This is a genomic window from Aeromonas sp. (assembly GCF_050252055.1).
In the GTDB taxonomy this organism is placed as follows: Bacteria; Pseudomonadota; Gammaproteobacteria; order Enterobacterales; family Aeromonadaceae; genus Aeromonas; species Aeromonas caviae.
Window position 1 is genome coordinate 1 of record NZ_JBFWLQ010000011.1, and the last position, 56728, is coordinate 56728.

Annotated in this window: 49 protein-coding genes and 9 tRNA genes (1 of these 58 cut by a window edge); 23 read left to right on the forward strand and 35 right to left on the reverse strand. The window is 60.1% G+C overall.

The window, feature by feature from the left end:
- Window positions 1–539: 539 nt before the first annotated feature.
- A complete protein-coding gene (locus AB7E19_RS17485) occupies window positions 540–1187 on the forward strand; it encodes a hypothetical protein (RefSeq protein WP_427936065.1) in 648 nt (215 codons plus the stop codon).
- 282 nt (window positions 1188–1469) lie between these two features.
- A complete protein-coding gene (locus AB7E19_RS17490; RefSeq protein WP_408785498.1) occupies window positions 1470–1820 on the forward strand; it encodes a hypothetical protein in 351 nt (116 codons plus the stop codon).
- 480 nt (window positions 1821–2300) lie between these two features.
- Here AB7E19_RS17490 and AB7E19_RS17495 read toward each other — a convergent pair whose 3' ends face one another.
- Window positions 2301–2927 carry an HAD family hydrolase gene (locus AB7E19_RS17495; RefSeq protein WP_427936068.1) on the reverse strand — a complete coding sequence of 209 codons (627 nt, stop codon included), beginning with the start codon at window positions 2925–2927 and terminating at the stop codon, window positions 2301–2303.
- Between the two features lie 164 nt (window positions 2928–3091).
- On the opposite strand from AB7E19_RS17495, the gene AB7E19_RS17500 reads away from it, so the two are divergent.
- Window positions 3092–4456 carry an MDR family MFS transporter gene (locus tag AB7E19_RS17500; protein ID WP_324045812.1) on the forward strand — a complete coding sequence of 455 codons (1365 nt, stop codon included), beginning with the start codon at window positions 3092–3094 and terminating at the stop codon, window positions 4454–4456.
- 66 nt (window positions 4457–4522) lie between these two features.
- Here the strand turns inward: AB7E19_RS17500 and nifJ are convergent, their stop codons facing one another.
- The 3 genes from nifJ to AB7E19_RS17515 all read right to left on the reverse strand — a co-directional run bounded on the left by nifJ (window position 4523) and on the right by AB7E19_RS17515 (window position 10385).
- Entirely contained in the window at window positions 4523–8065 is a 3543-nt protein-coding gene (nifJ, locus tag AB7E19_RS17505) for a pyruvate:ferredoxin (flavodoxin) oxidoreductase (RefSeq protein ID WP_427936070.1), read from the reverse strand.
- Window positions 8066–8437: 372 nt separating this feature from the next.
- Window positions 8438–9208 (reverse strand): substrate-binding domain-containing protein, encoded by a 771-nt coding sequence (locus AB7E19_RS17510; RefSeq protein WP_161470110.1) that lies wholly within the window; start codon window positions 9206–9208, stop codon window positions 8438–8440.
- A 151-nt stretch (window positions 9209–9359) separates the two neighbouring features.
- Window positions 9360–10385 (reverse strand): hypothetical protein, encoded by a 1026-nt coding sequence (locus AB7E19_RS17515; protein WP_202042885.1) that lies wholly within the window; start codon window positions 10383–10385, stop codon window positions 9360–9362.
- 622 nt (window positions 10386–11007) lie between these two features.
- On the opposite strand from AB7E19_RS17515, the gene AB7E19_RS17520 reads away from it, so the two are divergent.
- A complete protein-coding gene (locus tag AB7E19_RS17520; RefSeq protein ID WP_319905797.1) occupies window positions 11008–12423 on the forward strand; it encodes a PLP-dependent aminotransferase family protein in 1416 nt (471 codons plus the stop codon).
- A 24-nt stretch (window positions 12424–12447) separates the two neighbouring features.
- Here AB7E19_RS17520 and AB7E19_RS17525 read toward each other — a convergent pair whose 3' ends face one another.
- The 3 genes from AB7E19_RS17525 to yqfB all read right to left on the reverse strand — a co-directional run bounded on the left by AB7E19_RS17525 (window position 12448) and on the right by yqfB (window position 14242).
- Window positions 12448–12840: a DUF1622 domain-containing protein gene (locus AB7E19_RS17525; protein ID WP_322131908.1), complete on the reverse strand. Its 393-nt coding sequence runs from the start codon at window positions 12838–12840 to the stop codon at window positions 12448–12450.
- Between the two features lie 61 nt (window positions 12841–12901).
- The gene (locus AB7E19_RS17530; protein ID WP_322131907.1) at window positions 12902–13822 is read right to left on the reverse strand and encodes an alpha/beta hydrolase; all 921 of its coding nucleotides are present in this window, start codon (window positions 13820–13822) and stop codon (window positions 12902–12904) included.
- An 87-nt stretch (window positions 13823–13909) separates the two neighbouring features.
- A complete protein-coding gene (gene yqfB / locus AB7E19_RS17535; RefSeq protein ID WP_042014549.1) occupies window positions 13910–14242 on the reverse strand; it encodes a N(4)-acetylcytidine aminohydrolase in 333 nt (110 codons plus the stop codon).
- A gap of 270 nt (window positions 14243–14512) precedes the next feature.
- Between yqfB and AB7E19_RS17540 the strand changes: the two genes are divergently transcribed.
- Window positions 14513–16345: an SLC13 family permease gene (locus tag AB7E19_RS17540; protein ID WP_427936074.1), complete on the forward strand. Its 1833-nt coding sequence runs from the start codon at window positions 14513–14515 to the stop codon at window positions 16343–16345.
- A 244-nt stretch (window positions 16346–16589) separates the two neighbouring features.
- Here AB7E19_RS17540 and AB7E19_RS17545 read toward each other — a convergent pair.
- From AB7E19_RS17545 to lolB, 14 genes are all read right to left on the reverse strand, one after another.
- Window positions 16590–16673 (reverse strand) — tRNA-Leu (locus AB7E19_RS17545).
- Window positions 16674–16681: 8 nt separating this feature from the next.
- Window positions 16682–16758, reverse strand: a tRNA-Met gene (locus tag AB7E19_RS17550).
- Window positions 16759–16794: 36 nt separating this feature from the next.
- Window positions 16795–16869 (reverse strand) — tRNA-Gln (locus AB7E19_RS17555).
- A 46-nt stretch (window positions 16870–16915) separates the two neighbouring features.
- Window positions 16916–16992, reverse strand: a tRNA-Met gene (locus tag AB7E19_RS17560).
- Window positions 16993–17031: 39 nt separating this feature from the next.
- Window positions 17032–17106, reverse strand: a tRNA-Gln gene (locus AB7E19_RS17565).
- A gap of 41 nt (window positions 17107–17147) precedes the next feature.
- A tRNA-Gln gene (locus AB7E19_RS17570) sits at window positions 17148–17222 on the reverse strand.
- A gap of 42 nt (window positions 17223–17264) precedes the next feature.
- Window positions 17265–17339 (reverse strand) — tRNA-Gln (locus tag AB7E19_RS17575).
- A gap of 8 nt (window positions 17340–17347) precedes the next feature.
- Window positions 17348–17424: transfer RNA gene (locus tag AB7E19_RS17580), tRNA-Met, on the reverse strand.
- A gap of 235 nt (window positions 17425–17659) precedes the next feature.
- A complete protein-coding gene (gene ychF, locus AB7E19_RS17585; protein WP_010673843.1) occupies window positions 17660–18751 on the reverse strand; it encodes a redox-regulated ATPase YchF in 1092 nt (363 codons plus the stop codon).
- Window positions 18752–18883: 132 nt separating this feature from the next.
- Window positions 18884–19480 (reverse strand): aminoacyl-tRNA hydrolase, encoded by a 597-nt coding sequence (gene pth / locus AB7E19_RS17590; RefSeq protein ID WP_041215615.1) that lies wholly within the window; start codon window positions 19478–19480, stop codon window positions 18884–18886.
- A gap of 248 nt (window positions 19481–19728) precedes the next feature.
- Window positions 19729–20676, reverse strand: coding sequence for a ribose-phosphate pyrophosphokinase (locus AB7E19_RS17595; RefSeq protein WP_010673845.1), 948 nt, complete (start codon window positions 20674–20676; stop codon window positions 19729–19731).
- Between the two features lie 239 nt (window positions 20677–20915).
- Window positions 20916–20990, reverse strand: a tRNA-Gln gene (locus tag AB7E19_RS17600).
- Window positions 20970–21848 carry a 4-(cytidine 5'-diphospho)-2-C-methyl-D-erythritol kinase gene (ispE, locus tag AB7E19_RS17605; protein ID WP_103244666.1) on the reverse strand — a complete coding sequence of 293 codons (879 nt, stop codon included), beginning with the start codon at window positions 21846–21848 and terminating at the stop codon, window positions 20970–20972. The genes AB7E19_RS17600 and ispE overlap by 21 nt, the downstream gene beginning before the upstream one ends.
- Complete coding sequence (gene lolB / locus AB7E19_RS17610) at window positions 21848–22426, reverse strand: lipoprotein insertase outer membrane protein LolB (RefSeq protein WP_039039599.1); 579 nt, start codon at window positions 22424–22426, stop codon at window positions 21848–21850. The genes ispE and lolB overlap by 1 nt, the downstream gene beginning before the upstream one ends.
- A gap of 125 nt (window positions 22427–22551) precedes the next feature.
- On the opposite strand from lolB, the gene hemA reads away from it, so the two are divergent.
- From hemA to AB7E19_RS17645, 7 genes are all read left to right on the forward strand, one after another.
- Window positions 22552–23811, forward strand: a complete 1260-nt coding sequence (gene hemA / locus AB7E19_RS17615; RefSeq protein WP_041212583.1) for a glutamyl-tRNA reductase — start codon at window positions 22552–22554, stop codon at window positions 23809–23811.
- 50 nt (window positions 23812–23861) lie between these two features.
- Complete coding sequence (gene prfA, locus AB7E19_RS17620; RefSeq protein WP_045525559.1) at window positions 23862–24950, forward strand: peptide chain release factor 1; 1089 nt, start codon at window positions 23862–23864, stop codon at window positions 24948–24950.
- Complete coding sequence (prmC, locus tag AB7E19_RS17625; RefSeq protein ID WP_427936078.1) at window positions 24950–25783, forward strand: peptide chain release factor N(5)-glutamine methyltransferase; 834 nt, start codon at window positions 24950–24952, stop codon at window positions 25781–25783. The genes prfA and prmC overlap by 1 nt, the downstream gene beginning before the upstream one ends.
- Before the next feature lie 41 nt (window positions 25784–25824).
- Window positions 25825–26208 carry a SirB2 family protein gene (locus AB7E19_RS17630; protein WP_319884319.1) on the forward strand — a complete coding sequence of 128 codons (384 nt, stop codon included), beginning with the start codon at window positions 25825–25827 and terminating at the stop codon, window positions 26206–26208.
- Window positions 26209–26219: 11 nt separating this feature from the next.
- Window positions 26220–27020: a SirB1 family protein gene (locus AB7E19_RS17635; RefSeq protein ID WP_041212584.1), complete on the forward strand. Its 801-nt coding sequence runs from the start codon at window positions 26220–26222 to the stop codon at window positions 27018–27020.
- 11 nt (window positions 27021–27031) lie between these two features.
- A complete protein-coding gene (gene kdsA, locus AB7E19_RS17640) occupies window positions 27032–27886 on the forward strand; it encodes a 3-deoxy-8-phosphooctulonate synthase (protein ID WP_039039605.1) in 855 nt (284 codons plus the stop codon).
- Between the two features lie 289 nt (window positions 27887–28175).
- Window positions 28176–29459, forward strand: a complete 1284-nt coding sequence (locus tag AB7E19_RS17645; RefSeq protein WP_041212586.1) for a dicarboxylate/amino acid:cation symporter — start codon at window positions 28176–28178, stop codon at window positions 29457–29459.
- 79 nt (window positions 29460–29538) lie between these two features.
- Here AB7E19_RS17645 and grcA read toward each other — a convergent pair whose 3' ends face one another.
- On the reverse strand, window positions 29539–29919 hold the full coding sequence (grcA, locus tag AB7E19_RS17650; protein WP_010673855.1) for an autonomous glycyl radical cofactor GrcA: 381 nt from the start codon (window positions 29917–29919) through the stop codon (window positions 29539–29541).
- A gap of 614 nt (window positions 29920–30533) precedes the next feature.
- Here grcA and ung point away from each other — a divergent pair.
- On the forward strand, window positions 30534–31214 hold the full coding sequence (gene ung, locus AB7E19_RS17655) for a uracil-DNA glycosylase (RefSeq protein WP_324033269.1): 681 nt from the start codon (window positions 30534–30536) through the stop codon (window positions 31212–31214).
- 160 nt (window positions 31215–31374) lie between these two features.
- Window positions 31375–31920, forward strand: a complete 546-nt coding sequence (locus AB7E19_RS17660) for a hemerythrin domain-containing protein (protein WP_041212588.1) — start codon at window positions 31375–31377, stop codon at window positions 31918–31920.
- 96 nt (window positions 31921–32016) lie between these two features.
- Here AB7E19_RS17660 and AB7E19_RS17665 read toward each other — a convergent pair whose 3' ends face one another.
- Window positions 32017–32196, reverse strand: a complete 180-nt coding sequence (locus tag AB7E19_RS17665; protein ID WP_010673858.1) for a DUF3545 family protein — start codon at window positions 32194–32196, stop codon at window positions 32017–32019.
- 180 nt (window positions 32197–32376) lie between these two features.
- Entirely contained in the window at window positions 32377–33327 is a 951-nt protein-coding gene (tal, locus tag AB7E19_RS17670) for a transaldolase (protein WP_010673859.1), read from the reverse strand.
- A gap of 724 nt (window positions 33328–34051) precedes the next feature.
- Between tal and AB7E19_RS17675 the strand changes: the two genes are divergently transcribed.
- From AB7E19_RS17675 to yidZ, 4 genes are all read left to right on the forward strand, one after another.
- Window positions 34052–35482, forward strand: a complete 1431-nt coding sequence (locus tag AB7E19_RS17675; protein ID WP_042880806.1) for an alanine/glycine:cation symporter family protein — start codon at window positions 34052–34054, stop codon at window positions 35480–35482.
- Between the two features lie 179 nt (window positions 35483–35661).
- Window positions 35662–36813, forward strand: a complete 1152-nt coding sequence (gene blaMOX / locus AB7E19_RS17680; RefSeq protein ID WP_124244345.1) for a CMY-1/MOX family class C beta-lactamase — start codon at window positions 35662–35664, stop codon at window positions 36811–36813.
- A 292-nt stretch (window positions 36814–37105) separates the two neighbouring features.
- Window positions 37106–38272, forward strand: coding sequence for an MdtL family multidrug efflux MFS transporter (locus AB7E19_RS17685; RefSeq protein WP_322131976.1), 1167 nt, complete (start codon window positions 37106–37108; stop codon window positions 38270–38272).
- A 10-nt stretch (window positions 38273–38282) separates the two neighbouring features.
- Window positions 38283–39323: an HTH-type transcriptional regulator YidZ gene (gene yidZ / locus AB7E19_RS17690; protein WP_322131975.1), complete on the forward strand. Its 1041-nt coding sequence runs from the start codon at window positions 38283–38285 to the stop codon at window positions 39321–39323.
- On the opposite strand, the gene ruvX is transcribed toward yidZ, so the two are convergent.
- From ruvX to metK, 7 genes are all read right to left on the reverse strand, one after another.
- Window positions 39320–39742 carry a Holliday junction resolvase RuvX gene (ruvX, locus tag AB7E19_RS17695; RefSeq protein WP_010673863.1) on the reverse strand — a complete coding sequence of 141 codons (423 nt, stop codon included), beginning with the start codon at window positions 39740–39742 and terminating at the stop codon, window positions 39320–39322. The genes yidZ and ruvX overlap by 4 nt on opposite strands.
- 109 nt (window positions 39743–39851) lie before the next feature.
- Complete coding sequence (locus AB7E19_RS17700; RefSeq protein ID WP_010673864.1) at window positions 39852–40406, reverse strand: YqgE/AlgH family protein; 555 nt, start codon at window positions 40404–40406, stop codon at window positions 39852–39854.
- 165 nt (window positions 40407–40571) lie between these two features.
- Entirely contained in the window at window positions 40572–41522 is a 951-nt protein-coding gene (gene gshB, locus AB7E19_RS17705) for a glutathione synthase (RefSeq protein ID WP_069651516.1), read from the reverse strand.
- 122 nt (window positions 41523–41644) lie between these two features.
- A complete protein-coding gene (gene rsmE / locus AB7E19_RS17710; RefSeq protein ID WP_322131763.1) occupies window positions 41645–42376 on the reverse strand; it encodes a 16S rRNA (uracil(1498)-N(3))-methyltransferase in 732 nt (243 codons plus the stop codon).
- Between the two features lie 129 nt (window positions 42377–42505).
- Window positions 42506–43198, reverse strand: coding sequence for an endonuclease (locus tag AB7E19_RS17715; protein ID WP_039040144.1), 693 nt, complete (start codon window positions 43196–43198; stop codon window positions 42506–42508).
- A gap of 73 nt (window positions 43199–43271) precedes the next feature.
- Window positions 43272–43811 carry a SprT family zinc-dependent metalloprotease gene (locus tag AB7E19_RS17720; protein ID WP_041212594.1) on the reverse strand — a complete coding sequence of 180 codons (540 nt, stop codon included), beginning with the start codon at window positions 43809–43811 and terminating at the stop codon, window positions 43272–43274.
- 68 nt (window positions 43812–43879) lie between these two features.
- Complete coding sequence (gene metK / locus AB7E19_RS17725; RefSeq protein ID WP_010673869.1) at window positions 43880–45031, reverse strand: methionine adenosyltransferase; 1152 nt, start codon at window positions 45029–45031, stop codon at window positions 43880–43882.
- 340 nt (window positions 45032–45371) lie between these two features.
- Here metK and tkt point away from each other — a divergent pair, with 340 nt between their 5' ends.
- Complete coding sequence (tkt, locus tag AB7E19_RS17730; RefSeq protein ID WP_182976411.1) at window positions 45372–47363, forward strand: transketolase; 1992 nt, start codon at window positions 45372–45374, stop codon at window positions 47361–47363.
- Between the two features lie 147 nt (window positions 47364–47510).
- Window positions 47511–48032 carry a hypothetical protein gene (locus AB7E19_RS17735; RefSeq protein WP_319896877.1) on the forward strand — a complete coding sequence of 174 codons (522 nt, stop codon included), beginning with the start codon at window positions 47511–47513 and terminating at the stop codon, window positions 48030–48032.
- A gap of 78 nt (window positions 48033–48110) precedes the next feature.
- Here the strand turns inward: AB7E19_RS17735 and AB7E19_RS17740 are convergent, their stop codons facing one another.
- Window positions 48111–49376, reverse strand: a complete 1266-nt coding sequence (locus AB7E19_RS17740; RefSeq protein WP_279982938.1) for a RidA family protein — start codon at window positions 49374–49376, stop codon at window positions 48111–48113.
- Window positions 49377–50411: 1035 nt separating this feature from the next.
- On the opposite strand from AB7E19_RS17740, the gene AB7E19_RS17745 reads away from it, so the two are divergent.
- On the forward strand, window positions 50412–51284 hold the full coding sequence (locus AB7E19_RS17745) for a hypothetical protein (protein WP_124244874.1): 873 nt from the start codon (window positions 50412–50414) through the stop codon (window positions 51282–51284).
- Between the two features lie 376 nt (window positions 51285–51660).
- Window positions 51661–52062: a hypothetical protein gene (locus AB7E19_RS17750; protein ID WP_234887600.1), complete on the forward strand. Its 402-nt coding sequence runs from the start codon at window positions 51661–51663 to the stop codon at window positions 52060–52062.
- A 112-nt stretch (window positions 52063–52174) separates the two neighbouring features.
- Here the strand turns inward: AB7E19_RS17750 and AB7E19_RS17755 are convergent, their stop codons facing one another.
- Window positions 52175–53299, reverse strand: coding sequence for an anhydro-N-acetylmuramic acid kinase (locus AB7E19_RS17755; protein ID WP_427936089.1), 1125 nt, complete (start codon window positions 53297–53299; stop codon window positions 52175–52177).
- Window positions 53300–53547: 248 nt separating this feature from the next.
- Window positions 53548–54858, reverse strand: coding sequence for a peptidoglycan DD-metalloendopeptidase family protein (locus tag AB7E19_RS17760; RefSeq protein ID WP_103261734.1), 1311 nt, complete (start codon window positions 54856–54858; stop codon window positions 53548–53550).
- 114 nt (window positions 54859–54972) lie between these two features.
- Here AB7E19_RS17760 and tyrS point away from each other — a divergent pair, with 114 nt between their 5' ends.
- Window positions 54973–56172: a tyrosine--tRNA ligase gene (tyrS, locus tag AB7E19_RS17765; RefSeq protein WP_322131769.1), complete on the forward strand. Its 1200-nt coding sequence runs from the start codon at window positions 54973–54975 to the stop codon at window positions 56170–56172.
- A gap of 103 nt (window positions 56173–56275) precedes the next feature.
- Here tyrS and AB7E19_RS17770 read toward each other — a convergent pair whose 3' ends face one another.
- Window positions 56276–56728 carry the 3' portion of a helix-turn-helix transcriptional regulator gene (locus tag AB7E19_RS17770; RefSeq protein ID WP_223952923.1) on the reverse strand. Its footprint extends 351 nt past the window's final position, so the window shows 453 of its 804 coding nt (coding positions 352–804); its start codon lies beyond the right edge, outside the window; its stop codon occupies window positions 56276–56278.

The following is a 56728-nucleotide window of genomic DNA, read 5'->3' on the forward strand; positions in this document are numbered from 1 at the left end:
TTTCTCGTTGGTGGTCATACGGTGACTCCGGATAACACGGTAGGGGTACCGTTTTGTTATCCGGTTTGAAGCCGTATGACCACTCCCTTTTGTGGGCAACTGTCAGGTGAATACCATCTCCATACAGCTCATATCTTTGATGTTTTTAATATGCAGCTTGCTGAATCACTCTTTCTCACACTTCACTGAAAATCCTGTTGTAAAGGGAGGGGATGGAAAAATACAAGTAATCCCTGATCGTAAATCTCATATCCATATCGCCATATCGCAGAGTTTCCCTCTTCCAAGGCTGGATTCAGGAGCCAAGATGCTTCATATTGGTTTCATCGATATCAAGACTACCGGATCAACGGCGAGTGCTGCTAATGTTGCCAGCATTACATAGGAGGTGACGAGGGTTGCAAAGACGGTGCGTTGCAACATGAGATGTTGGGTCTGGAATACATACCAGAACGGTAAAATCAGTGATAATACTGTAGGTCATGAACAGGACCCATGGCGATCATGACAATAGATGGCCCACTTGAATGACAAGGCTGGTGAAGACGTTGATGACTAATATTAATGTTGTATGCACGTTGGATGTTTCAAAAGATAACGAAACGTATAATCTCAGTGAAAATTCTCAAATGGTTAATTTGAAGGTAGCTGCCGTTCGATGGCAGATACCTTCTCGAAATCGCCTTGAAGCACGAATTAAAGTTTTAAGGTTTATTTTTAGTCTTATTGTTAAAAAAATACCTGGATTTAAGTTGTGGTGTGTTGTTGGTGACTCAGTTTGGCAAAGTGATACACGGATTATAAGACACAATAAACTTTTTAAGAGATTAAAGGAACGAGGGGTAGAGATAAGCCACACAGCTTGCTTTTTGGAAGAACAAGTAGAATCAGATGGAAAGTTGAAGTTATTTGGTGCTGCTCAATTATCTGAGTTGTCAATTGAGTCAGTGGTGAGTTTGATGGAGGAGGAATCATGCTCCTATCTTATTGCTGTGCCAGAAGAGTTTGATGTTCATGCGTTAATATGCCGAGGGTGGAATACTAGTGAATTGATAGATACAAGGTTATTGTGCGAGATTGTTAAAAATAATGGTCTGGTTCTTAAAATGGCTGGTGCCTTTGATGATCCAGAGTCAGGGTTCGTCGGAATAGGAACGCCAGAGATGGTGAAGGTATTATTTGCGTAATTTTATAAGAGAGTCAAGGAAGAGAGCCGGGTACTTATGAAAGGTATGGTGACGGACTTCGCCTTTGTGGGCACCAGATGTGCGAATTTTTATACAGAGATATGGGCAGATCTAAAATCTTGACCATGTGGGTAGTCGAGATTTTGTGAAGAGAGTATGCAGAAGTGCATTGATTTATGGTTTAATATTTTCATAAGTATAGATAATTATCTTGGAAAATTTGAACTCTTCTTAAATGTGATGTCAGGATGTTTTGGGTGGTGTCAAAATTAGGGATTGATTATGTCATATCGTGATGCACTGAATGAGGCTATTCAGCATTGGAACTCAGACTCCATAGAGGATGAGTGGTTTTTTGAAAAGTTTAGAGATGATGCCATCGGCAAAATGAGTCCATCTGAAGCATTTTGTTTTATAAGTGAAACTATCGAATTTTTAATCAGGGAAGATGATGAGTCTACCGCTTGCGAAATATTGCAAACGATTATTGGTCTTGCAAGCAAAAGCCAAACAACTGAAGTGCCGAATGCTCTTGTCGAGAATAGGGAAGTAATTGAAAGCCAGTTTTGTCAGAGAGGTGAGTACTCAAAAGGTAAGCTTGCAGAGCTGTTTAGGTATTATAGAATTTCGTGATGGAATTATGAAGCGTCAACCTTTCATAACGAGAAGCAGCTTTCCGAGTAGCTGACGAAAACGTAAGGGAACGTTTTGAGGTTATCTGGTTTGATGAACATTAAAATACTCATTATTTCCCAGGGGTTTAGACGCATTTTATAGTGCGTGTGGTGGTGTGAAGTTATTTTTGGTCGTGACTATGTCATGGAGAAAGTTAGTCTGGATAGATTTTTTATCTAACCCACTAATACTGCCAGAAGGATGGGGTATAAGACGTACCTAGATATGACAGTTTAGATGACTGGTATATCATCGCGAAAGCAGGGCCTTAAATAAAATGTCGATTGACCTATATAAAAGTTGTATGGGTACAATGAGCACAGGTCTAGGTATCATCCGCATCACATGGCCTTGAGAACATCAAGCTAATGATTCGAGATATAGAAGCGCCTCCTTTGTGGAGGCGTTTCTATTGGTGGTCAGGAACGTTTACTCATACTAGCGCGGGTAAAGTGCGCCCTGATCGACCAGCAAGGTGGTCATGCCGGCGGCCTTGCCCGCCTGAATGCCTATCCGGGTGTCTTCAAACACTAGGCAGTTGGCCGGGTTGGCGCCGAGCTGCTCGGCCACTTTCAGGAAGGTGTCCGGGTGGGGCTTGTGATTGACCACATCATCGGCACTCACCAGCACGGAGATGAAGGCATCGAGCCCGGTCTGACGCAGGATGTGCGCCGCATGTTCCCGGGTTGAGCCGGTGCCTATGCCCATGGGCACCTTGCCGTGGTAATGCCTGACCAGCTCCCACATGGCGGGAAACACCCGGACGTCGTCGATCCGTGCCAGGTAGAGGGCCACCTTGCGCCGGGCAAAGGCTTCCACGTCGATGGTCATCCCGTGCTGCTCTGCCAGCATGGTCACTATCTTGCGGGTGGGGATGCCGCCGTACTCGTTGAGCTGTGCCCGATCAAACGGCAGGCCGAACTCGGCACTGGTGATTTCCCAAGCATCCAGGTGCAGAGGCATGGAGTCCACCAGGGTGCCATCCATGTCGAAGATCAGGGCGTCGTACTCGTCGAATCGGGGCTGTTCACTCTGGTGATGATCGCAGGGGGATGACTGGGGCATGGGGGGCGTCCTCTTCGGCAAAGACTCACCCTAGCAGATCCGGCTCGCAGATGTCGCGACCTTCATCATGGTTGGCAGTGGTTTTGACCATCGGCTAATGATTTATGAGACAATAATGTGCCTTGCACCCCCTGTGCCGATATCTCACATGAGCGAGCCTGCCTATGTCCCCCAAAACCGTCTTCTCGAGCGTGGCCCTGGTGATCGCCCTGGGCTCACTGGAAAAGAGCATCGTCACCACGCCCTTGCCCATCATAGGGGTTGAGCTGAACGCCGGTGCCGCCCTCACCTGGGTAGTGACCGCCTATCTACTGGCGGCCACTGCGGCCCTGCCCATCTATGGCAAGTTGAGCGACATGTTCGGCCGGGTACGCATGCTCAACATCGGTATCGGCCTGTTTCTGGCGGGATCCGTGGCCTGCGCCCTGGCCCAGGATCTGCCGACCCTGCTGGCCGCCCGCGTACTGCAAGGGTTGGGGGGCGGGGGGCTGATCGCGCTCGCCTTCACCGTCATCGCCGACTGTATTCCGCCACGGGAGGTGGGCAAGTATCAGGGGTATATCTCGGCGGTCTATGCGGTCTCCAGCATCGCAGGCCCGCTGCTCGGTGGCTATTTTACCGAGCAGCTCAGCTGGCGCTGGATCTTCTGGATAAATCTGCCGCTCGGTGCCATCGCCCTCTGGCTGGTGAACCGCAATCTGGGTCACCTCAATGTGCGTCGCCACAGCCGCTTCGACTGGAAGGGAGCGGCACTGCTGATCACGGTCACCACCCTCACCCTGTTGCTGCTCTCGCCGGAGGCGGCCTTGCCCGCCGTCTGGCTCGCGGCTGCGCTGGGGGCGGCCTTGTTGCTGCTGATCCTGGTGGAGCGGCGGGCCCACGACCCCATACTGCCGGCCCACCTGGTGCGCCTGCCGGGTTATCTGGTGAGCGTGCTGCTGGCGCTGGCCTCGCAGCTGCTGATGTTTGCCGTGCTGGTCTACCTGCCGTTGCAGATGCAGTGGCAAAAGGGGATGAGTGCCAGTGACAGTGGCGGGATCATGGTGATCTTCATGGTCTGCATCACGGCGGGGGCCTTCGTCGGCGGCAAGCTGATCGGTCGCACCGGTTACTACAAGCGTTTCGTGGTGGCAGGTTTTGCCCTGGCAGCGCTGGCCCTGTGGCAGATCCACTTCGACCTCTGGGCCAGAGTGGGACTGGGGTTTGCCGGATTGGGGCTGGGTCTGGTGCTGCCGGCGCTGTCGGTGGTGGTGCAAAATGCCCTGCCGCGGGAAGATCGCGGCATCGGCATGTCCCTGTTCAACTTCGGCCGGGAGCTGGGTGGGGCGGTCGGGGTGGCCATCTGCGCAGTGTTGTTCCATGCCGCCCTGCCAGCGGGCAGCAGCCCCAATCTGGTCAGCCTGAGCCCGGCCGAACTGGCACCCGGTTTCAGCGCCACCTATATCGGCATGGCGCTGATCGCCACCGCCGCCCTGCTGGTCACCTTGCTGGCATTGAAGCGCCACGAGCTGGCCAGCAAGCACGCCTGATGGCGATATCACGGATAGCAAGAGGGCTCCCCATGGGGAGCCCTCTTTGTTGGTGGGTTTGCGTTTCTACTCCTGGGCCGGCGCCTCCTTGCCCGCCAGCTGGCTCAGCCAGGCGAAGCGGCGGTTGGCATCCTCCTGCGCCTCTTCATAGAGCCGGCTGGCCACCTCCGGCAGTTGGCGGGTGAGGCGCTCGAAGCGTGGCTCCTGCTGAAGGGTGTCGGCGAGCGATGCGCTGGGGGCCCGGGAGTCCAACGCCAGCGGCGCCTTGCCCTCCTCCTTGCGACGTGGATCGTAGCGGTAGAGCGGCCAGAAGCCGGTGGCGGTCAGCTGCTTCATCTGCTCGTGGCTCTGGGCCAGATCGTAGCCGTGCTCCTCGCAGGGGCTGTAGGCGATGATGAGCGACGGACCCGGGTAGGCTTCGGCCTCCTGGATGGCCTTCACCGTCTGGTTCATCTGGGCGCCGAGGGAGATCTGCGCCACGTAGACGTGACCGTACATCATCACGTTGGCGCCAAGATCCTTGCGCCCCTTGCGCTTGCCCTGCTCGCCAAACTTGGTGATGGCGCCGAGCGGGGTGGCCTTGGACTGCTGGCCGCCGGTGTTGGAGTAGCACTGGGTGTCGAGCACCAGCACGTTGATGTTCTCCCCCAGGCTCAGCACGTGATCGAGCCCGCCGTAGCCGATGTCGTAGGCCCAGCCGTCGCCGCCGATGAGCCAGACCGATTTCTCCACCAGGTAGTCTGCATCACGTGCCAGCTCCTGGGCCGCGGCGTCGGTGCGCCCCTGCAGCAGTACGCGCAGCTGCTCGATATGGGCGCGCTGCTCGGAGACCGGCAGGCTGGCGTCTTGCAGCCCCTGTTGCAGCCCGGCCGGGACGGCGTCCCCCAGACTCGCCAGCAGGCGGCGTACCCGCTCGCGATGCTGATCCACGGTGAGCCGGAAGCCCAAGCCAAACTCGGCGTTGTCCTCGAACAAGGAGTTGGCCCAGGCCGGCCCGCGCCCGTCAGCGTTGGTGGTGTAGGGGGTGCTGGGCAGGTTGCCACCATAGATGGACGAGCAGCCGGTGGCGTTGGCGATCAGCAGCCTGTCACCGTAGAGTTGGGTCAGCAGCTTGATGTAAGGGGTTTCGCCGCAGCCGGAACAGGCGCCGGAGTATTCAAACAGCGGCGAGATGAGCTGGGAGGTGCGAATGTCGATACGCTCCAGCTGCTCGGCACTGCGCTCGGGCAAGTCCAGGAAGAAGTCGTAGTTCGCCTTCTGGGCCTCGAGGTGATCCAGCCTGGACTCCATGTTGATCGCCTTGCGGCTCGGATCGGTGCGATCCTTGGCCGGGCACACCTCGACGCAGAGGTTGCAGCCGGTGCAATCCTCAGGGGCCACCTGCAGCACATATTGCTGACCGCGCATGTCGCGGGCCTTCACATCCAGCGCGTCGAGGGTGTCTGGTGCGTCAGTCATGGCCGCCTTGTCCACCACCTTGGCGCGGATGGCCGAGTGGGGGCAGGCGGCCACGCAGTAGTTGCACTGGGTGCAGAGATCCGCCTGCCAGATCGGCACCTCCTTGGCAATGTTGCGTTTCTCCCAGCGGGTGGTGCCCACCGGCCAGGTGCCATCGGGCGGGAAGGCCGAGACCGGCAGGCTGTCACCCAGCCCCGCCAGCATGGCGGCGGTAACAGTCTGAACAAAGTCCGGTGCCTTGGGTGAGACCACTGGCGGACGGGGCCGGCTGGTGGCCTCTACCTCGCCGAGAGGGACAGGGGTCAGGGCTGCACAGGTAGCAGCCAGTGCGAGCCAGTTACGCTCAACCAGCACCTGTCCCTTGCTGCCGTAGCTCTTGGCGATGGCCTCCTTGAGCAGCCGGGTTGCCTCTTCAAGGGGCAAGATGGCGCTGAGCTGGAAGAATGCCATCTGCATCACGGTGTTTATGCGGTTGCCAAGCTGGCAGTCGCGGGCAATCTTGGCGGCGTTGATGGTGTAGAGGCGGGCCCTTTTTTCGCGCAGGGCGTGCTGCACCTCGAGAGGAAGGCGACCCCAGATCTCGGCCTCGTCATAGGGGCTGCTCACTAGGAATATGCCCCCCGTCTTGAGCCGCTCCGCCATCGGGTACAGGTCGACGAACTGCCACTGGTGACAGCCGACGAAGTCCGCCTCGTCCACCAGATAGGCTGATTGCAGCGGCCGTGTCCCCACCCGTAGATGGGAGACGGTGAGGCCGCCTGCCTTCTTGGAGTCGTAGACGAAATAGCCTTGGGGATAGAGGTCGGTGTGATTGCCGAGGATCTTGATGCTGTTCTTGGCCGCCGAGACGGTACCGTCGCTGCCGAGGCCATAGAAGAGCGCTTCCAGTTTGAGGTGGCTGGATGTATGAACTGACTCCACCAGCGTTGGTAGCGGCAGCGAGAGGCCGGTGACGTCGTCGAAGATGCCGACGGTGAAGCGCGGCCGCGGGTTATCCAGTGCCAGCTCGTCGAAGATGGCTTGCACGCAGGCCGGGTTGAACTCCTTGGAGGATAGGCCGTAGCGCCCGCCGATGACCCGCGGCAGGCTAGCGCGATCCCCTTGGCTGACAGCTTCGGCCAGGGCGCTCATCACGTCCAGATAGAGGGGCTCGGCCAGGGCACCCGGCTCCTTGGTGCGATCCAGCACCGCAATCTTGCGAGCGCTTTCGGGAATGACCGCCAGCAAATGTTCGGCCGAGAAGGGGCGGTAGAGCCGCACCTTCACTAGCCCCACCTTCTCCCCTTGTGCAAGCAGCCGCGCTATCACTTCCTCACAGGTGCCGATGGCAGAACCCATCAGCACCAGAATCCGTTCCGCCTGCGGATGTCCTACATATTCGAACGGACGGTAGTGTCGGCCTGTCCGCTCGCCGAAGGCCTGCATTGCCTCGCTCACGTGGTGATAGCCCGCGTCATACCAGGGGTTGCTTGCCTCCCGGCACTGGAAATAGGTGTCCGGATTGGAAGCGGTACCGCGAATGACCGGCTTGTCGGGAGTCAGCGCCCGTTCCCGATGGGCACGGATAGCCTCCACCGGCAGCAGGGCGCGCAAGGTCTCGTCATCGAGCGGGGCTATTTTAGTGATCTCGTGAGAGGTTCGAAAGCCGTCGAAGAAGTGGATGAAGGGCAGCCGGCTGTTGAGGCTAGCCACTTGGGAAATCAGGGCGAAATCCTGTGCCTCCTGTACGTTGCTGGCACAGAGCATGGCGCAGCCGGTCTGGCGCACCGCCATCACGTCAGAGTGATCGCCGAAAATTGACAGGGCATGGGTTGCCACGGTGCGCGCCGCCACGTGGAGCACGAAGGGGATTAGCTGACCCGCCAACTTGTAGAGGTTGGGGATCATCAGCAGCAGCCCCTGCGACGAGGTGAACGAGGTCGCCAGCGCCCCGGTCTGCAGGGCGCCGTGTACGGTGGCGATGGCGCCTCCCTCCGATTGCATCTCCACTATCTTGGGCACATCGCCCCAGAGATTGGGATGTCCCTGGCTCGACCAGGCTGACGAGTGTTCTGCCATGGCGGAGCTGGGGGTGATGGGATAGATGGCGATGACTTCGCTGGTGCGGTATGCCACCGAGGCGACCGCGTTGTTACCGTCTGTTGTGATCATCTCAGGTTCCATGTCCAAATCGGGATTACCTCGCTGGCTCTCGCTGTCACTTTGATCCTCACGCGGCAGTATCATCCCCTCCCTCAAGAGGGGAATATTCAATAGCATCATCAAGGATGAACAATATCAGAGGGAATGCTGTACTGATCGTGATGAAGTAATGCAATGGATGAACGAATAATGAATGACTTATGATGAAACATGTCAAAGTTGAACATTCCCCGACTGACAAAATAGCTGTCTGGTCAACTCAAACTGGTAGTGAATAGTCACTGGTTGAATATTTTATCGAGTTAGTGGATAGATACCCCTGCGTCCTTGCAGAGGTTGGAGTTTAAAGTGGTGGAGATGAATGCCTACAAGCTGTTGATATCAGAACTTGTCAGACCAACCCAGTTGCTGGAATATCTGCTTTGATTTTTCTCCTTTCAGATATTCTGCAAATTGTTGGGCATCCTTGTCAGGATTATTCTTGAGAACGATGTTGACATCACGGTAAACCACGAATTTATCTTCAATCTTGACGACATCACCAAAGTCCGGATTGCTCTTTGCCCAGTCAATCCAGGTTACCCAGGCATCGACACGGGGATCTTCGAGAAATGCCTTGCGGGCACCACCGCTGTTTGGCGTGTATTGCACGATATTTTTCCTGAACTTGGTCACCAGACTGATATCGCCGGTGCGGCCTATCATGTCTTCCCATACCCCGGTGCCCGATGTATTGCTGACGCCGGCTCCTTCAGGTACCACTATGCCGATGCCTGGCTTGGTCAGGTCAGTCAAACCCTGAATATTTTTGGGGTTGCCTTTTTTCACCAAAATGATAGCGGGACGAAGATAAAGAGGCTCAATTTTGTTGATATCGAACGCCTGCTTGTGTGCTGTCGCGATAGCCAGTGCAGATTGTTCTGAGGCACCAAACAAAATATCGGCATTTTTCTTGGCATTGTCATTCCAGGAGCCTTGGGGACCGAAATGCACGTTCACCTTGGTCCCTGTCTCCTCTTCAAAGGCTTTGCCAACCTTGATCAAGGCAGTGTGTGGCCCACCCGGGCCATATAAGTTGACGTCCGCCAGGGTGGAATAACTGGTCAACATGGTCACCAATGCGGAAGCAGTCATAAACACATATTTATTCATTTTTAACTTTCCTTTGTGGTTGTTAGTCTCATCGTAAAGGACCTGTGATTCACCAATAAAATTTCAATATAAACAGAAATAAATATTCTTTTATCCAACACAGAGATCACTTGTCAGGTCGGATTTCATATATTGAATATGCGAAACAGCCTCATATTCTGACGCCGCACATGCCGGCAATGATGGCGAGCGCGAGCAGGGCGGCGCCACCCAGCCCGGTGTACCACAACAGGTTTATACAACGCTTTGCCGCTCCGTGAGCCTCGAGTACCACCCGCAGCCCGGCCAGCAGGTGCGTCAATACAAAGAACACACCGAGGGTGTAGTGCGGCACCAAACGGATATTCCACGGATCCATCAGCAGGCCCGTCTCGCCACCAGTAGCAAAGCTCCAGTCGGTTGGAATGCCGAGAAAGCTGCGGGCATAGATAAACACCGAATTCATATGCCCGAGTACGAACACCGACAGGTAGACACCAGAGGCAATCTGGAAGGTGGTCAGCCAGCGATGCCAGATAGTGCTCCATCGCCAGGCGAGATACAGGCCTGAGCAGACCTGGAAGAGAAACGCCGTCACCAGCAAGGGTTCGACAACGCTGGACCGGTAGACGGTGCGACCCGCCTCCATGACCTGGGCGTGGAGCTCGGGGCCGACCAGTCCGGTCAGGTGATTGGCCAAGTGAAAGAGTACATAGCAACAGAGCAGCAGTGCGCTGATGCCATGGGCGACGCGCCAGCGTCCCAGTCCGCTCACGGGACGGGCCTGCGTTTCAACTGTCTGGCGCGATTCCCATCCCAGCAGCATGGCGCCAACCCAGAACAGGCACCACACCAGGGCGTCGGGCAGGGGACTGCCGACGATCGCCTGCACGACACCGAGAAAGACATAGAGGCTGGGGGCCGCCACGCTCAGATAGGCCAGTCGACGCATACCTACCGTGATGTCGCCTCGATTGGCGACGACAATGCCCACCAAGGGGACGGCAAAGGCCAGCAACAACGAGAGCAGAGTACCGGGCAGGCTGGCGGCGCCGTTCAGTCCGATGAACTTGTTGAAGATCATCAACAGAAACGGATAGCCAAGCGCGGCCAGGGGGGGGAGAAGGGACGGTATTCTCAGAGCTGGCGCCGGTATGGTATCGCCGCTTTCATTAACGGCCTTGGCTGGTTGGGGCATTCGGAAATTCCTGTATGGGCGGGCTGAAAGCCACGGTTACTTCGGGGTATTCAGTCAATTGGGCGCCCGGCATTCATGGTGAGCCACCTGATATAGCCGCTTGTTTCTTGAGCTATATCAGGGAGGATTGCATCGGGTAGTCCATATGTTCGGTCTTCTCCATGCATGGCATGGTAGGTGTCTGCCGTCAGGGTAGGAAAATAGGTTGCCAGATGACAGGGGCAAGAATGGCAATATCGAGTAGTCCATACAAATTAAAGGGAGTATGGGTTCTCTTTTGACGCTCGCGCTCTTTCCTGCAGGAAACAGTTTTAACAGAGCAGAAGCCTTAGTGGTGCAGTCGAACACGAACGAAAAGCTATTCATTAGCGGCTTGACGGATCCTTCAAGGTTGTATAGCGTTTGCTCTATTCTTCAGGCCGTAGTTGCGTCGATATGAAATGGCTTGGTGTTATTGCCTAGTGCTCCTCCATGAGTGTCTCGGGTGGATGAATGATCGTGATTAAACAGTGCGGAATTCATACAGGGAAATAATTCTGAAGATAAACAGTGATGGGCCCATTGATATATCACCCTCAGTTCCTGTTATATTTCCGGCAGCGATATTCAACGGGTCACAACTATGGATAGGCAACTACTGATCTTCAGCAGAGAGGAGGCAACACCACTCTATCTGCAGATATATCAGCGATATTGTCAGGCCATCGCGAGCGGGGCTTTGAAGGAGGGCGATCGTGTTCCCTCTGTGCGTAGCCTAGCCTGCGAACTCAATCTTGCTCGCGGTACGATCGAGATGGCCTATCAGATGTTGATTGCCGAAGGCTATTTTATCTCTCATGGCGCAGCAGGAACGACAGTTGCCCCCGGCTTGTCACGGCTTATGGAAGAGTCGTCCCCCCTCCCAGCTCCTTCAGCCTTGGGGTCAGCCACGGGAACAACCCCAATTCGCAACGAGATGCAGCCGTTTCAGATCGGCCTGCCAGCGCTCGATCTCTTCCCGCGCAAGACCTGGGTGCGCCTTGCTTCCCGCCATCTGCGCAACCTGGAGATGACGACTCCGGATCCAGGGGGACACCTGGCCTTACGACGTGCCATTGCGAGCTATCTCGGGATCTCTCGGGGGATCCACTGTCAGCCGGAGCAGGTGTTCATCACAGTGGGGTACCGTGGCGCACTGGACCTGATTGTCCGAACCCTATTTCAACCGGGCGACCTAGGTTGGTTCGAAGATCCTGGTTACTTCCATGCCCGCCAGTTTCTGGAACAGTCTGGGCTGGTGCTGAATCCTGTCGCCGTCGACGAGCAGGGAATGGACGTACAGCAAGGGGAGCGTCAGGCTGGCAAGGCTAGGTTCGCAGTAGTGACACCTACCCATCAGAGCCCGATGGGGTGTGCACTTAGCCTGCCTCGTCGCTTGGCCCTGCTGGATTGGGCAGAGCGAAACCAGGCCTGGATCATTGAAGACGATTACGACAGTGAGTTCCGTTACCATGGTCGCCCTCTTCCTACCCTCAAGAGTCTGGATCGACACGGGAAAGTGCTCTACACGGGTACTTTCAGCAAATCTCTCTATCCAGGCCTGAGGATGGCCTATCTGGTGGTACCCGAAGGGCAGATCCAGCGTTTTCGCGATCAGGTAATTCACTTGCCTGGGGCGGGCAATCCGGTGTTGCAAGCCACGGTTGCGGACTTTATGGAGCAGGGGCATTTCACCCGTCACCTGGGCAAGATGCGCAAGGCCTACGCCCAGCGCTATGGCTACCTGGCGCAGGCGTTGGCCTTGCACCTGGGAGACAGGATCCAGGTACTGCCCCGGGCTGGTGGTATGCATCTGTTGGCACGTCTTACGGGGACGATGGGCGACAAGGAGTTGGTAGCCGCCGCCGAGGCGGGCGGGTTGGCGCTGCATCCCTTGAGCGAGTGGGAAATCAGACCTGGCGCGTTTCGTGGTGTCTTGATGGGGTTTGCCAACTTTACAGCGGCGGAACAGGCGAACGTGGCGGTGGCGCGCCTTGCCGCCCTCTGGCCTGTGGATTGACAGATCAGTTAAGCCTGCTTGTCGTCAGAAAGGTCTTTTAGGAACAGGATGGCGGAGCTTGGTCTTCTCGGATTGCTGGCGCTCGGCCTGGGCATCGAGCTCCTTGCCGAGGAAGTAGTTCAGGAAGGTGCGGATGACCGCGATGATGGCGAGGCGCACCAGCTCCTCCTTGCTCGGTGCCACTGTGGTGGCCAGGATGTCGGCGGCGAGCTGGAACTCCAGCGCCAGGATAAGCCAGCTGCCGAAGCAGAGGCGGATACGGGGAAAGCCGGGCTCGTGATCCCGCACTCTGGCCGCCAGCCAGAGGGTCTTGCCAAGGCCGATGACCACGCAGGCGATGGAGATGATCTCCAGCAGCAGCTGGAACAGCTCCACCCCGTGCATCATGCCCTCTTTCAGGCTCGCTATCTCGAACACTCGGGTTACCTCCATGATTCAAAAGAGACACTTTTAACACGGCTTGGGGGCCGGTTCCAACTCAGAGTCTTCTGAGCATCATGGCTATCTGGTCGATGAGCTGACGAGCGGCAGGGCTGATGGCCGCCAGTTGGAAGTAGCCATGAATGACGCCATGCTGCCGCTGGCAAGTGGCATCGACGCCAGCCTGCACCAGCTTGCCATACAGGGCTTCCCCTTCGTCGCGTAGCGGATCATATTCCGCCGTGACGATATGGGTCGGCGGTAATCCTGACAGGGCGGGATGGTGGAGCGGGCTGGCTTCGGGATGGCTGGGGGGCAGGCTGCCCAGGTAGGCGTGAAAACCGCTTGCGAGCATGTCCCGGGTAATGAGGTAGTCGTCACCGAGATCGCGGTAGCTTTGGCTCTCGCAGAGGGCATCCAGCATGGGATAGAGAAGCAGCAGGGCCTTGGGCAAGGGGGCGCTGGCAGCCTTGAGCCGCAAGGTGGTGACCAGGGCGAGATGACCCCCTGCGCTGTCGCCGGCAATGGCGAGACGTGCCGGATCCCCATGCCATTTCTCCACCTCGGCCATGATGGCCCGCGTGGCGGCCAGCGCATCGTTGTGAGCCGCAGGATAGGTGTGTTCCGGGGCGAGGCGGGTGTGTACGGCGAAGATCAGGGCGCTGGCCCGGTTGCACAGCATCCGCATCTGGCGATCGTGGGTCTCGAAATCCCCGCTGACAAAACAGCCGCCGTGAAAATAGATCAGCACCGGATACGCGGGGTCCGGTTTGTCTGCGGGCCGATAGCAGCGGATGGCGTGGTGATCGGCCTGCCACTCTTCGATGGCGCCCACCTCTTCCCGCTCACCGCCCAACAGGGCAGAGGCTAGGTAGCCGTCACGGCGCGCCTGCCAGCTCAGCTGGCTCGCCTTGGGACGACCTGCGGCGATGAAGTCTGCCACCATGGCTGCGATGGCCGGTTCGAGTTGTTTTTCCATAAGACACCAATGACTGTATATAAAAACAGTCATTGTGCGCTTTTGGCCCGTGAGCGCAACCGGCGTTAGCTGAGGCAGCTCACAAAATCAGGCTTCAATCAGCACGAATTCAATCACATAGAGGGGCGGCAGTGCGGGGTAGATATCGCGGATCACATCTTTAAGCTCGGGGAGGGTCATGTTCTCCTGACGGGCGTGCTCGTCGCTCAGCGCCTCGAAGGCGACCGCCTTGACCGAGATGACCTCAATGGTGCCAAAAGGCTGGTGTTCCGGGTTGGTGAACAGGGCCAGGCGCTGGCCGGGCCGCCAGTTTGCCTCGCTCTCGTCGCGGATGGTGATGGTCTTTCGGCCAGCCTGGATGTCGGCGACAAAGCGGCTGAAGAAGGTGAATGCCGGGTAGGCCGGGGTGTGCTGGGTCATGTCGTCTCCGAAGGGCAAGGGGTGAGAGGGCGGCTCAGGCCGCGGCGGGCCCATTTTAGGAGGGGCGGGGGGAGCGTGCAGCACTTTTTACCCCGACATGTGAAGGGCGACCGACTGCGTTCACGGACCGGTAAAATGGCCGCAACTGAACCTGAATGTGAGATGATGCGGTCTCCTCTTTCTTGATATGTAACAAATCAGGGGGACGGGCTCTGTGGTCTGATGGCGTCCGGGGCCGGCCGTGGTTGACGTTGAACAAAAGGAGCAAGTGTGAATTCCGAGTTGATCTGGGTGCTCAGCATGCTGGTGGGTGCCATTCTCCTGTTTATTACCAACAAGGTGCGCATGGACGTGGTCGCCTTGTTGATCATCATCCTGTTCGTGTTGAGCGGCACCCTGACCCTGCCGCAGGCGTTGGCAGGGTTCAGTGATCCCAACGTCATTCTGATTGCCGCCCTGTTCGTGGTGGGGGAGGGGCTGGTGCGTACCGGCATCGCCTATCAGGTGGGAGATGCCCTGGTGAAGGTGGCCGGCAGCAGCGAAACCCGCATGCTGGTGCTGCTGATGGTGGCGGTGGCGACCCTGGGGGCCGTGATGAGTTCGACCGGGGTGGTGGCCATCTTCATCCCCGTGGTGCTGAGCGTGGCGAACCGGATGGGGATCCCGGCGGGCAGACTGATGATGCCGCTCGGCTTTGCCGGCCTTATCAGCGGCATGATGACGCTGGTGGCAACCCCTCCCAACATGGTGGTGAACAGTGAACTGATGCGCCACGACATCCAGGGGTTCGGCTTCTTCGGCTTCACTCCCATGGGTGTCATCATTCTGGGGATGGGGATCCTCTACATGCTGCTGATGCGCAACCGTCTGGTGCGTGAAGGGGAAGAGGGCAAGGGCAAGCAGATGGGACGCAGCACCATGCGGGATCTCATCCGTGACTACCGGCTGGCGGGGCGAGCACGCCGACTGGCGATCCGGCCCGACTCCCCCCTGATCGGCCAGACCCTCGACGAGCTGCAATTGCGTGCCCGCTTCGGTGCCAATGTCATCGGGATGGAGCGCTGGCGCAAGTTCAGGCGGGTGATGGTCAGTGTCACCGGGGTGACCGAGTTCCAGGCCAAGGACGTGCTGCTCATCGACATGTCGGATCCCGAGGTGGATGTGCGGGAGTTTTGCAGCGAGGCGCGGCTCGAGCCCATGATATTGCGCGGGGAGTATTTCTCCGACCAGGCGCGGGAGGTGGGCATGGCGGAGGTCTCCCTCATCCCCGGCTCCCGGCTGCTCGGCAAGAGCATCCGCGAGGTGACCTTCCGTTCCCGTTACGGTCTGAGCGTGGTGGGGATCCGCCGGGATGGAGAGGCGCTGACCGGAAAGCTGGTGGACGAGGCGCTGCAGATGGGGGATACCCTGCTGGTGGTGGGGAACTGGAGCCTCATTCGTCAGTTGCAGACCCATCATCGCGATTTTCTGCTGCTGGGCCTGCCTGCGGAAGTGGACGAGATGGCGCCGGCCCGCAGCCAGGCCATCCACGCCCTGATTGCCCTCGGGGTCATGATAGTGCTGATGGTGACGGATCCCGTGCCCAACGTCATCGCGGCGCTCATCGCCTGCCTGCTGATGGGCAAGTTCCGCTGCATCGATCTGGAGAGCGCCTACAAGTCCATCCACTGGCCGACCCTGATCCTCATCGTGGGTATGCTGCCCTTTGCCCTTGCATTGCAGCAGACCGGCGGGGTGGATCTCATCGTCGGCGCGCTCATCTCGGCGGTGGGGGAAATGGGCCCCAGTGTGATGCTGGCCAGCCTCTTCGCGCTCTGTGCCGTCATCGGGCTCTTCATCTCCAACACGGCAACGGCGGTGCTGATGGCGCCCATCGCGCTGGGGACGGCCCATCAGATGGGGGTCTCGCCTTATCCCTTTGCCATGACCATCGCCATCGCCGCCTCGGCAGCCTTCATGACGCCTGTCTCGTCGCCGGTCAACACCCTGGTGCTGGGCCCGGGCAACTACAAGTTCATGGACTTCGTGCGCATTGGCGTGCCCTTCACCTTGCTGGTGATGGTGGTGAGCGTCATCGCCATCCCCTGGTTCTTCCCGTTCTGACGACAGCAAACGATATGGCGGCCTGCGGGCCGCCTTTTTATTGCCCGCAGCGCTCTGCGAGATGAAAAGGGCGGCATCACGCCGGAGCAGGGCATTGCGCCGTCGCAGAGGAGAACACAAGGCTTAGCCGTTGATACATGAGGTGGCGTTGCAGGCGCGCGATGGTATGGAGAGGGGAAGAAGAGCGGCAAACGCCGGATACAAAAAAACCAGCCTGAGCTGGTCTGTTTGGTACTGCTTTCGATGGTGCGGAAGGAGAGACTCGAACTCTCACGCCTAGGGCGCCAGAACCTAAATCTGGTGCGTCTACCAATTTCGCCACTTCCGCAAGAATAATGGTGGCTATGACGGGATTCGAACCTGTGACCCCCGCATTATGAGTGCGATGCTCTAACCAACTGAGCTACATAGCCGTCTTGTGCACGACTTGCGTCGAATACAAGCAAAAATGGCTGGGGCACTAGGATTCGAACCTAGGTATGGCGAGATCAAAACCCGCTGCCTTACCGCTTGGCGATGCCCCAACAGTGTTCTTTGCAATCGGATGATTGAAGGAACGTTTTTTAAACATGGTGGCTATGACGGGATTCGAACCTGTGACCCCCGCATTATGAGTGCGATGCTCTAACCAACTGAGCTACATAGCCGTTTGTTGTCAACCACAAACGTGGAAGAGAACAGAAAAATGGCTGGGGTACTAGGATTCGAACCTAGGGATGGCGAGATCAAAACCCGCTGCCTTACCGCTTGGCGATACCCCAACAGCGATGCCTGACAGAGACTATCAAGCATCATTCAAAAATGGCTGGGGTACTAGGATTCGAACCTAGGGATGGCGAGATCAAAACCCGCTGCCTTACCGCTTGGCGATACCCCAACGACGATGCCTGACAGAGACCATCAAACATCATTCAAAAAATGGCTGGGGTACTAGGATTCGAACCTAGGGATGGCGAGATCAAAACCCGCTGCCTTACCGCTTGGCGATACCCCAACTAGAGATGGTGGCTATGACGGGATTCGAACCTGTGACCCCCGCATTATGAGTGCGATGCTCTAACCAACTGAGCTACATAGCCAACCGTGCTTCCAGTGAGTCGTTGCCTCGTCACTGTGCGGCCGGAATTATGCGTATCTGGCTCTGGGGCGTCAACCCTTTTTTTGTTTGAAAAAACGAATTTGGGTGCGTTTGGCGAGTTATTGGCCGCTGTCGTGCAAAAGCCCAACAATCTGGTTTTTTTTACGACATTCGCACCCAGATCGCGCCTCTGGCCAGATAAAAAAGAGGCCAGCAAATGCTGGCCTCTCATGGGGTTAGACGTTGAACAGGAAGTTCATGATATCGCCATCCTTGACGATGTAGTCTTTCCCTTCCGCGCGCATCTTGCCTGCTTCCTTGGCGCCTTGCTCACCCTTGTAGGTGATAAAGTCGTCGAAGGCGATGGTCTGGGCGCGAATAAAGCCTTTTTCGAAGTCGGTGTGGATCTTGCCAGCGGCCTGCGGGGCGGTGGCACCTACGGGAATGGTCCAGGCGCGCACTTCTTTCACACCGGCGGTGAAGTAGGTCTGCAACTTGAGCAGCTCGTATCCGGAGCGGATCACCCGGTTCAGGCCCGGCTCCTCGATGCCCAGATCCGCCATGAACTCGGCGCGGTCTTCGTCGTCCAGCTCGGCGATGTCCGCCTCGATGGCGCAGCAGACGACCACGACAACGGCGTTCTCGGCGGCGGCTATCTCACGGACCTGATCCAGGTAGGGGTTATTCTCGAAGCCATCTTCCGCCACGTTGGCGATGTACATGGTGGGTTTGAGGGTCAGGAAGTTGAGGTGGCTGACGGCGTCCAGCTCATCCTTGTCCAGCTTCATGCCGCGGATCATCTGGCCGTTTTCCAGGGCAACCTTGATCTTCTCCAGCACTTCCACTTCAAGCTTGGCATCCTTGTCGCCGCCCTTGGCACGCTTGGACTGGCGATTGATGGCGCGCTCGCAGGCATCCAGGTCGGAGAGGGCCAGCTCGGTGTTGATCACCTCGATGTCGTCGGCCGGGGAGACCTTGCCCGCCACGTGGACGATGTTCTCGTCCTCGAAGCAGCGCACCACGTGACCGATGGCTTCGGTTTCACGGATGTTGGCCAGGAACTGGTTGCCCAGGCCTTCGCCCTTGGAGGCACCGGCCACCAGGCCGGCGATGTCCACGAACTCCATGGTGGTCGGCACGACACGCTGCGGATTGATGATGGCCGCCAGCTGGTCGAGGCGGGGATCCGGCATGGGGACCACACCCGTGTTCGGCTCAATGGTGCAGAACGGGAAGTTGGCGGCTTCGATGCCGGCCTTGGTCAGCGCATTGAACAGGGTGGATTTGCCTACATTGGGCAGGCCCACGATACCGCATTTAAAACCCATGGATTGTTACCTTGTTGATGGATGCTTCAAGGGGCCGCGCGGGCGGCCCGTGTCGTGTTGCTTGACCCCGAGGCGAGGGATCTCGCCAGGGGGCCGGTCATCTTGAACTGCCTGGCGATGCAGGCTGAAGGCCTAGACTTTCTCGGCCTTGAAACTGTGCAGGCGATTCATGGCCTTGGTCATGTCCTGCTTGAACAGGATGTCGGTGGCGCGCAGGGATTCGTCCAGCGCGGCCTCGATCAGACTCTGCTCACTGCTGGGCGCCTTGGTCAGCACGAAACCGGCGACCAGCTCCTTGGCGCCCGGATGGCCGATGCCAAGGCGCAGCCGGAAGAAGTTATTGTTGTTGCCCATCCTGGCGATGATGTCCTTGAGGCCGTTATGGCCGCCGTGACCGCCCCCTTGCTTGAACTTGGCGATGCCGGGAGGCAGGTCCAGCTCGTCGTGGGCCACCAGGATCTCCTCCGGGGCGATCTGGTAGAAGCGCGCGAGCGCCGCCACGGCCTTGCCGGAGAGATTCATGTAGGTGTTCGGGATGAGCAGCCGCACATCCTGCCCGTCCACCAGGAAGCGGGCGGTGTGGCCGAAGAACTTGGGCTCTTCGCGCAGGCTGACATTGTGCCAGCGTGCCAGTTGCTCCACATACCAGGCGCCCGCATTGTGGCGGGTCTTGGCATATTCGGGGCCGGGATTACCCAGCCCGACAATCAGTTTGATTTGACTTGTCACGCTTGATGTCTTCACTCGCTACTTGCCATGGGCGGATGACCCGGGGCAATGGGACGCAATATTCTAGCCGCCGAGTGGCGATCACTCAACCAAAGTGCGGCAAGGTCGGGGAAAAGCCGGACAGAAGGGCTCGGGTGGGGTGGCTCGTCCGAGGTTTTCGTCTCTTGCCGAGTGGAGGCTGGCGGCTGGCGCCAGGCACCCAAAAAACAAAAACCGCCATTCGGCGGTTTTTGTCACAACAGGGTCTATCAATGCTCGAACATGGCAGAGATGGACTCTTCGTTGCTGATGCGGCGAATCGCTTCGGCCAGCACGGAGGAGAGGGTCAGCTGCTTGACCTTGCCGACTGCCTTCATCTCCGGGGTGAGCGGGATGGAGTCGGTGATGATCAGCTCGTCGATGACCGAATTCTTGATGTTTTCAACGGCGGTGCCGGAGAAGACAGGGTGGGTCGCATAGGCGAACACGCGCTTGGCACCACGCTCTTTCAGCGCTTCGGCCGCCTTGCACAGGGTGCCGCCGGTGTCGATCATGTCGTCGACGATGACGCAGTCACGACCGGCCACGTCGCCGATAAGGTGCATGACCTGGGAGACGTTCGGACGGGGACGACGCTTGTCGATGATGGCGATGTCGGTGTCGTCCAGCAGCTTGGCGATGGCACGGGCACGGACCACGCCGCCGATGTCCGGTGACACGACCACGGGGGATTCGAGGTTCTTGGCCTTCATGTCTTCCAGCAGCACCGGGCTGCCGAACACGTTGTCGACGGGGACGTCGAAGAAGCCCTGGATCTGCTCGGCATGCAGGTCAACGGTCAGCACACGGTCCACACCCACGCTGGAGAGGAAGTCGGCGACGACCTTGGCGGTGATGGGCACACGGGCGGAGCGGACGCGGCGGTCCTGACGGGCATAGCCAAAGTAGGGGATAACGGCAGTGATACGGCCAGCTGAAGCACGACGCAGTGCATCCACCATGACGATCAATTCCATCAAATTGTCGTTGGTCGGGGCACAGGTGGATTGAATGATGAAGATATCGCCACCGCGTACATTCTCGTTGATCTGTACGCTGATCTCGCCGTCGCTAAAGCGACCTACGGCAGCATTGCCGAGTTTGATAAACAGGCGATCTGCGATCTTCTGGGCTAGTTCCGGCGTTGCGTTACCAGCAAACAGCTTCATGTCAGGCACGGTTTGAAACCTCGGGGTTGCATCCAGTATGTGGGGAGTCTGATTTTAGACCCGTATCGTTTGGGGGCAAACGATTTAGCAAGATGACGGACAAGGTCTCTGGGCGATGTCGAGGATGGCGTCTCATCACCCGCAGGGTGGGTGGACGGGAATCCACCTTGAGCGCCATCGCGTCAGATTGGCCCAAGACACATCGACGAGGTCAACACCTCCCGATACGGCCTCAACAAGGAGAGAGTTGGCTGGGGTACTAGGATTCGAACCTAGGAATGGCGAGATCAAAACCCGCTGCCTTACCGCTTGGCGATACCCCAATCACTCACTTGTTGCAAAGTGACGAAGAGTGGTGATATGTTCTCGCCCTTGGCGACAAACCCATCCCAGCCTTCCGGCACTCTTGCCAACACCTTCCGAGCAGCCATTTCGTCTTCAAATCGAGCAAAGACGCAGGCGCCAGTGCCCGTCATTCTTGACGGCGCGTATTCTAGCAACCAGCCGAGCGCATTGGCAACCTCGGGGTGGCGCTTTTTCACCAGCAGCTCGCAATCGTTTTTCCACTCTCCTGCCAGCAGATTGTCCAGGGTCATCTTGGGGGTGTTGCGGGGCAGGTCGGGATCCTGGAACACGGCGGCGGTGGCCACATGGCAATCCGGCTTGAGTACCAGGTACCAGGCATCCGGCACCTCGATCTGTTGCAACCGCTCCCCCACGCCTTCGGCGAAGGCGGCCTTGCCCCGCACGAACACCGGCACGTCGGCGCCCAACTGCACGCCGAGCTCGGCCAGCTCGTCTTCACTCAAGCCGGCTTGCCAGAGGTGGTTCAAGGCCACGAGGGTGGTGGCCGCGTCCGACGAGCCGCCCCCGATGCCACCGCCCATGGGCAGTACCTTCTCCAGCCGGATATGGGCTCCCTGCGGACTGGCCAACCGGCTCTGCAACAGTCGCGCAGCCCGGATGATGAGGTTCTGTTCATCGGGCACGCCGGGAATGGCCGGGCTCAAGGTGAGCTGGTCGCTGCCGGGGATCGGCTCGAATTCGAGCCAGTCGCCGTGGTTGAGGAAGATGAAGAGGGTCTGCAGTTCGTGGTAGCCATCGGGGCGGCGGCCATTGACGTGCAGGAAGAGGTTGAGCTTGGCCGGGGCGGGCCAGCGGATCGGCGCCTGGTCGTGCATCATGGTGCCAGGGTCCACTCGTTGATCTGCAGCTTGAGACGGCTCTCCTGCCCGGTCATGGTGAGCAGGTGGGGCAGGCGATAGCCGTCCTGATCCCGATAGTCCCCGTAGACGATCTGCCACTGGCCGTCGCGCACGCTGGCGAGGCTGGCATCGGGGTTGAGCTCGAATTCGGCCTGCCCCGGCAATCCCTTGATCCACTCAGGCAGCCCGGCCACCGGAATGTGCCAGCCGGTGAGCTGATAGACCAGGAGCTCGGCATCCTGGCTCTGGTGCTGTTTCCCGTCGTTGTCGAGCAGAGTCACCTCGCCGCCGGTGCGGGAGAGTTCCAGAATATGGGTGCCGATGAGGCTGGTGAGGTTGAGGCGATAGTCGTCGCCGTTTTGCTGCCAGTTGAGGCGGGCGCTGCCCTTCTGGCGGGCGGTGATGATGGCCATCTTGCCCGACAACTGCCAGTGTGTGAGGCGTTCGAGGCGGGCGCGCTCCTGCTGCCAGTTGACCTGATCCCGCTGGGGTTGGGTGGTGGTACAGCCCGCCAGCACCAGCAGGCAGGCGAGGGAGAAGATACGCAACAACAAGGTGGAGCTCCGCAGATGAGGTTTGCGACAGTATAAGGGGCGGCCGTATTGCTTTTAAAGACTTACCCTTTCTCGTACAATTGTCGGCCTCTACACCCTGTGCATGAAACGATCATCACCCACCCATGAGTCTGCTTGCCCTCGGAATCAACCACAACACCGCCAGTGTCGCCTTGCGGGAGCGGGTCGCCTTTGGCCCGGACCGCATCGATCGCGCCCTGCGTGAGCTGGTGGAGCAGCCTGGCGTCAGCGAGGCGGTGATCGTCTCCACCTGCAACCGCACCGAGCTCTATTGCAGCCTGGAGCAGGGGCAGGGGGAGCAGGTGCTGAACTGGTTGCAGCGGTTCCACGCGCTGGAGGCGAGCGAGGTGCTCTCCGCCATCTACCGGCACCAGGACGAGGAAGCGGTGCGACACCTGATGCGGGTGGCCTGCGGCCTCGACTCCCTGGTGCTCGGGGAGCCGCAGATCCTGGGGCAGATCAAGCAATCCTACGCCCACGCCCAGCAGGCGGATGCGGTGAAAGGATCCCTGGAGCGCCTGTTCCAGAAATCCTTCTCGGTGGCCAAACGGGTGCGCACTGACACCGAGATCGGCGCCAGCGCGGTGTCGGTGGCCTTCGCCGCCGTGAGCTTGGCCCGCCGTATCTTCTCCGATCTCTCCCAGACCAAAGTGCTGCTGGTGGGCGCCGGCGAAACCATCGAACTGGTGGCCCGCCATCTGCGCGAGCAGAGCGTGACCCGGATGATGGTGGCGAACCGCACCCTGCAACGGGCCCAGTTGCTGGCAGAGGAGTTCGGTGCCCAGGTAATGACCCTGGAGGAGATCCCGGACTACCTGCACGAGGCGGACATCGTCATCAGCTCCACGGCAAGCCCCCTGCCCATCATCGGCAAGGGCATGGTGGAGCGGGCGCTCAAGGCGCGTCGCTTCAAGCCCATGTTCCTGGTGGACATCGCCGTGCCCCGCGACATCGAAGCCGAGGTGGACGAGCTCTCCGATGCCTATCTCTACACGGTGGACGATCTGCAGGGCATCATCGAGCAGAACCTGGAGACCCGCAAGCGGGCGGCCGCCGAGGCGGAACTCATCGTGCAGGAAGAGCGCGACGAGTTCATGGGCTGGTATCGCAGCCAGCACTCGGTGGATCTCATTCGCGATTATCGCCATCAGTCACAGCAGGTCGCGGACGAAGAGTTGCAGCGGGCCCTGCTGGCCCTGCAACAGGGTGAAAATGCCGAGCAGGCGCTCAAGGCCATGGCCCATCGCCTCACCAACAAGCTGATCCACGCACCGACCCAGGCCCTGCGCCAGGCCGCCGCCCAGGGGGACAGCCACAAGCTGGCCCAACTGCGTCAGGTGCTGGGATTGTCACAAGAATCATAGTGTTGGGACGGCCCTTTGCCGTCCCGTCCTCCATCGAGAATCCAAGAGTCATGAACCCCTCATTGATCAGAAAGCTGGAAGGCCTCATCGAGCGCCATGAAGAAGTACAGGCCCTGCTCGGGGAGCCCGGGGTCGCCTCGGATCAGGACAGATACCGCGCCCTGACCCGGGAATACGCCCAGCTGGAAGATATCGTTCACGCCTTCCAGCGTTTCCGCCAGGCCGAAGAGAACCTCGAGACCACCCGGCTGATGCTGGAGGAAGAGGATGCCGAGCTGCGGGAGATGGCGCAGGAGGAACTGCCGCTCGCCAAGGCGACCTTCGAGGAGCAGGAGCAGGCGCTTCAGGTGATGCTGTTGCCGCGCGACCCCAAGGATGACAACAACTGCTATCTGGAAATCCGCGCCGGTGCCGGTGGCGACGAGGCGGCCATTTTCGCGGGGGATCTGTTCCGCATGTACTCCCGCTACGCCGAGCGTCAGGGGTGGCGTGTCTCCATCGTCAGCTGCAATGACGGCGAACACGGTGGCTACAAGGAGGTGATCGCTAAGGTGGACGGCGAGCACGTCTACGGCCGCCTCAAGTTCGAGTCCGGCGGCCACCGGGTGCAGCGAGTCCCCGAGACCGAATCCCAGGGCCGGGTGCACACCTCCGCCTGTACCGTGGCCGTGCTGCCGGAAGTGCCGGAAGCCGAGCAGGTGGAGATCAACCCCTCCGAGCTGAAGATCGACACCTTCCGCGCCTCCGGTGCCGGCGGCCAGCACGTCAACAAGACCGACTCCGCCATCCGCATCACCCACCTGCCCACCGGGCTGGTGGTGGAGTGCCAGGACGAGCGCTCCCAGCACAAGAACCGTGCCAAGGCGATGTCGGTGCTCTCCGCTCGCCTGCAGGCGGCCGAGGACGAACGCCACCGCGCCGCCGAGCAGAGTACCCGCCGCAACCTGGTGGGCTCCGGGGATCGCTCCGAGCGCATCCGCACCTACAACTATCCCCAGGGGCGTCTCTCCGAGCACCGGATCAACCTCACCCTCTATCGTCTGGGCGAAATCCTGGAAGGGGATCTGGACTGCGTGATCACCCCCCTGGTGCAGGAGTATCAGGCGGATCAGCTCGCCTCCCTGGCCGAGAGCAACTGATGCAGATCCAGCAGGCTCGTGCCCATATCATGGCGACCCTGGCCTCCGGGGAATCCCCCCGTGCCGACGCCGATGCCCTGCTCTGTCATCTGCTGGATTGCCGGCGCAGCTATCTGATGACCTGGCCGGAGCACGAGCTCGATGCCGCCCAGCAGGCGACCCTGGCGGGCTGGCTTGCCCGTCGCCTCAATGGAGAGCCCATTGCCCACCTCATCGGTGAGCGGGAGTTCTGGTCGCTGCCGCTGAAAGTGAGCCCGGCCACCCTGATCCCGCGCCCCGATACCGAGGTGCTGGTGGAACAGGCGCTGGCCCGCCTGCCGGGTGGCCCCTGCGCCCTGCTGGATCTGGGCACGGGCACCGGTGCCATCGCCCTTGCGCTCAAGTCTGAGCGACCGGATGCCGATGTATGGGCGGTGGACAGGATGCCGGCCGCGGCCGCGTTGGCCCGCACCAACAGCGCAGCCCTGAGGTTGCCCATCGAGGTGCGCGACGGCAGCTGGTTTGCGCCGCTCTCGGATGCACCGCGCTTTGCGATGATCGTCTCCAACCCGCCTTACATCGACGGGACGGACCCCCATCTTCACGAGGGGGACGTGCGCTTCGAGCCGCGCTCCGCCCTGGTGGCGGAGGAGCAGGGGCTGGCGGATATCCGCCTCATCGTCACCCAGGCGCCCGGCCATCTGGTGCCAGGTGGCTGGCTGTTGCTGGAACACGGCTGGGATCAGGGGGAGGCGGTGCGTCAACTCCTGCTGCAACAAGGCTACGTCCAGGTGGAAACCGTGCGCGATTACGGTGATAACGAGCGGGTGACCCTGGGGCGCCTGGCTCAGTGATATGACGGGCGGCCCGGTCTGCCCCTGTTCAAGGAAATCTTATGTATGTTGTTCTCAAGCATCTGCACCTCACCCTGATTGCCGGGGCCGTGCTGATGTTTATCCTGCGCTTTTACTGGTTGCAGACCGGCTCCACGCTGGCAGGGGGCGCCCGCACCCTCAAGATCAGCGGCTGGCTCAACGGCCTGGTGGTGCTCTCCGGTGTGCTGCTCTGCATGGTGCTGGGTCTCAACCCCCTCAACAACGCCATCCCCTGGCTGGCCGAGAAGCTGACATCCATCCTGGTGGTGGCCTTTCTGGCCATGATGGCGCTGCGTCTGGCCCGCAGCAACGGCATCCGCTGGTTTGCCTTCCTGGGCGCACTGGGGTGGATCTTCTTTATCGCCAAGCTTGCGGTGCAAAAGCAGGCCAGCCTGTTCGGCTAGGAAGGATGACGATGATACGTGTGGATGAGTGGACCGACTTCGAGGCTCACGATCTGGCCGAGCTGGCGCTGTCGGTGAGCGACGAGATCCGGGGCCATGGCGGCACGGGAGAGGCCGAGCTTGCCCGCCTCGATGCCTGGCTGGACGAGACGATTGCCGAGGGAGACTGCGACGAGGTGCGCCGTCAGCTGTTGCAGGGTTTCTACCAGACCCTGGGCTTTCGTGGCGACTGGCAGGATTACTTCTCGTCCGCCAACTGCGATCTGGACCAGGTGCTGGCAAGGCGCAAGGGGATCCCGGTCAGTCTCGGCATCCTCCTCATCCAGCTGGGTCGCAAGATAGGGCTGGATGTGGAGGGGATCTGCTTCCCCGGCCATTTCCTCCTGAGTTTTGCCGGTCTGGACGGGGAGGTCTATGTGGACCCCTTCAACGGTGATGAACTGAGCCGGCACCGCATCGAACTGCTGCTGCGCGGTGCCCTCGGCAACCTGGCGAGTCTGAGCGATGATCATCTGCAGCCATCGGGGCAGTGGGAGATCATCGAGCGCTTGCTCAATGTAAGCAAGGGCGCCCTGCTGCGCGAGGAGCGCATGACGGAGGCGTTGCGCTGCAGCGAGCTGCTGCTGCGCATGAAGCCCGGCGATCCGCTGGAGACGCGGGATCGGGGCTTCATCTATGAGCAACTCGATTGCCCGCGCTTTGCCGCCGACGATTTCGAATACTTTATTGAACAATGCCCTGATGATCCCGTGGCCGATGTGCTGAAAACCCAGCTGGCCACCCTGGACCTCAGTCCCAAGCCCCTCCATTAAGGATCCCTGAGATGGAACAGAAGAATATCAAGGTCAACCAGATCGACGTCGCCAACGACAAACCTTTCGTGCTGTTCGGCGGCATGAACGTGCTGGAATCCCGCGACATGGCGATGGCGGTGTGCGAGAAGTACGTGGAAGTGACCAGCAAGCTCGGCATCCCGTTCGTGTTCAAGGCGAGCTGGGACAAGGCCAACCGCTCCTCCATCCACTCCTATCGCGGCCCGGGTCTGGAAGAGGGGATGAAGATCTTCCAGGAGCTGAAAGCGACCTTCGGCATGCCGGTGATCTCCGATCTGCATGAGCCCCATCAGGCCAAACCGGTCGCCGAGGTGGTCGACGTCATCCAGCTGCCCGCCTTCCTGGCGCGCCAGACCGATCTGGTGGAGGCCATGGCCCGCACCGGCAACGTCATCAACATCAAGAAGCCGCAATTCCTGAGCCCAAGCCAGATGAAGAACATCACCGACAAGTTCGAGGAGTGTGGCAACGATCGCCTGATCCTCTGCGAGCGTGGTGCCAACTTCGGCTATGACAACCTGGTGGTGGACATGCTGGGTCTGGGCGTCATGAAGAAGAGCACCGGCGGCTATCCGGTCATCTTTGACGTCACCCACTCCCTGCAGTGCCGTGATCCCCTGGGAGCGGCCTCCGGCGGTCGCCGCGAGCAGGTGACCGAGCTAGCCCGTGCCGGCATGGCGGTGGGCCTCGCCGGTCTCTTTATCGAATCCCACCCGGATCCGAAAATTGCCCGCTGCGACGGCCCGAGCGCTCTGCCGCTGGAGAAGCTGGAAGGCTTCCTCAAGCAGATGAAGGCCATCGACGATCTCGTCAAGGGCTTCGAGCCCCTCGATACCTCCGCCTGATCGCGATTTCTACTATCAAAAATGCCCCGCCATGCGGGGCATTTTTATTTCCGTCATTTTCATTTGGTGCTCTTCGGCGTCCATTGCGACCATGTTTCCGTGGTGTTAATGATGTTAAATATATTGTGTGATTGATGTCTCTTATTTGCTTCTTATGACATGCAAAAGTAGCGACCGTCAGGATGGCAAAAAGGTATGAAGCGGGTGAGATAACCCTATTTCTCGCCGCAGACTGCTGCATGCGTTATTTGCTGTCAGTGGAGTCACACTTATTAACAGGACGTTGAACATGCACAAGAAAATTGTCAGTAGCCTCTATTTTCAGGTGATATTGGCAATCACCATCGGAATATGTCTGGGACATGTCTATCCGAGTCTGGGCGCAGATATGAAACCCCTTGGTGATGGCTTCGTTAAATTAATCAAGATGATCATCGCCCCCGTCATTTTCTGTACCGTGGTCACCGGCATTGCCGGCATGGAAAGCATGAAGGCGGTGGGCAAAACCGGTGCCATTGCGCTGATCTATTTTGAAGTGGTGAGCACCCTGGCCCTGATCATCGGTCTGTGCGTGGTCAACGTGCTGCAGCCCGGGGCCGGTATGAACGTGGATCCCTCCTCACTCGACGCCAGCGCCATCTCCGTCTATGCGGATCAGGCCCAGTCCCAGGGGATAATTCCCTTCCTGCTGGATGTGATACCGGCCAGCGTCATCGGTGCCTTTGCCGGCGGCAATATACTCCAGGTGTTGCTGTTTGCCGTCCTGTTCGGATTTTCCCTGCATCATATCGGGGAGAAGGGAAAACCCATCTTCAATATCATCGATGGTTTCTCCCAGGTTATTTTCGGCATCATCAACATGATCATGAAACTGGCGCCGATCGGGGCATTTGGTGCCATGGCTTTCACCATAGGGAAATACGGTATTGGTTCTTTGGTGCAGCTGGGGCAATTAATTGCAAGCTTCTACCTGACCTGCCTGCTGTTTATTTTCCTGGTGCTCGGCAGTATCGCCAAAGCCAATGGCTTCAGCATTGTGCGCTTTATTGCCTATATCCGGGAAGAGCTGTTGATCGTGCTCGGAACATCCTCGTCGGAATCCGTATTGCCGCGCATGCTGGTGAAAATGGAGGCGCTGGGCTGCAAGAAATCGGTGGTGGGTCTGGTGATCCCGACCGGTTACTCATTCAACCTGGACGGCACCTCCATCTATCTGACCATGGCCGCCGTCTTCATCGCCCAGGCGACCAACACCCCGCTGGACCTGTTCCATCAGCTCACCCTGCTGGTGGTGCTGCTTATCTCCTCCAAGGGGGCGGCCGGAGTCACGGGGAGTGGCTTCATCGTGCTGGCAGCCACCATCTCGGCGGTAGGGCATCTGCCGCTGGCCGGGCTGGCGCTGATCCTCGGGATTGATCGCTTCATGTCGGAGGCGCGCGCCCTGACCAACCTCATCGGCAACGGGGTGGCGACCCTGGTGGTGGCCCGTTACTGCGATCAGCTCGACGAGGCAACCATGCAGGATGCCCTGGCGAAACCCGTGGTGGCAAGGCCGGTGGACCTGCGAAGCTGAGCCAGGTTCCGGCGGTGATCATCACCCATGAAAAAACGGCCCGAGGGGGCCGTTTTTTTATCTCTTTACGCAGGGCGCCTTACAGGCTCTGGGTGAAGGTGCGGGTGACCACGTCACGCTGCTGCTCCGGGGTCAGGGCGTTGAAACGCACGGCGTAACCGGAGACGCGGATGGTGAGCTGCGGGTATTTTTCCGGGTTGGCGATGGCGTCTTCCAGGGTTTCGCGGCGCAGTACGTTGACGTTCAGGTGCTGACCCCCTTCGACCACAGGCTCTTGCTGAACCGGCAGTTCACGGTATTCGAATTGACCCAGGTCGGAGAGGCTGACTTCCTGATCGGCGGCAAAGCTGTCGCCCTTGGCGCAGATGCAGCGAGCCTGTTGTTTCTCTTCGTCCAGCAGCCAGAAAGAGTTCAGCAGAGCGGCGTTGGCGGACTGGGTGATTTGGATGCCCTTGATCATGGTATGACTCCTCATAGGAAAGCGGATTCAACGGTAAGCACATTACCCTGATGTTTTTAAACCACCTCTTGGAAGGAATGATTTAACGGGGCCTTGCCTTACACCTTTACTTCGTTGGGGCCATATATACCACGACGGTAATATTACGAAAATTGATCCAAATCAATAAAGCCCCATTTTGCGTGCATTGAAAGGGATTAAATCATTGAGTTGAATCAAAAACAGATCATTTTTCTGTTTTTGTAAGATATATGAATTATGCATTTTTTATTATTCATATCTAGTAATTTAACTACACCTTTAGGGTTTATTTCTGGCGTCAGCGAAAACCGGCCTGCCCATGAGGCCTGTCCGAAGAACGTCCTGTTATTCCTGTGTCAACGCAGCCTCGGTCATTGCCCGTGAACGCCGCCGCCACTTCCCAGGCTGGCCAGGCTGAGCCTGACCTCCATGCGGTTGCGTCTTGGGGGCGAGGACCCTATCCTGAGCCCCTTGCTCTATTGACCGAGGAGATAGCGGTGCCAAGCTGGACAGAAGGCGGGGAGTGGGGAGAGGGAGAGGCTGGCATGCCAGCCAGGATGGAAGGAGTGGATTCGCAACGAGAGGAGACGGGTGTGCTGACCTGGAAAGATGTGATTGGTTCGGAGAAAGAGCAGGCGTATTTCATGGACACCCTGGCCACCGTCAGGGCCGAGCGGGAGGCGGGCAAGGTGATCTATCCCCCGGCGACCGAGGTCTTCAATGCCTTCAAACTGACCGAGCTGGATGACGTCAAGGTGGTGATCCTGGGGCAGGATCCCTATCACGGCCCGGACCAGGCGCACGGCCTCTGTTTCTCCGTCTTGCCCGGAGTGCGCACGCCGCCGTCCCTCGTCAACATCTACAAGGAGATGCAGCGGGATCTGCCGGGTTTTGTCACACCCAATCACGGATTCCTGGAATCCTGGGCCAGACAGGGAGTGCTGCTGCTCAATACGGTGCTGACGGTCCAGGCGGGCCAGGCGCACTCTCACGCCCACCTGGGGTGGGAGACCTTTACCGATCGGGTCATCGAGCGGATCAATGCCCATTGCCAGGGAGTCGTCTTCCTGCTGTGGGGCGCTCATGCCCAGAAGAAAGGGCGCTTCATCGACCGGTCGCGCCACCATGTGCTGAGCGCCCCCCATCCCAGCCCGCTCTCTGCCCATCGCGGTTTCATCGGTTGCGGCCACTTCTCCGAGGCCAATCGCCTGCTGGTCCAGCAAGGACGCAGTCCCATCGACTGGCTCTCGGTCTGCGCCGATCCGGCGGCCTGACGCCGAAAATGCACAGGGGAAATGGTGCCCCCTGTGCCCCCTGTGGTGAGAGGCTGGTGCAGCCGCTGTCTGCATCCGACTTGATTGAGTGCAAAGTTCAGGCAATAAATGACCGTATACTCGAGACAGACGTTTTCTCATTTCAGTGCAAGGAGTGCCCATGTTATCCAGTCTGCATAAGGACCACCTCAACATCACCCGGTTGCTGACGCTGCTCAAGCAAAAGCTGGCGGCCATTCGCAATGAGCAGCCGGTGAGCTACTTCCTGCTGCGGGATGTGGTGGATTATCTGCGCGAGGTATCCGACAAGTACCACCACCCGAAGGAAGACATGATTTATGACTACTACCTGAAATACAGGGTGGTGGAGGGGGAGGTGGCCAACCGGCTGCACGAGGAGCACGCCCGTCTGCTGGATGCAGGGACCGAGCTCAAGGAGATGGTGGAGATGATCCTGATGGATGCGGTCATCCCGCTGGATCAGTTCGTGGCCCGTCTGGAGCAGTTCATCGAGCAGCAGGAGGCGCACATGAACTATGAGGAAGGGGTCATCTTCCCCCATCTGCGCGACTCCCTGACCGAGGATGACTGGCGTCATCTCGAACAGCTCTGGCAGAACCGGGCCATCAATGATCCCCTGTTCGGAGCGGAGGTAAGCCAGCACTTCCAGGCGCTGGCCAAACAGCTCTCGCTGCCTGCAGCCTGACAGGAGGTTCACCCATAAAAACAGCGCCCCGGTCAATCCGGGGCGCTGTTTTTATGGCTCCACTCGCTGGAGTGAAACATGGGCGACGTGGGCGTATCAGAGCTCCAGGTCGTCCGATCCTTCATAGGCGATGTCGATGGCCTGCAGCTCCTTTTGCAGGCGGTGCTTGTCTTTAAGCGCCTCAATCTCACGCCATTTGCGTTTTTTTCCCGTTGTCCCGCGGCTACGTGAACCCAGCTCAACGACCTCGTCAAAATCGAAGTTGAACATGTCCATGGCTCCCTCCTTGGTTTTATGATTTTCACCATCCGTATAACACGACGCCTTTGAAAATAAAACGTTTTTATGACGAAGTTGTGACAACCGGAAACAGGCACAAAAAAACCGGGCTGCCCTTTCGGGAGCCCGGTTTTTGCAGCGCCACTTCGCTCTGTGAGAGCCGTGTGGCGAGCGGCCTTACAGGTGGCTTGCCAGCATGGTTTCCAGCTTGCCCTGGTCGATGGCGAACAGGCGGATGCCTTCCCCCAGCTTCTCGACGGCCATGGCGTCCTGGTTCAGCTCCCAGCGGAATTCGGCTTCGGTCATCGGGGCCGGTTTGGCTGTGCGCTCGCCGGTGTAGTCCAGTTTGCGCACCACGGTGCCTTCGGCCTTGCTCAGCTCTTCCAGCAAAGCGGGGCCAATGGTCAGGCGGTCGCAGCCGGCCAGTTCCAGGATTTCGCCGGTGTTGCGGAAGCTCGCGCCCATGACCACGGTCGGGTAGTCGTGCTGCTTGTAGTAGTTGTAGATGGCGGTGACGGAGACCACGCCCGGATCTTCACTGGCGGTGTAATCACGGCCGTTCTTGGCCTTGTACCAGTCGAGGATGCGGCCCACGAACGGGGAGATGAGGAAGGCACCGGCTTCGGCACAGGCACGAGCCTGGGCGAAGGAGAACAGCAGGGTCAGGTTGCACTGGATACCCTCTTTCTCCAGCACCTCGGCGGCACGGATGCCTTCCCAGGTGGAGGCCAGCTTGATCAGGATGCGATCATTGCTGATACCGGCTTCGTTGTAGAGGCGGATCAGCTTGCGGGCCTTGGCGATGCTGGCGTCGGTGTCGAAGGAGAGGCGGGCGTCCACTTCGGTGGAGATGCGGCCCGGGACGATTTTCAGCACTTCGAGGCCGATGTTGACCGCCAGCTTGTCGCCTGCGTCGATGATTTGCTGTGCCTTGTCCTGGCTCTGGGATTTGGCCCAGGCAATGGCGTCCTGGATCAGGGCTGCGTACTCGGGGATCTCGGAGGCCTTGAGTACCAGAGAGGGGTTGGTGGTGGCATCGATGGGCTGGTAGCGCTTGATGGCTTCGATGTCGCCGGTATCGGCAACCACTGTGGTCAGGGCTTTCAGCTGGGTCAATTTATCGGCCATGGCAAATATCATCTCTTTATGAGGGAGCAATCCCAGGGTGGCGGGCATGAGACGGCAGTTCTGAAATTAAATTACAAGATCCCGGCGGCTCAGGCTCAGAAAGGGGCGATGGGCAGGCCCCATCGTCATTGCCTGCCTAATTAATACGGATGTGGCGCATCCTGCAATAGGGGGGCTTGTATGCGAATCAGCCAGGTGGTGAAAGCGGTACCGGCTGTCGGGTGAAAGTGTTTGATAAAAAACGAGTTTTATTAATGGTGTGGCGGCTGGCTCCGACATGGAAAAGCGCAATTATTTTGGTGGATTCATGAATTTGTGCGGGAGGTCACATAAATAGTTCTGTCAGCTACTTGAAATTTAATTACGTGTAAAACGTTTTGCGTTACAACCCCTTGCCGATGAGGCATGAGAGGCAAACGCTTGTCTCCCTGATGTCGTTTCACTCAGCGGTTTTTACCCCCATGGGATGAGTTGTAAAATGGTTCTCTATTGGCTCTAATTTGTGAGGGGCTGGGTTGCACATCAATTTTTGTTGATTTATTGCGTGCTAAATGAAGCTTTTTTGCATCAAATTGCTCGTTTTTTGTCTCCCCAGTGAGCCCTGTCACTATTCTGAATTCCCTCGCTATGCTAGATTCCGCCCCTTCGGCGCAATGCTGGTTCGGAAATTGACAGAGAGCGGTCAGCGCAGACTGGCCATGGATGTGATAACAACGAGAGAATTATGGACACCTTGATTGCAATGATTAACGACCTGATGTGGGGAGCCGTGCTCATTTACCTGCTGATCGGGGTCGGTATCTTCTTTACCTTCCGCCTGGGCTTTATCCAGATCCGCCACTTCGGCCACATGTTCTCGGTCCTGCGCAACAGTCGCAAATCCGACAGCGCCGGCATCTCCTCCTTCCAGGCTCTGTGTACCAGCCTGGCGGCCCGTGTCGGGACGGGCAATCTGGCCGGTGTGGCCGTCGCCATCTATCTGGGTGGCCCTGGCGCCGTCTTCTGGATGTGGCTGATCGCCTTCATCGGCATGGCCACCGCCTTCGTGGAGAGCACCCTGGCCCAGCTCTACAAGGTCAAGGATGAGGATGGCAACTACCGCGGCGGCCCCGCCTACTACATGGAGCGCGGCCTCGGCATGCGCTGGATGGGGGTGGTCTTCTCCCTCTGCCTGCTGCTGGCCTTCGGTCTGGTGTTCAACGCGGTGCAGGCCAACTCCATCAGCCTGGCCATGAACGTCGCCTTCGGCATCCCTGACTGGGTGAGCGGTCTGGCCCTGGTGGTGCTCTCCGGTCTCATCATCTTCGGCGGCATTCGTGGCATCGCCCGCTTTGCCGAGCTGGTGGTGCCCTTCATGGCACTGGCCTACATCCTGATGGCGCTGTTCGTGGTGTTCATGAACATCAGCGAGCTGCCGAGTATCTTCGCCCTCATCATCAAGTCTGCGTTCGGCATCGAGCAGGCAGGTTCCGGCGCCATGGGCTATGCCATCTCCCAGGCGATGATCAACGGCATCAAGCGCGGCCTCTTCTCCAACGAGGCGGGCATGGGCTCTGCCCCCAATGCTGCCGCCACCGCCACCCCCTATCCGCCGCACCCGGCCTCCCAGGGTTATGTGCAGATGCTGGGGGTCTTCCTCGATACCATCGTCATCTGTACCTGTACTGCCGCCATCATCCTGATGTCCGGCCAGTTCGAGCCGGGTTCCGGCGTGACCGGTGTCGAGCTGACCCAGCGCGCGCTCTCTTCCCAGGTGGGCGGCGGTGGCAACATCTTCATCGCAGCAGCCATCTTCTTCTTCGCCTTCACCTCCATCGTGGCGAACTACTCCTATGCGGAGACCAACCTGGTGTTCCTCGAGCACAACCACAAGGGTGGCCTGATGCTGTTCCGGATGTTCGTGCTGGGCATGGTGATGTTCGGATCCGTGGGCGAACTGCCGACCGTGTGGGCTCTGGCGGATGTCTCCATGGGGCTGATGGCCATCGTCAACCTGGTGGCCATCCTGCTGCTCTCCGGCGTCGCCATCAAGCTGGCCAAGGACTACAACGACCAGCTCAAGGTGGGCCGCGTGCCGACCTTCGATGCCAACAAATACCCGGAGCTGCGCAGCCAGCTGGAAGAGGGGATCTGGGACAACCCGGGCAAGAAATAAGCCTGCGTTGCAAGGTGATTGAAGGGGAGCCATGGCTCCCCTTTTTCATGGGTAAAAAGAGGGGGCGGCTTCACACTGACTTCACAGAGCCTCATCGGCAGCACACCTCGCGGGACTATGCTGGGCTCATCACTCGCCGCCATGGCGATACCTTGCTAACGACAGTCAGGAGACATGCAATGCAACAACGACAATCCATCCTGTGGGGCGCTCTGGCCACCCTGATGTGGGCCGGTCTGGCTCATGCCGGTGACAAGGCGGCGACCGATCCCCTGCGCCCCGTGGTGGATGCCAGCATCCGGCCGCTACTCAAGGAGCACAGGATCCCGGGCATGGCGGTGGCCGTGCTCAAGGATGGCAAGGCCCACTATTTCAACTACGGTGTGGCCGATCGGGAGCGCGCGGTCGGTGTCAGCGAGCAGACCCTGTTCGAGATAGGTTCCGTGAGCAAGACCCTGACCGCGACGCTGGGGGCCTACGCCGTGGTGCAGGGGAGCTTCGAGCTCGATGACAAGGCGAGTCTGTTCGCCCCCTGGCTCAAGGGATCCGCCTTTGACAACATCACCATGGGGGAGCTGGCTACCTACAGCGCAGGCGGCTTGCCGCTGCAATTCCCCGAGGAGGTGGATTCGCTCGAGAAGATGCAGGCCTACTACCGCCAGTGGACCCCAGCCTACTCGCCGGGTTCCCATCGCCAGTACGCCAACCCCAGCATCGGGCTCTTTGGCTATCTGGCGGCGAGCAGCATGAAGCAGCCGTTCGATCGCCTGATGGAGCAGACGATCCTGCCGGGGCTTGGCCTGTACCATACCTACCTCAATGTGCCCGAGCAGGCCATGGGGCACTACGCCTACGGCTACTCGAAGGAGGACAAGCCCATCCGCGTCACTCCCGGCATGCTGGCGGACGAGGCCTACGGCATCAAGACCAGCTCGGCGGATCTGCTGCGCTTTGTGAAGGCCAACATCAGCGGGGTGGATAATGCGGCCATGCAGCAGGCCATCGATCTGACTCACCAGGGCCAGTATGCGGTGGGGGAGATGACCCAGGGACTGGGCTGGGAGCGTTACCCCTATCCCGTCAGCGAGCAGACGCTGCTGGCGGGCAACTCCCCGGCGATGATTTACAATGCCAACCCGGCGGCGCCCGCGCCCGCTGCAACAGGGCACCCTGTGCTCTTCAACAAGACCGGCTCGACCAACGGCTTCGGGGCCTATGTGGCCTTCGTGCCGGCCAAAGGGATCGGCGTCGTCATGCTGGCCAATCGCAACTACCCCAACGAGGCGCGCATCAAGGCGGCCCACGCCATCCTGACGCAACTGGCCAGGTAATGGAGCGCCGTCGCTGAGCCTTGAGGGCACGCCGCATCGCGGCGTGCCCGTTACCTCGGACCCGACCCCTCAAGGGCGACCTGGCAGGGGGCGGGTCGATGAGCATGCCAATCCGGACCTCTCCTGCGGGAGATGTCCGGATTGGCATCCACCGAGTGCCATCTCGTCACTAGGCCCCGGCAGGCCGCCCGCTCTATAGTGCCCGGCATCTTCCTCTGCTTTTGCAGGATTGAGTTGTCAATCTCGCTGACAGCGCACCTGTGATGGTGAAACCTGCTGCTATGGAGCCTTCATGGGTATGTTTCTGCTGTGTACTTTTCTGATGATCATCCTCTATCCCCTCGGGATCGATCTCTATCTGGTGGCCGTCCCCCGCATTGCGCAAACCCTGCAGGGGAGCGAGGCGCAGATCCACACCGCTTTTTCCATCTATCTGCTGGGCATGGCGGCTACCGTGCTGCCGGGGGGCATGCTGGCGGATCGCCATGGCAGGCGCCCCGTGGTACTGGGGGGCGCTCTCATCTTCGTGGTCGCTTCCCTGGTGGCGGCGGAGGCGACCGGCATCGCCCAGTTTTATCTGGGGCGTTTCTGGCAAGGGGTGGGCGCTGGAGCGCTCTACATCATGACCTTCACCGTGCTGCGGGATGTGCTGAGCCAGGCGCGCCTCGCGATGGCTCTCTCCCTCATCAACGGCGTGATCTGCGTCATTCCGGTGCTGGCTCCCGTACTCGGTTATCTCATCCTGTCGCACTTCGAGTGGCGCGGCATCTTCGTGGGCATGGCGCTGGTGGCCGCCATCAGTGCCCTGGTCAACCTGCGACTGCTCAAGGAGACCCGCCCCGCCCGCCAGCCTGCGGGGGCATCGCCGCTGGCCCTGCTGGGCACGGCCCCCTTCATGCAGCGCGCCTTGCTGACCAGCGCCAGCGTGACCGCCATCCTGGTCTATGTGAGCGTCTCGCCCCTCGTCCTGATGACCACGTTCGGCCTGCCTCCCGAGCAGTACACCCGGCTGATGATGGCGATGGCCGGGGTGAGCATGTCCGCTTCCTTCCTGACCCCCTTGCTGCTGCGCTGGCTCGGCAAGGCAAAGGTGCTGGCGCTCTCCCATCTCGCCTACCTGCTGGCTTTGTTCGCCCTGCTGTGCAGCAGCGGGCCCGAAGGCGGCCTGTCCTGGCTGCTGGCGGGGTGTGCCCTGGTCTGCATCGGTTTTTCCTGCGGGTTCGGGGTGGCGATGGGGGAGGCGCTGGATGTGTGCGGGGATCAGGTGGCATCGGCCAGTGCCCTGCTCTGCATCATGCAGATAGGGTTGTCCGGGCTCTTCATCTGGGGGATGGGCCATCTGGGGATGCCTGCGCTCTGGATGCTGATCCTGGCACTCCTGCTGGCGCTGCTCGGTTACCTGGTGGTCAAGGTGCTGCTACCATGGCGTGCGGTACGGCGAGTACGGGCTCGGGGATAGGAGAGACGCGATGCGCAATCTGGGTGAACTCGATTTGAACCTGCTGGTGGTCTTCAGGCACCTGATGCAGGAGCGCAGCGTGGCGGGGGCGGCCAAGAAGCTGTGTGTCACCCCGTCGGCGGTGAGCAAGGCGCTCGGCAAGCTGCGGGACTGGTTCGGGGACCCCCTCTTCGTGCGCGTGCGCCAGGGCTTGCAGCCGACCAACCTCTCCCTGACCCTGGCAGAGGAGCTCAAGACCTGGTTCCAGCTCACCGAGAGCATCAGCACCCTCAACCGCGAGGCGATCCCCGAGGGGGCCCGCTTCAGTCTGGTGATGGAGTCCCCCTTCGGCATCAGCTTCCTGAGCGAGCTGCCCACGACCATCTACCAGAAGTACCCCCACTCCGTGGTCAGGATGCTGGGCTGGGATCACCACTCTCTCAACGACATCGTCAACGGGGAGGCGGATCTCGGCTTCTGTGCCCGGGAGACCCACGGCCGCTCCCATGCCAGGGTCAACCGGCTGCCCTATTACATCGATCACGAGGTGCTGTTCTGCGATCGTCCCGTGGTGTTCCTGCGCAAGGATCACCCCTTGCTCGGGCAGACGTGGTCGCTGACCCGCTTTCTGGCCTGCCCCCAGGTGAGCGTGGTGTGGGAGGCCAGCGACAGCTGGGCACTGGATGATCTGCTGGAGGACGAAGGCCACAGGCGGCAGGTGCCCATCATGGTGGCGAGCTTCGAGCAGGCGCTGCACATCGCCGCCCAAAAGAGCCACGAGCTGATCGCCGTGGTGCCTTCATATTGCGCGGACTATGCCGCCAGACATCACCCCGACCTCATCCCCATGCCGTTGCCGCTGGAAGAGTCTCTCTATGCCCAGCTGGAGATCGCCTTCATCCTGCTGTGGCACAAGCGCCACAATCAGGATGCCAAGGTGATGTGGTTGCGGGGGGAGATCCGGCGGCTCTATGGCCTGGCCGCGGCGGGGATGACGCGTTTTGCCTGGGGCGGGCCCATGGAGAGCGGGGAGGCGAAAGAGAAGCAAGGTGGAGGAGGCACCCCGGTTTAGTCGTACTGCTCTTCCATCCAGGCTTCGACGATGAGCTGGGCGGAGACGCCGTCCACGCTCCCCTTGTCCAGCGCCTTGTAGCCGCCACGTTCAAACAGGCGGGCGCGGGCATCCGTGGTGGTGAGCCGCTCGTCCTTGAACTCCACCGGCTTGCCGAAGCGACCGTGCAGGCGATTGCCGAACTTGCGGGCCCGCACCGTGATCTCCTGGTCCGTGCCATCCATGTTGAGCGGCAGACCGACGATCAGCAGATCCGGTTGCCACTCCTTGATCAGCTTCTCTATCTCGTCCCAGTTGGGGATGCCGTCGTTGGCCTTGAGGGAGCGAAGGGGGCGGGCGCTGCCCGTGAGCTCCTGGCCGATGGCGACACCGATGCTCTTGGTGCCGTAGTCAAAGCCCATGATGCTGCGTGATGACATGGGGTCTCCTCGAAATGGATGGATAAATGAAGGGGGAAGCCCCCTCCCTGTCTCCCCCTGCTCGTGAGGGGGGAGCGTGCCGCCTCCCCCGGAGGGGAGGGCCGGGGTGTCAGCTATGCCCCACCTGGCTGGAGAGGTGCAGGGGGTTGACCCCAATGCTCGCGGCGGCTTGCTGCCAGCGCAGGTGGATGGGGGTATCGAAGACCAGCTTGGGATTGGGGGGGATCACCAGCCAGGCGCCATCCACCAGCTCCTGCTCGAGCTGGCCTGCACTCCAGCCGGCGTAACCGAGCGCCACCAGCCAGTGGTCCGGCGCCTCGTCGGTGCCCAGGGTCTCCAGGATGTCCTTGGAGGTGGTGACCATCATCTCGTCGCTCACCTGCAGGGTGGAGTTGAACCCCGGGCGGAAGCTGTGCAGCACGAAGCCGCGATCCCCGTGCACCGGGCCCCCCTGCAACACCGGCTGTTTCATCTCGGCGGTGGCGGGGGGATTGAGGTTGAGCTTGGTCAGCATGGCGTCCAGGGACATGTCGACCGGAATGTTGACCACCAGTCCCATGGCGCCTTCGCTGCTGTGTTCGCACAGATAGACCAGGGAGCGCTGGAAATAAGCGTCTGTGAGGCTCGGCATGGCGAGCAGAAAGTGATTTTGCAGTGTTTGCATGGAGCGTATGTATCTCTAAGCGTGCAAAGGTATTTGGGGTGATTATGGCAGTTGATGGCGGCGGGCAAAACCGCTTTTTGCCGGCAGGAGGGCGGCAGTCAAAGGGGCCTTCACGGCCCCTTGTGTGTGTTTCCTCGCCGCGGCAACGGGTCGCTGGGCAAGGGGTCAGCGGCCCAGTCGGCGCTCGATGGCGTCCATCAGCATGCCGGTGATGGAGACGTCGAAGGCCGCCTCAATCTCGCGGATGCAGGTCGGGCTGGTGACGTTAATCTCGGTCAGGCGATCGCCGATGATGTCGAGGCCGACGAAGATGAGCCCCTTCTCTTTCAGCGTCGGGCCCACCGCGCGGGCGATGGCCCAGTCCGCGTCACTCAAGGGGCGGGCCTCACCACGGCCACCGGCCGCCAGGTTGCCACGGGTCTCACCTTGGGCCGGAATGCGGGCCAGGCAGTAAGGTACCGGTTCGCCGTCCACCACCAGCACCCGCTTGTCGCCATCCTTGATGGCGGGCAGATAGGTCTGCGCCATGCAGTACTGGCTGCCGTGAGAGGTTAGGGTTTCGATGATGACGCCGACGTTGGCGTCATCCTCCTTCATGCGGAAGATGGAGGCGCCGCCCATGCCGTCCAGCGGTTTGAGGATGACGTCCTTGTGCTTAGCGTGGAAGGCCCGCAGCTTGTCTGCTCTGCGAGTGACGAGCGTGGTCGGGGTGTGCTCGGCAAACCAGGCGGTGTAGAGCTTCTCGTTGGCGTCGCGCAGGCTCTGGGGCTTGTTGACGATGAGGCAACCCTCATCCTCGGCCCGCTCCAGCATGTAGGTGGCGTAGATGAACTCGGTGTCGAAGGGGGGATCCTTGCGCATCAGGATCACATCCAGGCTGGAGAGCGGCTGATCCACCACCTCGCCCAGCGTGTACCAGTCGGCATAGTCATATTTGACGGTGAGCGGGCGCATGGTACCGAAGGCGCGACCGGCCTCCATGTAGAGATCCTTCATCTCCAGATAGAACAGCTCGTAGCCGCGCTTTTGCGCCTCTTCGAGCATGGCGAAGCTGGAGTCCTTCTTGATGTTGATGGCCGAGATGGGGTCCATCACGATGCCGAGTTTGATGGTCATCCGAATATCCTTCTTGTGGCTCGATTGGATGTGATGACCCCCTCCCTGCCTCCCCCTTCACAAGGGGGAGGGGCCTGTTGCTCCCTCCCCTTCGAAGGGGAGGGCCGGGGTGGGGTCGGCTGTCAGGCCAGATCGCCAAAGCGGCATTGCAGCGCAGTAATCGCCGTCAGGGCGGCGGTTTCGGTGCGCAGCACCCGCGGCCCCAGCAGCATCTCCTTGAAATCTTCCTGCACGGTACGGGCGATCTCGTCGCTGGACAAGCCCCCTTCCGGGCCGATCAGCAGGCGCACGCCGTGCTCGGGGATGGGCAGGGTGTTGATGCTGTAAGGGGCGCGTGGGTGCAGGTTGAGCTTGAGTTCGTTGGTCTCTTCCGCCAGCCAGGCGTCCAGCTCCATCGGCATGCGCACCTCGGGCACGGTATTGCGGCCGCACTGCTCGCAGGCGCTGATCACCACTTTTTGCCACTGCTCGCGTTTTTTCTCCAGCCGATCGGCGGGCAGCTTGACGCCGCAGCGCTCGGAGAAGAGGGGCGTGATGCAGGTGACGCCGAGCTCCACGGATTTCTGGATGGTGAAGTCCATCTTGTCGCCGCGGCTGATCACCTGACCCAGGTGGATGGCGAGCGGGGACTCCACCGAGCGGGTCTCGCAACTGTCGATGGTCACCTCAACGGACTTCTTGCCCACACTGGTGATGGTGGCGGGGTACTGGTGGCCGTCGCCGTTGAACAGCTCGAGCTGCTGGCCCGGCTGCATGCGCAGCACGCGGCCGATGTGATTGGCACCGTCTTCCGACAGGGCGAGGGTCTGGCCAACCTGCAGGCTGGCCGGTTCATAGATACGTGGAATGCGCATGGCTGATAGTCAGTCTCTTGCTTGTAAACCCTTCAATACCCTACTGCACGGCGGCGAGCAAGGCTCGCGAGACAGAGAGTGAAGGGATTCAGGAGGAGGGGGACGCTCCCCCTCCCTGGTCAAATGGGGTTATTGGCACTGCTTTTCAATGAAGGGATTGGTATTGCCCTGCAGCTTGCCGATACGGCGGTTGCGCTCGCACTCCCAGCGATCAGCCGGATACTGCCTGTCCCAGGCTTCGTAAAGCTTGCGCTGCTGGGCTGCCAGACGCAGTCCGTACTGCTGGCTCATGTAGAGGTAGGCGCGGGCGATCTGGCCACGCACCGGCCCCTTGGGCGGCTGCACCTGGCGCTCCTTGAAATCCACCAGCATCTGGCACTTGCCGTACTGGTTCGGTTTGCCGTTCCAGTCGCTGAAGCGGAAGTTCGCCCGATCGCCGTTCACCTCGCCGATGGCAGGGAAGAGGTTGTGCATGTCTCCCTCCATCCTGTTGAACTCGTCGCTCTTGCCGCAATTCTTGCGACCCCCGTCCTGCCAGCACTGGAGCTGGTGGCCGAACTCCCAGGCGGGCACCACGTGCTCCCATTCGATGCGGGAGGCCCGCTCGGCCTGTTTGCGCGGCAGGTAGCCGCAGCTCTCCCAGTCGGGGGCCATCTTCTTGCCGCTGAACTTGATGTTGCAGCCGCAGTAGAAGGTGACGGGGTGGCTCTGGTAGAGCTTGTTCAGATCCTGCTTGGCGGCGCGAAAGGTCTGGATGTTGTCGGCATGGGCCGGGGCGCTGACCAGCAGGGCCAGGCAGAGGGAGAGCAGAGGGCGAAACATGAATATCCTTGGCAATGAGACAGTTGAATGAAGTAAGCGCGCACCCTATCACAGGAGCGCGACACGGGGTGACTCAATCCGCCGTCGTGTCGCGCTGCCACACCAGGGGCTGGCGACAGCGGCGGCAGTGATAGCGGGCCTCGCCGCGCATCACCTTGTTGTGGCGGCGCACGGAGAGGGGATGCTGCTGGCAGGCGCAGGCATACACGAAGGTGCGCTGGGCCAGCACCCCCAGATCAAAGCTGTGGGTGGTGCTGGGTTCGAGACCGAACAGCTCCCGCATCACCGATTGCCACTGGCGACCGTGGGGCAGTACCCGGCTCTTGCCGCGCCCCTCTCCCCAGAGCGCATAGACCAGCAGGTGCGCCACCTCGTGGGGCACCACTTCCCTGAGAAACGCCTGCTGATTGGCCTGATAGAGCGCCGGATTGAAACGCAGCTCCCAGGTTTGCAGCCGCGCCGACCCTGCGGCCCGGCCCCGCATGTTGCAATGGACTTGCGGGCGGGGGAAGGTGCGGCCAAGGCGCGTTTCGGCCTGCACAAAGCAGGCCTCGACACGCGCGAGCAGCGTCTCGATGAGGGCGGGGTCAAGCCGGGTGGCAGTGGCAGGCATGGGATCCTCGGGACAGGACACAAAAGCAAAAGGGGAGCCAGGCTCCCCTTTTATCACAACCTCGAGCCTTACAGGCCAGCGGCAGCGCGCAGCAGCTCGGCCTTGTCGGTCTTCTCCCAGGGGAACTCGTCGCGGCCGAAGTGGCCGTAAGCGGCGGTTGCCTGGTAGATCGGGCGCTTCAGATCCAGCATCTCGATGAGACCATAGGGGCGCAGCTCGAAGAACTCGCGCACCAGCTTGACCAGCAGGGCTTCGGCCACCTTGCCGGTGCCGAAGGTTTCGACGCTGATGGAGGTGGGCTCGGCCACGCCGATGGCGTAGGAGACCTGCACTTCACAGCGATCCGCGAGACCTGCGGCCACGATGTTCTTGGCCACGTAGCGGGCGGCGTAGGCGGCAGAGCGGTCCACCTTGGACGGATCCTTGCCGGAGAAGGCGCCACCACCGTGACGGGCCATGCCGCCGTAGGTGTCAACGATGATCTTGCGACCGGTCAGACCGCAGTCACCCATGGGGCCGCCGATGACGAAACGACCGGTCGGGTTGATGAAGTACTTGGTGTCCTTGTTGATCCACTCGGCGGGCAGCACCGGCTTGATGATCTCTTCGCGCACCGCTTCCACCAGATCGCTGTGGCTGATGGAGTCGCAATGCTGGGTGGAGAGCACCACGGCATCGACACCCAGGATCTTGCCTGCGTCGTCGTAGGCGAAGGTCAGCTGGCTCTTGGCGTCCGGACGCAGCCACGGCAGGGTGCCGTTCTTGCGCACTTCTGCCTGACGCTTCACCAGCAGGTGGGAGTAGGTGATGGGCGCGGGCATCAGCACGTCGGTTTCGTTGGTGGCGTAGCCGAACATCAGGCCCTGGTCACCGGCACCTTGCTCCAGCGGGTCGGTACGGTCGACGCCCTGGTTGATGTCCGGAGACTGTTTGCCGATGGCGTTCAGCACGGCGCAGGAGTCGGCGTCGAAGCCCATGTCGGAGTGGGTGTAACCAATCTCGCGCACGGTGTCGCGCACGATCTGTTCGATGTCGACCCAGGCAGAGGTGGTCACTTCGCCGGCTACCATCACCATGCCGGTCTTGACCAGGGTTTCGCAGGCGACGCGCGCCTTGGTGTCCTGCTGCAGGATGGCGTCCAGCACCGCATCGGAGATCTGGTCGGCGATTTTATCGGGATGGCCTTCGGAGACCGACTCGGAAGTAAACAGCTTTGCCATGTTTGGTTCTCGATTCGTAAGGGTTATCGCCTTGGCCATAACCGGATAATGACAGGATGACTGTAGAGGTATCTACATCTGGACGTCTATTTTAAATAGGTCATCCGGTGATTGCCAGCACTATTTGGGGGTGGAGCCGCCCGGGGCGGGATGGGGAAGGGATCCACCTCCATGGAGGTAAGGCAGGGGGCGGATTGAATCGTTTTCCCCGCCCAGAAAAGCGATTGTGCTCCCAAAGCCACTTTATTCGCCCAGATAATATTTGCACGCCGCGCCCCCTGCTGGGACAATAACGCGCCTTAATCTTGGCCATCAAATGAAGCAATCGCAGGAGATACAGATGCCTTCTCGTAAAGAGCTTGCCAATGCCATTCGTGCATTGAGTATGGATGCCGTTCAAAAAGCCAACTCCGGTCACCCGGGCGCCCCCATGGGAATGGCGGATATTGCTGAAGTGCTGTGGCGCAGCCACCTCAAACACAACCCGAACAACCCCAAGTGGGCCGACCGCGACCGTTTCATTCTCTCCAACGGCCACGGCTCCATGCTGCTGTACTCCCTGCTGCACCTCTCCGGTTATGACCTCTCCATCGACGATCTGAAAAACTTCCGCCAACTGCACTCTCGCACCCCGGGTCACCCGGAGTACGGTTATGCGCCGGGCGTTGAAACCACCACCGGTCCGCTGGGTCAGGGCATCACCAACGCCGTGGGCATGGCGATCGCCGAGAAGGCCATGGCCGAGCAGTTCAACCAGCCGGGTCACGACATCGTCGACCACTACACCTACGCCTTCATGGGCGACGGCTGCTTGATGGAAGGTATCTCCCACGAAGCCTGCTCCCTGGCCGGCACCCTGGGCCTGGGCAAGCTGATCGCGTTCTGGGATGACAACGGCATCTCCATCGACGGTCACGTAGAAGGCTGGTTCACCGACGACACTCCCAAGCGCTTCGAAGCCTACGGCTGGCACGTCATCCCGGCCGTTGACGGTCACAACCCGGAAGCCATCAACGCCGCCATCGAAGCCGCCAAGGCCGAGACCGGCAAGCCGACCCTGATCTGCTGCCGCACCATCATCGGCTACGGTTCCCCGAACAAGTCCGGCTCCCACGACTGCCACGGCGCACCGCTGGGCAACGACGAGATCGCCGCCGCCCGTGCCTTCCTGAAGTGGGACCACGCGCCGTTTGTCATCCCGTCCGACATCGCCGCCGAGTGGAACGGTCAGGAGAAGGGCGCCAAGCTCGAATCCGACTGGGCTGCCAAGTTCGCCGCCTATGAAGCCGCTCACCCGGCCCTGGCTGCCGAATTCAAGCGCCGCACCGCTGGCGAGCTGCCGGCCAACTGGGCTGCTGAATCCGCCAAGATCATCGAAACCCTGCAGGCCAACCCGGCCAAGATCGCGACCCGTAAAGCGTCCCAGAACTCCCTGGAAGCCTTCGGCAAGCTGCTGCCGGAATTCATGGGCGGCTCCGCGGATCTCGCGCCGTCCAACCTGACCATGTGGTCCGGCTCCAAGTCCCTGACTCCCGAGAGCGCCGCAGGCAACTACATCCACTACGGCGTGCGCGAGTTCGGCATGTCCGCCATCATGAACGGCATCGCCCTGCACGGTGGTTTCATCCCCTACGGCGCCACCTTCCTGATGTTCATGGAGTACGCCCGCAACGCCCTGCGCATGGCCGCCCTGATGAAGCAGCGCGCTATCTTCGTCTACACCCACGACTCCATCGGCCTGGGTGAAGATGGTCCGACTCACCAGCCGGTGGAGCAGATCGCCTCCCTGCGTCTGACCCCGAACATGAGCACCTGGCGCCCGTGTGACCAGGTAGAGTCCGCCATCGCCTGGAAACACGCCATCGAGCGTACCGACGGCCCGACCTCCCTGATCTTCTCCCGTCAGAACCTGGCCCAGATGGACCGCACCGCCCAGCAACTGGCCGATGCCGCCAAGGGTGGTTACGTGCTGAAGGATTGCGCCGGTACCCCGGAACTGATCCTGATCGCCACCGGTTCCGAAGTGGAACTGGCCGTTGCCGCCTATGAGCAGCTGACTGCCAAGGGCCGTGCCGTGCGCGTGGTCTCCATCCCGTCTACCGACGTGTTCGATGCCCAGTCCGCCGAGTACAAGGAGTCCGTCCTGCCGGCCGCCGTCACCAAGCGTGTGGCCATCGAAGCGGGCATCGCCGACTACTGGTACAAGTACGTCGGTTTCGGCGGCAAGATCATCGGTATGCGCACCTTCGGTGAGTCCGCCCCGGCCGAGCTGCTGTTCAAGGAATTCGGCTTTACCGTGGAAAACGTGGTTGCGACCGCAGAGTCCCTGTAATCGTTGATTGCTTGATTCTGAATTGAAAAGCGCCTCCCTCGGGAGGCGCTTTTTATTTAGTCAGTCTGACTTTTATTATCTGTACATGACAGCTATTAAGTGATTTTATCAATATTATCAATGTAAGGTTGATAACGGTAAAGTATGATGAAAAGATATAAGCGGCTAGAAATACCTAACATCGTGGTTTTGGATGCGGCTGAACAGTTTTATCAGAGCGCTAAAATTCTAAAAGATATGCCACCAGGCTCCGGAGTATTACTGCCAATGCTAACAAATGCAGCACTGGCAATGGAGCTATACATAAAGTCACTAAATACACTTTCAGTTATTGAAAACTATGAAACATATTCAGATGGTAGTAGAGGTGGCGAGGTTACGGAAAAGGCTAAGACATGCGAGCACGACTTAAGTATTATTTTAGCTAATGTTGATGATGCTGTTAAAATTAATATTGGTAATTTGTTTGATAATGGGTCAATTAATCACTCCTTCGGTGAATTAATCGAGCTAGTTAGGCCTTACGATAAGCTTTTCGTCAGAAGCAGATATTCATATGAGAAACTAGGGTTGCCGGCCGTAAGTATTTCTGATTTATTCTATTGTATTGAGTTCATCCGTGATTTGGTTGATAAAGTAAGTCCAAGTACTGGCGAAGGTAAACAGTGATATTCTCAGTTGCTATTATATTTTTAAATAAAAAGACACCGGCCTAAGCCGGTGTCTTTTTATCGTAAAAGCAACGTGTTACGCCTGCGGCGGGGTGCTTTCGGCGTTGGACATCACCGCATCCATCTGCACCAGGGCGCCGGCGGGCAGCTCGCTCACGCCAATCACGGTGCGGGCAGGCAGATAGCTCGGGAAGTATTGGGTGTAGATGGCATCCACGTCCGCCAGATCCGCAATGTTGGCAAGCTGGATATTGACCTTGACGATATCGTCCATCACGTGGCCGATGCTCTCCACAATGGTCTTGATATGGCCGAGGCACTGGGCGGTCTGCTCACGGACGCAACCGGTCAGCACCTTGCCGGTGGCCATGTCGAGCGGTAACTGGCCGGCGATATGGTTGTAGTGGGAGAAGGCGACGCTCTGGGTATGCAGCGGGCTGCGTGGCGCTTTGTCGGTATTGCGGGCACGGATCACCAGGTTGTGCCTGTCTTCCACCAGCTGGGGCGGGGTGCCGTCACCGTGGGAGATGACCGCATCCATCTGCACCCGGGCGCCCAGCGGCAGGGCGGCGGCACTGACCACAGAGCGGGCGGGCAGATAGGCGACGGCACGGGCGATGGCGGAGTCCGGGAAGAAGGTGGTGTAGACCTCGTTGACGGCGTCGAGATCCGCCAGATTGGTCAGATAGACGGTCACCTTGACGATATCGTCAAAGGGCACGTCGATGCTCTCCAGCACGGTTTTGATATTGCGCAGGCACTGGGCCGCCTGTTCGCGAATGCCACCGTCAACCAGAGCGCCGGAGGCGGGGTCGAGGGGCAGCTGGGCACCGATATTGTTGTAATGGGAGAAGGCGACGCTCTGGCTGGAGAGCGGATCCTGCGGGCCGTGGTCGCTGTTGCGGGAGATCTTGAGCAGCGGGCAGGGAGCCTGGGGGAAGGTGCCTTCCCCGTTGGAGAGCAGGGCGTCCATCTGCACCCTGGCGCCGAGCGGCAGACTGGCGACGGCGAGCACTGTGCGGGTCGGCAGCGAGTGGGGGAAGAATGCCCGATAGACGGCGTTGACGGCATCGAGGTCGGCGATGTCCGCGAGGAACAGGGTCACCTTCACCATGTCCTCCATGCCGTGGCCAATGCTCTGGACGATGGCCTGGATATTGGTGAGACACTGTCTGGCCTGCGCCTGGATATCCCCTGCGACCAGCGCGCCCGTTTTCGGGTCGACCGGAAGCTGGGCGGCAATATTGTTGTAGTGGGAGAAGGCCACGCTCTGGGTATAGGGCCCCAGATCCTGAGGCGCATTGGGGGTATTTCTGGCGGATTTGATGATGGTACCACTCATGGCGATACTCCTTTTTCGTTTTTGATGTAGGGTCCGGGCCGCATTGTTCTTCCCTGACCGAATACGGCACGCTGATGACTCGTGATATTGCGGCAACAGTTGCCCGTTCCCGCCGCAGGGCGACGGAGAAAAGGAGAACGATCATCACAGTGTCGAGCCCTGTTTCGATGCAGACAGCGCGTGCAACAGACAAGGGAGAGAAGTTGGCCTGGTGATTCAGACGGGAGAATTCTAGGGGGCGGTTATCCGGGGATGCAAACCGGGATCCTGTTTCTATGAAGTGGCTCAACAGAGTGAAATATATTCATTTTGCGATTCAATTCATGACGGGCATGGCAAATAAAGGTGATGATGATCCCGCTTTACCATGAAAGTGGAACCAGATAGCGCCATATTGTCGCGCATCAGGGTTACAGCCTGTGAATCCTCCGTTAATACTTTTGGCGACATTGCAGCTTATTCTCCCGGTTTTGCATAGCTATCTATTTATCGCTCTCTCGACGCCCTGTTCAGCGCCGCCAAAATATGCTGCGGCGAGCACACTGAAATAACATTCACCCTCTTTGCATGGCCACAGGTCATGACATAAATACGGGAGAAAGAGAGGGCGCATTTTAGCCCCTGCGGCTGAGGCTGACATGGGCGGGTCACCACACCGCCTATGCCATATCTTTTCAGCGGCGCGAACACAGCCCGCCAGCAGGGCACAGAAGCAAGGGGAGGGGGCCTCATATCACTCCTGTTATGACCCTCCCTGTGAGGGGGCCCCGGAGTCCGCCCTGCTTTGCCGCCCTGGCGTATCCCGCACTCCTTGCGATGCAGCCGGCTCATCTTCCCCGCACCACCCTTATTTGTGTTTTTTGTCATCAATTGACGTTATTGCGACCTTAGTCGGGGTTTGGGTGGATTATTAACTGTATGATTAATAATGAAATCAGGGACCCTGCCGACGAGCAGCACGGATCGGCACTCATCTGCCCGGGAGTGGCACATGCGATCGCATCGCGATCCCCGTCATCTGACTTCGGAGGTTTTATGCTTGGATTCATTCTGGGTGACATGTACAGCCGCACCAGCGGGTTTCGGCCACCCCCCCGCCTAGGCAAGCACTTCCCCCTCGCCCCCGACTATCAACTGCGCGGTCGCACCGGTGCCGCCATCCTGACCATGGAGACCCTGCTCGATACCCCCTATCCCCAGAAGAAGTTCAGGGCCCTGATCTATGGCGCCTTTATCGAGCGCCAGCGTCGCCTCTTTGCCGAGCAGGTGGTCATTGGCCGGATGGAGGAGGGCCAGGACCTGGCGATCGCCATTGACCTCGCCTTTATCAGCACGGCGGTGCCCATCGGTCTGCTCGCCATCTCGGAGGAGATCGCGCTGCTGACCACCCCCCGTCCCACCCAGACCCATCCCCATCAGGCGGCCTTGAGCCAGGCGCTCGACTGTACCGCCATGCTGATGTTCTATGCCAAGGTCATTCGCCAGCGCAATGCAGTGCTTGAGCACATCGGCCACCAGTTCGGCTACAGGCCACAGGCCGGGTTGGTGGCCAGGGTGGGCCACGGCGGGGAAGATGACTATGCCGCCTTCATGGTCAATGTGATGACCTGCATTGCCCATTCGGGCTCCTTCAAGGAGGCGCTGGAGAATGGCGTCAGGATGGGCATGCGCGAGCCCGCCTTCTTCTGTATCGTCGGCGCCCTGGCCTCGACCCTGTGGGGAGTGCCCAAACCCTGGGCCCATGAGATCTCCCGTTTCATCCAGCGTCATCACCCCCACTATCTCCAGATCCTGCTGCGGGGCGAAGCCAGGGTGGGCCGCAGACAGATCAACCTGGATCCTCCCAAACCGCCGCTCTGTGCACCGGTCAAGCGCCAGGTAAACCGCTTCCTGAAGTGGGCCTTCTAGGGCCATGGGAGTGCTCTCGAGGTGCGGGCCCATGGTGCTATCCCATCGGCCCGCCCCTCCTGAGGGTCATCACGGGGCTGTTATCTCACTGACCCCTGCTCCCCGGCTACCTTGCCCAAGAGGGGATGGCCAGAAAAGCCAACGGCTGCACGGGGGACAAGGGGCGGGTAGAAGGTGATCCACCTCGCCTTTTGATGTGAACGTCTTTTGATGTTTGGCGCCATACGATACCATGCGCAGCGTGTGTTCCTGTTGGGGGAGGCGCCGCCCATCGTCCCCGTGGCTGGCCGCTTGTCCTGTCATGCCCTCGGGATGCACAATCCGGGGCCGCCACGGCAACCCCTTATCGCCATAGCCAACAGGACGGAGTATCAGGATGGCCATTGCCATTGAACAGTCGGACAACACACTGAGGGTGAACAAGGATCGCTACGATCTGGGCCGCATCGTCGGCGTGCAGGTAAAAGCACTCGGCTGGATGGATAGGCTCAAGAAGACCTTGTTGCTGGGAGTGGTCACCTCCAGTGTGCTCTTTTACTTCACCCCTTCCTACGAGCAGGCGGGCAACTGGCTCATCGTGCTCTTCCTGCCCCTGGTGGGTTTTCTGTCTGGCGCCCTGATGGGGCTGCTCTCCAGCGCGAAATATGAGTTTTGCATCGAATTTTCCCACGCCGACGAGACGGGCGTGCAGTGGATCACCGCCGCCAGGAGCCGGCATGTCACCGATTATGAGACCTTCAAGGCGCAGGCGGCCAGGTTGAAAGAGCGGCTCGGGTAGGGAGCACAGAGTGACGGGTCTGCGCCATCTGGCGCCAGGCATAACAACAAGCCCGATCAGGTGCACCTGTTCGGGCTTGTTCCATTAGGGGGGAGGGCGCTCGGGAAGCGGCTCAGGCGGGATAGAGGGCGCCCAGCACCGCCGGGCGGCTCGCACCGGTCACCGCAGGCAGGTTGCCCGGCTTTCGCTGGATAAAGCGTTGTGCCAGCCAGGCAAAGGCGGCCCCTTCCACCCAGTCCGGTGCAAGGCCGAGCTGGGCGGTGCTGGTCAGATGCCAGTCGGGCAGCAGGGCAGCAAGCTCCGCCAGCAGCGGGGCGTTGTGGGCGCCGCCGCCGCAGACAAACAGCTCGGGCCGGGTTGGCGCGTCGCTGTGGGCGGGCAACTGGCGGGCGATGCTGTGGCAGGTGAGGGATTGCAGGGTACGCTGCACATCTGCGGGGGCGTATGCGCAGCCGTCCAGCTCGCCGTCGAGCCAGTCGAGGGTGAACATCTCACGCCCCGTGCTCTTGGGGGCGGGGGCGGCGAAGTAGGGGTGAGCCAGCAACTGCTCCAGCAGCGCAGGGATAAGCCTGCCGCTGGCGGCCCACTGGCCACCGGCATCGTAGCTGCCGCCGTGGGGCTGATGGCGGCGATACCAGCCGTCGAGCAGGGTATTGGCGGGGCCGGTATCGAAGCCATATACCCCTGAACCAGCCCCCCCGTCGGTCTGGCCGGGCAGCACCGAGATATTGGCAATGCCGCCGAGGTTCAGCACCACTCGAAGGGCGCCAGGGCGGGCAAAGAGCGCCTGATGGAAGGCGGGCACCAGGGGGGCCCCCTGACCGCCGAGGGCCATGTCCATGGTGCGAAAATCGGCCACCACGTCGATGCCGGTCAGGGCCGCCAGCAGGGCCGCGTTGCCAATCTGCAGGGTAAAACCGAGGGCTGGGCGGTGGCGTATGGTCTGGCCGTGACTGCCGATGGCGCGAATCTCCTTGGGAGTCAGCGCCGCCTTGGCGAGCAGGGCCTGGGTGGCGGCGGCAAATTCGCGGGCCACCAGGTTGTCGGCTACCCCCATGCGGTCGATTTCGTTCTCCCCCGGGGTGCAAAGCTCATGCAGGGTGCGAGCCGTATCGGCAGGCCAGGGATGGCAGAGGGCCGCCTCGACCCGCAGTGCATCCCCCTCGATCTGCACCAGCACGGCGTCGATACCATCCATGCTGGTACCGGACATCAAGCCTATATAGCGTTCCGTCATGACAACCCCCATTCAATGATGCAGGGGAACGGTTCGATACCATGCCCCGCTCTGGTACCGGGCATCCAGCCTATATAGCGCTCAGTCATGACAACCCCCTTTCAATGATGCAGAGGAACGGTTCGATACCGTGTTCCGCCTTGGTCCCCGACATCAATCGGATATATGGCCCGCTCATGACATCACCTCTTCAGTGGTGCAGAGGAACGGAACGGTTCGATGCCGTGTTCCGCCTTGGTCGACAGCGGTCAGCTGTCGTCACCGTTGCCCTTGTTTCTGGCCAGTTGCAGCTCGGGGCTGTCCAGCTTGGCCAGTTGGGGCATGGCCTGGGCCTTGAAGCTGGCCAGCGCCCGCCCGCTCAGAGACTCCGCCTGGGGCAGGTTGAGGGTGCGCGGGTTCTTGTGTACGCCGCCCACCACGAATTCATAGTGCAGGTGCGGGCCTGTGACCCGGCCGGTGCCGCCGAGCAGGCCGATGGTCTGGCCCTGCTTCACTCGCTGCCCCTTGTTGACGGTGCGCTTGGAGAGGTGCAGATACTTGGTCACGTAGTTGCCGGCGTGCTTGATGAAGACGTAGTTGCCGTTGAACTGGTTGTAGCCGGCGGCCACCACGCTGCCGCCGCCCGCCGCCATGATGGGTGTCCCCACCGGCGCCACGTAGTCGATGCCGTTGTGGGGACGCACCTTGCCGGTGACCGGGTGAAGGCGGCGCGGATTGAAGTTGGAGCTGATGTATTTGAAGTTGACCGGCGCGCGCAGGAAGCTCTTGCGCATCGCCTTGCCGTCCGGGGTGTAGTAGTTGCCATCCGTGTTCAGCACGGCGCGGTAGATGGCCCCCTGGTTGACGAACTCGGCGGCCAGGATGTCGCCGGAGGCAACCCGCTCGTCATCCTGGTATTTGTCCTGGTAGACCACCCGGAAGCTGTCCCCCGGTTGCAGGTCCTGGGCAAAGTCGATGTCCCAGCCGAAGATGGCGGCGAGATCCATGATCTGGTCTTCCGTCATGCCCGCTTCGACGGCGGCGCCCCAGAAGCTGGAGCGGATCTCCCCCTGGGCCACCTGTTCGCGGGTGTCGAGCTCGATCTTCACCGGCCTGGCCACGAAGCCGTCATCCCGGCGGTTCACCTTGAGCGCCTGCTCCAGGCTGTGGGGGTAATAGAGGCTGTGCAGCTCGCCGCCCTTGGTGAGCTTGAAGGTGAGCTCCTGACCGGGTTTGAGCAGGCGCAGGGTATCCGTGCCCTCGAGCTGGTCGATGAGGTGCAGATCCGTGGTGCTGAGGCCCAGGCGCTGGAAGATGAGCCCCATGTTGTCGCCGCTGCGCACCTTCACCTGTCTGGTGACATAGCGCGGTTTGGGCGGGGTGACGGGCTCGGCCCGTGCCAGCTGGGCCTCCTCGTCGACCTGCTGCTCGACGGCCAGTTCGTTGTCGTTGTCATCGACCCGGGTGGCGACTGCCTGTTCGCTCGGCCAGGCCGCCAGCATCATCACCATGATGCTCAGGATCAGCACCATCTTGCGGTGCCAGTGAGGGAGAGAGTTGAAGGCGTGCCAAAGGACCATGAGAAGCAGACAAAGTTGAACCCGGAAGAAGGTCGGAGTTTACCGCCTTTCCAATTGGCCCGCCATTCCAGTAATATGTCTGGCCCTGTGGAATCGTGATTGGAGAGTCAAAAAATGTCCCAGCTCGAGGTGGCGCTAGCCGAGATCAAGCGCGGAGCGGAAGAAATTCTGGTTGAAGAAGAACTGATCGCCAAGTTGAAGGAAGGGCGCCCCCTGCGCATCAAGCTGGGGATGGACCCGACCGCGCCGGATATCCACCTGGGTCATACCGTGATCCTCAACAAGCTGAAGACCTTCCAGGATCTGGGCCATGAAGTGATCCTGCTGATCGGTGACTTCACCGCCATGGTGGGTGACCCCTCCGGCAAGAACGCCACCCGTCCGCCGCTCTCCGAAGAGGCCATCAAGCACAACGCCCTCACCTATGCCGAGCAGGCGTTCAAGATCCTCGACCCGGCCAAGACCCGCATCGAGTACAACTCCACCTGGCTGAGTGAGCTGGGCGCGACCGGCATGATCAAGCTGGCGGCCAAGCAGACCGTGGCCCGCATGATGGAGCGCGACGACTTCAAGAAGCGCTACAGCAACGGCCAGTCCATCGCCATTCACGAATTCCTCTATCCGCTGCTGCAAGGCTATGACTCGGTCGCGCTCAAGGCGGACGTCGAGCTCGGCGGTACCGATCAGAAGTTCAACCTGCTGATGGGCCGCGAGCTGCAAAAAGATGCGGGCATGGCGACCCAGTGCGTGTTGATGATGCCGCTCTTGGTGGGCCTGGACGGCGTCAAGAAGATGTCCAAGTCCGCTGCCAACTACATCGGCGTGCACGATGCCCCGGGGGAGATGTTCGGCAAGATCATGTCCATCACCGACGATCTGATGTGGAACTACTACGAGCTGCTCTCCTTCCGTCCGCTCGCCGAGATTGAAGAGTTCAAGGCAGGTATCGCCGCCGGCACCCTCAACCCGCGCGACGTGAAGATCTGGCTGGCCAAAGAGATCATCGCCCGTTATCACGACGAAGCGGCGGCCGAAGCGGCCCACGAAGATTTCACCCAGCGCTTCTCCAAGAACGCCATTCCGGACGACATGCCGGAAGTCGAGCTGACACTGGAAGGGGAAGGGCTGGCCATTGCCAACCTGCTCAAAGACGCCGATCTGGTGGCCACTACCTCCGAAGCGCTGCGCATGATCAAGCAGGGCGCGGTCAAGGTTGATGGCGAGAAGCTGGACGATGGCAAGGCCCTCATCGGTGCCGGTACCGCCGTCTACCAGGTCGGCAAGCGCAAGTTTGCCCGGGTGACCGTGAAGTAAGTCGCCACCTGCGGCGCTGCCATAAGAAAGGCCTCCCTTGCGGAGGCCTTTTTGTTTTTTGGGAGCAGCATGGCGTTCGATGCCATGCAAAGGAGAGGGGCGATCAGCGTTCTCCTACCTGGCGAGCGGCATGGCTCCCGGGGCAGGTACGCAGGTATTGGTGGGGGGTCAGGCCGAACTCCTCCTTGAAGCGTGCGGCAAAGCGGCCGGGGGAGTCGTAGCCACAGGCGAGGGCGGTCTGAAGCGGCGTGAGCCCCTGTTGCAGCAGGGAGAGGGCGTGCCCCAGGCGTACCTGGGTCAGCACCTGGCGAAAGCTGCGCCCCTCGGCGGCCAGTTTGCGGACCAGGGAGGCGCGGCTCATGGCGAAGTGGGTCGCTACCGTCTCCAGCCGGTGATCAAGACCAGGCTCCACGCTGAGGTAACGGGCCAGCCGCTCCCCCAGGGTCATGGTGGTGGCAGGAAAGAGCAGGCCAAGGCCCCCCGCTTCCCTGAGCTCGCCATAAAACCCTTGCAGCAGCTGGGTCTGGGCCGTCTCGCAGAGCTGCCGCTGCGCCAT

Bases quoted from the DNA above. Each gene is read 5' to 3' on its own strand.
- AB7E19_RS17490 (WP_408785498.1), top strand. From the start codon at position 1,470: ATGTCATATCGTGATGCACTGAATGAGGCTATTCAGCATTGGAACTCA.
- AB7E19_RS17495 (WP_427936068.1), bottom strand. From the start codon at position 2,927: ATGCCCCAGTCATCCCCCTGCGATCATCACCAGAGTGAACAGCCCCGA.
- AB7E19_RS17500 (WP_324045812.1), top strand. From the start codon at position 3,092: ATGTCCCCCAAAACCGTCTTCTCGAGCGTGGCCCTGGTGATCGCCCTG.
- nifJ (WP_427936070.1), bottom strand. From the start codon at position 8,065: ATGATCACAACAGACGGTAACAACGCGGTCGCCTCGGTGGCATACCGC.
- AB7E19_RS17510 (WP_161470110.1), bottom strand. From the start codon at position 9,208: ATGAATAAATATGTGTTTATGACTGCTTCCGCATTGGTGACCATGTTG.
- AB7E19_RS17515 (WP_202042885.1), bottom strand. From the start codon at position 10,385: ATGCCCCAACCAGCCAAGGCCGTTAATGAAAGCGGCGATACCATACCG.
- AB7E19_RS17520 (WP_319905797.1), top strand. From the start codon at position 11,008: ATGGATAGGCAACTACTGATCTTCAGCAGAGAGGAGGCAACACCACTC.
- AB7E19_RS17530 (WP_322131907.1), bottom strand. From the start codon at position 13,822: ATGGAAAAACAACTCGAACCGGCCATCGCAGCCATGGTGGCAGACTTC.
- yqfB (WP_042014549.1), bottom strand. From the start codon at position 14,242: ATGACCCAGCACACCCCGGCCTACCCGGCATTCACCTTCTTCAGCCGC.
- ychF (WP_010673843.1), bottom strand. From the start codon at position 18,751: ATGGGTTTTAAATGCGGTATCGTGGGCCTGCCCAATGTAGGCAAATCC.
- ispE (WP_103244666.1), bottom strand. From the start codon at position 21,848: ATGCACGACCAGGCGCCGATCCGCTGGCCCGCCCCGGCCAAGCTCAAC.
- hemA (WP_041212583.1), top strand. From the start codon at position 22,552: ATGAGTCTGCTTGCCCTCGGAATCAACCACAACACCGCCAGTGTCGCC.
- prfA (WP_045525559.1), top strand. From the start codon at position 23,862: ATGAACCCCTCATTGATCAGAAAGCTGGAAGGCCTCATCGAGCGCCAT.
- prmC (WP_427936078.1), top strand. From the start codon at position 24,950: ATGCAGATCCAGCAGGCTCGTGCCCATATCATGGCGACCCTGGCCTCC.
- AB7E19_RS17630 (WP_319884319.1), top strand. From the start codon at position 25,825: ATGTATGTTGTTCTCAAGCATCTGCACCTCACCCTGATTGCCGGGGCC.
- AB7E19_RS17635 (WP_041212584.1), top strand. From the start codon at position 26,220: ATGATACGTGTGGATGAGTGGACCGACTTCGAGGCTCACGATCTGGCC.
- kdsA (WP_039039605.1), top strand. From the start codon at position 27,032: ATGGAACAGAAGAATATCAAGGTCAACCAGATCGACGTCGCCAACGAC.
- AB7E19_RS17645 (WP_041212586.1), top strand. From the start codon at position 28,176: ATGCACAAGAAAATTGTCAGTAGCCTCTATTTTCAGGTGATATTGGCA.
- grcA (WP_010673855.1), bottom strand. From the start codon at position 29,919: ATGATCAAGGGCATCCAAATCACCCAGTCCGCCAACGCCGCTCTGCTG.
- AB7E19_RS17660 (WP_041212588.1), top strand. From the start codon at position 31,375: ATGTTATCCAGTCTGCATAAGGACCACCTCAACATCACCCGGTTGCTG.
- AB7E19_RS17665 (WP_010673858.1), bottom strand. From the start codon at position 32,196: ATGGACATGTTCAACTTCGATTTTGACGAGGTCGTTGAGCTGGGTTCA.
- tal (WP_010673859.1), bottom strand. From the start codon at position 33,327: ATGGCCGATAAATTGACCCAGCTGAAAGCCCTGACCACAGTGGTTGCC.
- AB7E19_RS17675 (WP_042880806.1), top strand. From the start codon at position 34,052: ATGGACACCTTGATTGCAATGATTAACGACCTGATGTGGGGAGCCGTG.
- blaMOX (WP_124244345.1), top strand. From the start codon at position 35,662: ATGCAACAACGACAATCCATCCTGTGGGGCGCTCTGGCCACCCTGATG.
- AB7E19_RS17685 (WP_322131976.1), top strand. From the start codon at position 37,106: ATGGGTATGTTTCTGCTGTGTACTTTTCTGATGATCATCCTCTATCCC.
- yidZ (WP_322131975.1), top strand. From the start codon at position 38,283: ATGCGCAATCTGGGTGAACTCGATTTGAACCTGCTGGTGGTCTTCAGG.
- ruvX (WP_010673863.1), bottom strand. From the start codon at position 39,742: ATGTCATCACGCAGCATCATGGGCTTTGACTACGGCACCAAGAGCATC.
- AB7E19_RS17700 (WP_010673864.1), bottom strand. From the start codon at position 40,406: ATGCAAACACTGCAAAATCACTTTCTGCTCGCCATGCCGAGCCTCACA.
- gshB (WP_069651516.1), bottom strand. From the start codon at position 41,522: ATGACCATCAAACTCGGCATCGTGATGGACCCCATCTCGGCCATCAAC.
- rsmE (WP_322131763.1), bottom strand. From the start codon at position 42,376: ATGCGCATTCCACGTATCTATGAACCGGCCAGCCTGCAGGTTGGCCAG.
- AB7E19_RS17715 (WP_039040144.1), bottom strand. From the start codon at position 43,198: ATGTTTCGCCCTCTGCTCTCCCTCTGCCTGGCCCTGCTGGTCAGCGCC.
- AB7E19_RS17720 (WP_041212594.1), bottom strand. From the start codon at position 43,811: ATGCCTGCCACTGCCACCCGGCTTGACCCCGCCCTCATCGAGACGCTG.
- metK (WP_010673869.1), bottom strand. From the start codon at position 45,031: ATGGCAAAGCTGTTTACTTCCGAGTCGGTCTCCGAAGGCCATCCCGAT.
- tkt (WP_182976411.1), top strand. From the start codon at position 45,372: ATGCCTTCTCGTAAAGAGCTTGCCAATGCCATTCGTGCATTGAGTATG.
- AB7E19_RS17735 (WP_319896877.1), top strand. From the start codon at position 47,511: ATGAAAAGATATAAGCGGCTAGAAATACCTAACATCGTGGTTTTGGAT.
- AB7E19_RS17740 (WP_279982938.1), bottom strand. From the start codon at position 49,376: ATGAGTGGTACCATCATCAAATCCGCCAGAAATACCCCCAATGCGCCT.
- AB7E19_RS17745 (WP_124244874.1), top strand. From the start codon at position 50,412: ATGCTTGGATTCATTCTGGGTGACATGTACAGCCGCACCAGCGGGTTT.
- AB7E19_RS17750 (WP_234887600.1), top strand. From the start codon at position 51,661: ATGGCCATTGCCATTGAACAGTCGGACAACACACTGAGGGTGAACAAG.
- AB7E19_RS17755 (WP_427936089.1), bottom strand. From the start codon at position 53,299: ATGACGGAACGCTATATAGGCTTGATGTCCGGTACCAGCATGGATGGT.
- AB7E19_RS17760 (WP_103261734.1), bottom strand. From the start codon at position 54,858: ATGGTCCTTTGGCACGCCTTCAACTCTCTCCCTCACTGGCACCGCAAG.
- tyrS (WP_322131769.1), top strand. From the start codon at position 54,973: ATGTCCCAGCTCGAGGTGGCGCTAGCCGAGATCAAGCGCGGAGCGGAA.